At 70.0% G+C, this 50,261-nt stretch carries 39 protein-coding genes and 2 pseudogenes; 29 read left to right on the top strand and 12 right to left on the bottom strand.

Features of this window, described 5'->3' with window-relative positions; genetic code table 11:
• Positions 1-117 precede the first annotated feature (117 nt).
• Positions 118-954 (bottom strand): aldo/keto reductase, encoded by an 837-nt coding sequence (locus ACFVYN_RS33030; protein WP_390005386.1) that lies wholly within the window; start codon positions 952-954, stop codon positions 118-120.
• Between the two features lie 304 nt (positions 955-1,258).
• Between ACFVYN_RS33030 and ACFVYN_RS33035 the strand changes: the two genes are divergently transcribed.
• The 5 genes from ACFVYN_RS33035 to ACFVYN_RS33055 are packed head-to-tail and all read left to right on the top strand — an operon-like array spanning position 1,259 to position 10,890.
• Positions 1,259-2,437, top strand: a complete 1,179-nt coding sequence (locus ACFVYN_RS33035; protein WP_390005389.1) for a glycoside hydrolase family 105 protein — start codon at positions 1,259-1,261, stop codon at positions 2,435-2,437.
• Between the two features lie 4 nt (positions 2,438-2,441).
• Positions 2,442-3,233 (top strand): Tat pathway signal sequence domain protein, encoded by a 792-nt coding sequence (locus tag ACFVYN_RS33040; protein ID WP_390005392.1) that lies wholly within the window; start codon positions 2,442-2,444, stop codon positions 3,231-3,233.
• A 12-nt stretch (positions 3,234-3,245) separates the two neighbouring features.
• A complete protein-coding gene (locus ACFVYN_RS33045; RefSeq protein WP_390005394.1) occupies positions 3,246-6,584 on the top strand; it encodes a glycosyl hydrolase family 28 protein in 3,339 nt (1,112 codons plus the stop codon).
• Complete coding sequence (locus tag ACFVYN_RS33050) at positions 6,581-8,848, top strand: alpha-galactosidase (protein ID WP_390005397.1); 2,268 nt, start codon at positions 6,581-6,583, stop codon at positions 8,846-8,848. Before ACFVYN_RS33045 ends, ACFVYN_RS33050 begins: the two co-directional genes overlap by 4 nt.
• 11 nt (positions 8,849-8,859) lie before the next feature.
• The gene (locus tag ACFVYN_RS33055) at positions 8,860-10,890 is read left to right on the top strand and encodes a PQQ-dependent sugar dehydrogenase (RefSeq protein ID WP_390005400.1); all 2,031 of its coding nucleotides are present in this window, start codon (positions 8,860-8,862) and stop codon (positions 10,888-10,890) included.
• A gap of 18 nt (positions 10,891-10,908) precedes the next feature.
• Here ACFVYN_RS33055 and ACFVYN_RS33060 read toward each other — a convergent pair whose 3' ends face one another.
• Entirely contained in the window at positions 10,909-12,735 is a 1,827-nt protein-coding gene (locus ACFVYN_RS33060; protein WP_390005402.1) for an AMP-dependent synthetase/ligase, read from the bottom strand.
• Between the two features lie 320 nt (positions 12,736-13,055).
• Positions 13,056-13,919: a LysR substrate-binding domain-containing protein gene (locus ACFVYN_RS33065; RefSeq protein ID WP_390005404.1), complete on the bottom strand. Its 864-nt coding sequence runs from the start codon at positions 13,917-13,919 to the stop codon at positions 13,056-13,058.
• Positions 13,920-14,075: 156 nt separating this feature from the next.
• Here ACFVYN_RS33065 and ACFVYN_RS33070 point away from each other — a divergent pair, with 156 nt between their 5' ends.
• Complete coding sequence (locus ACFVYN_RS33070; protein WP_390005407.1) at positions 14,076-15,125, top strand: bile acid:sodium symporter family protein; 1,050 nt, start codon at positions 14,076-14,078, stop codon at positions 15,123-15,125.
• Here ACFVYN_RS33070 and ACFVYN_RS33075 read toward each other — a convergent pair.
• Positions 15,061-16,299 (bottom strand): DUF4185 domain-containing protein, encoded by a 1,239-nt coding sequence (locus ACFVYN_RS33075; RefSeq protein ID WP_390005409.1) that lies wholly within the window; start codon positions 16,297-16,299, stop codon positions 15,061-15,063. The genes ACFVYN_RS33070 and ACFVYN_RS33075 overlap by 65 nt on opposite strands.
• A gap of 101 nt (positions 16,300-16,400) precedes the next feature.
• Entirely contained in the window at positions 16,401-17,318 is a 918-nt protein-coding gene (locus ACFVYN_RS33080; protein WP_390005412.1) for a zinc-binding alcohol dehydrogenase family protein, read from the bottom strand.
• 89 nt (positions 17,319-17,407) lie between these two features.
• Here ACFVYN_RS33080 and ACFVYN_RS33085 point away from each other — a divergent pair, with 89 nt between their 5' ends.
• Both ACFVYN_RS33085 and ACFVYN_RS33090 read left to right on the top strand, forming a co-directional pair.
• Positions 17,408-17,845: a MarR family winged helix-turn-helix transcriptional regulator gene (locus tag ACFVYN_RS33085; protein ID WP_390005414.1), complete on the top strand. Its 438-nt coding sequence runs from the start codon at positions 17,408-17,410 to the stop codon at positions 17,843-17,845.
• A gap of 19 nt (positions 17,846-17,864) precedes the next feature.
• Entirely contained in the window at positions 17,865-18,392 is a 528-nt protein-coding gene (locus ACFVYN_RS33090) for an isochorismatase family protein (RefSeq protein WP_390005416.1), read from the top strand.
• Between the two features lie 28 nt (positions 18,393-18,420).
• Here ACFVYN_RS33090 and fdhD read toward each other — a convergent pair whose 3' ends face one another.
• The gene (gene fdhD, locus ACFVYN_RS33095) at positions 18,421-19,272 is read right to left on the bottom strand and encodes a formate dehydrogenase accessory sulfurtransferase FdhD (protein ID WP_390005419.1); all 852 of its coding nucleotides are present in this window, start codon (positions 19,270-19,272) and stop codon (positions 18,421-18,423) included.
• A 277-nt stretch (positions 19,273-19,549) separates the two neighbouring features.
• Between fdhD and ACFVYN_RS33100 the strand changes: the two genes are divergently transcribed.
• The 20 genes from ACFVYN_RS33100 (at position 19,550) to ACFVYN_RS33195 (ending at position 43,487) form a co-directional block, all read left to right on the top strand.
• Positions 19,550-20,884 carry an OFA family MFS transporter gene (locus ACFVYN_RS33100; RefSeq protein ID WP_390005422.1) on the top strand — a complete coding sequence of 445 codons (1,335 nt, stop codon included), beginning with the start codon at positions 19,550-19,552 and terminating at the stop codon, positions 20,882-20,884.
• Positions 20,850-20,987 (top strand): hypothetical protein, encoded by a 138-nt coding sequence (locus tag ACFVYN_RS33105; RefSeq protein ID WP_167364525.1) that lies wholly within the window; start codon positions 20,850-20,852, stop codon positions 20,985-20,987. Before ACFVYN_RS33100 ends, ACFVYN_RS33105 begins: the two co-directional genes overlap by 35 nt.
• A 147-nt stretch (positions 20,988-21,134) precedes the next feature.
• Entirely contained in the window at positions 21,135-22,073 is a 939-nt protein-coding gene (locus ACFVYN_RS33110) for a beta-ketoacyl-ACP synthase III (protein WP_390005425.1), read from the top strand.
• A gap of 121 nt (positions 22,074-22,194) precedes the next feature.
• The gene (locus ACFVYN_RS33115; protein WP_390005428.1) at positions 22,195-22,872 is read left to right on the top strand and encodes a GntR family transcriptional regulator; all 678 of its coding nucleotides are present in this window, start codon (positions 22,195-22,197) and stop codon (positions 22,870-22,872) included.
• A gap of 371 nt (positions 22,873-23,243) precedes the next feature.
• Positions 23,244-24,425: an ROK family transcriptional regulator gene (locus tag ACFVYN_RS33120; RefSeq protein WP_390005431.1), complete on the top strand. Its 1,182-nt coding sequence runs from the start codon at positions 23,244-23,246 to the stop codon at positions 24,423-24,425.
• 117 nt (positions 24,426-24,542) lie between these two features.
• Positions 24,543-26,060, top strand: a complete 1,518-nt coding sequence (locus ACFVYN_RS33125) for a sugar ABC transporter ATP-binding protein (RefSeq protein WP_390005432.1) — start codon at positions 24,543-24,545, stop codon at positions 26,058-26,060.
• Complete coding sequence (locus tag ACFVYN_RS33130; protein WP_390005434.1) at positions 26,057-27,076, top strand: ABC transporter permease; 1,020 nt, start codon at positions 26,057-26,059, stop codon at positions 27,074-27,076. The genes ACFVYN_RS33125 and ACFVYN_RS33130 overlap by 4 nt, the downstream gene beginning before the upstream one ends.
• Positions 27,077-27,105: 29 nt before the next feature.
• On the top strand, positions 27,106-28,146 hold the full coding sequence (locus ACFVYN_RS33135) for a substrate-binding domain-containing protein (RefSeq protein ID WP_390005470.1): 1,041 nt from the start codon (positions 27,106-27,108) through the stop codon (positions 28,144-28,146).
• A gap of 158 nt (positions 28,147-28,304) precedes the next feature.
• Complete coding sequence (locus tag ACFVYN_RS33140; protein WP_390005437.1) at positions 28,305-29,507, top strand: Gfo/Idh/MocA family protein; 1,203 nt, start codon at positions 28,305-28,307, stop codon at positions 29,505-29,507.
• Between the two features lie 14 nt (positions 29,508-29,521).
• On the top strand, positions 29,522-30,520 hold the full coding sequence (locus tag ACFVYN_RS33145; protein ID WP_390005440.1) for a sugar phosphate isomerase/epimerase family protein: 999 nt from the start codon (positions 29,522-29,524) through the stop codon (positions 30,518-30,520).
• 82 nt (positions 30,521-30,602) lie between these two features.
• On the top strand, positions 30,603-33,128 hold the full coding sequence (locus ACFVYN_RS33150) for a PQQ-dependent sugar dehydrogenase (protein ID WP_390005441.1): 2,526 nt from the start codon (positions 30,603-30,605) through the stop codon (positions 33,126-33,128).
• A gap of 14 nt (positions 33,129-33,142) precedes the next feature.
• Positions 33,143-34,516: a ThuA domain-containing protein gene (locus ACFVYN_RS33155; protein WP_390005444.1), complete on the top strand. Its 1,374-nt coding sequence runs from the start codon at positions 33,143-33,145 to the stop codon at positions 34,514-34,516.
• A 124-nt stretch (positions 34,517-34,640) separates the two neighbouring features.
• On the top strand, positions 34,641-35,822 hold the full coding sequence (locus ACFVYN_RS33160; RefSeq protein ID WP_390005446.1) for an inositol-3-phosphate synthase: 1,182 nt from the start codon (positions 34,641-34,643) through the stop codon (positions 35,820-35,822).
• 17 nt (positions 35,823-35,839) lie between these two features.
• Positions 35,840-37,258 (top strand): SCO3242 family prenyltransferase, encoded by a 1,419-nt coding sequence (locus ACFVYN_RS33165; protein WP_390005448.1) that lies wholly within the window; start codon positions 35,840-35,842, stop codon positions 37,256-37,258.
• A complete protein-coding gene (locus ACFVYN_RS33170; RefSeq protein WP_390005450.1) occupies positions 37,255-38,157 on the top strand; it encodes a sugar phosphate isomerase/epimerase family protein in 903 nt (300 codons plus the stop codon). The genes ACFVYN_RS33165 and ACFVYN_RS33170 overlap by 4 nt, the downstream gene beginning before the upstream one ends.
• Positions 38,154-38,918 carry an EboA domain-containing protein gene (locus tag ACFVYN_RS33175; protein ID WP_390005453.1) on the top strand — a complete coding sequence of 255 codons (765 nt, stop codon included), beginning with the start codon at positions 38,154-38,156 and terminating at the stop codon, positions 38,916-38,918. Before ACFVYN_RS33170 ends, ACFVYN_RS33175 begins: the two co-directional genes overlap by 4 nt.
• Complete coding sequence (locus tag ACFVYN_RS33180) at positions 38,918-39,766, top strand: TatD family hydrolase (RefSeq protein WP_390005455.1); 849 nt, start codon at positions 38,918-38,920, stop codon at positions 39,764-39,766. The genes ACFVYN_RS33175 and ACFVYN_RS33180 overlap by 1 nt, the downstream gene beginning before the upstream one ends.
• 3 nt (positions 39,767-39,769) lie before the next feature.
• Entirely contained in the window at positions 39,770-40,939 is a 1,170-nt protein-coding gene (eboE, locus tag ACFVYN_RS33185; protein ID WP_390005457.1) for a metabolite traffic protein EboE, read from the top strand.
• Positions 40,936-42,375: an alkaline phosphatase family protein gene (locus ACFVYN_RS33190; RefSeq protein ID WP_390005460.1), complete on the top strand. Its 1,440-nt coding sequence runs from the start codon at positions 40,936-40,938 to the stop codon at positions 42,373-42,375. Before eboE ends, ACFVYN_RS33190 begins: the two co-directional genes overlap by 4 nt.
• A 47-nt stretch (positions 42,376-42,422) precedes the next feature.
• Entirely contained in the window at positions 42,423-43,487 is a 1,065-nt protein-coding gene (locus ACFVYN_RS33195) for a sugar phosphate isomerase/epimerase family protein (RefSeq protein ID WP_390005462.1), read from the top strand.
• A 281-nt stretch (positions 43,488-43,768) separates the two neighbouring features.
• Here the strand turns inward: ACFVYN_RS33195 and ACFVYN_RS33200 are convergent.
• The 3 genes and pseudogenes from ACFVYN_RS33200 to ACFVYN_RS33210 all read right to left on the bottom strand — a co-directional run.
• Positions 43,769-43,857 (bottom strand): annotated as a pseudogene (locus ACFVYN_RS33200) (sulfurtransferase FdhD); the annotation flags it as partial.
• 27 nt (positions 43,858-43,884) lie between these two features.
• Positions 43,885-44,631, bottom strand: a pseudogene (locus ACFVYN_RS33205) (molybdopterin dinucleotide binding domain-containing protein); the annotation flags it as partial.
• Positions 44,632-44,678: 47 nt separating this feature from the next.
• Positions 44,679-45,650 carry a 2-dehydropantoate 2-reductase gene (locus ACFVYN_RS33210; RefSeq protein WP_390005464.1) on the bottom strand — a complete coding sequence of 324 codons (972 nt, stop codon included), beginning with the start codon at positions 45,648-45,650 and terminating at the stop codon, positions 44,679-44,681.
• Positions 45,651-45,905: 255 nt separating this feature from the next.
• On the opposite strand from ACFVYN_RS33210, the gene ACFVYN_RS33215 reads away from it, so the two are divergent.
• Positions 45,906-46,580 (top strand): GntR family transcriptional regulator, encoded by a 675-nt coding sequence (locus tag ACFVYN_RS33215; RefSeq protein ID WP_390005473.1) that lies wholly within the window; start codon positions 45,906-45,908, stop codon positions 46,578-46,580.
• A 465-nt stretch (positions 46,581-47,045) separates the two neighbouring features.
• Here the strand turns inward: ACFVYN_RS33215 and ACFVYN_RS33220 are convergent, their stop codons facing one another.
• The 3 genes from ACFVYN_RS33220 to ACFVYN_RS33230 all read right to left on the bottom strand — a co-directional run.
• Positions 47,046-48,461 (bottom strand): OFA family MFS transporter, encoded by a 1,416-nt coding sequence (locus ACFVYN_RS33220; protein ID WP_390005466.1) that lies wholly within the window; start codon positions 48,459-48,461, stop codon positions 47,046-47,048.
• Between the two features lies 1 nt (position 48,462).
• A complete protein-coding gene (locus tag ACFVYN_RS33225; protein WP_390005475.1) occupies positions 48,463-49,854 on the bottom strand; it encodes an OFA family MFS transporter in 1,392 nt (463 codons plus the stop codon).
• A 171-nt stretch (positions 49,855-50,025) separates the two neighbouring features.
• A partial coding sequence (locus tag ACFVYN_RS33230; RefSeq protein ID WP_390005468.1) for a CoA transferase occupies positions 50,026-50,261 on the bottom strand: 236 nt, incomplete at its 5' end.

Here is a 50,261-nt window from a genome sequence, read left to right on the forward strand (position 1 = left end):
CGAGCGCCGGCCCCCCCTGGCGCGCCGGCCCTGCTGACGCTGGCCGGCGGGCCGCTCGAGGCCCGCGGCGGGCCCCCGCCGACCGGGGGGCCCACCGCCGGCCGAACCGCTGTGTTGTCAGGCGGCGTTGAACGTCGACGGGTCCGGGCCCAGGCGCCGGTCCTCGTCGAGCGCGCTGATCGCCGCCAGGTCCTCGGTGTCCAGGCTGAAGTCGAAGACCTCGATGTTCTCCTTGATCCGGGACGGTGTCACGGACTTCGGGATCACGACATTGCCGAGCTGGAGGTGCCAGCGCAGCACGATCTGGGCCGGGGTGCGGTCGTGCTTGCGGGCGATGGCCACGACGGCCGGGACCTCCAGGAGGCCCTTGCCGGAGCCGAGCGGCGACCAGGCCTCGGTGGCGATGCCCTGCTCCGCGTGGTACTCGCGGGCCGCGCGCTGCTGCAGGTGCGGGTGCAGCTCGATCTGGTCGACGGCCGGGACGACGGACGTCTCGGCGATCAGCCGCTCCAGGTGGTCGGGTTCGAAGTTGGAGACACCGATGGCCCGGATCCGGCCGTCCGCGTGCAGCTTCTCGAACGCCTTGTAGGTGTCGACGTACAGGTCGCGGGCCGGCGTGGGCCAGTGGATCAGGTACAGGTCCACGTAGTCCAGGCCGAGCTTGTCCAGCGAGGTGTCGAAGGCGCGCAGGGTCGCGTCGTAACCCTGGTCGCTGTTCCAGAGCTTGGTGGTGACGAAGAGGTCCTCGCGGGCCACTCCGGAGGAGGCGATCGCCTTTCCGGTGCCCTCTTCATTGCCGTAGATCGCCGCTGTGTCGATGCTGCGGTACCCGGCCTCGAGCGCCGTGGCGACGGCGCGCTCGGCCTCGTCGTCCGGAACCTGCCAGACGCCGAAACCCAGCTGGGGCATCTCGACGCCGTTGTTGAGGGTGATCGGGGGGACCTTGCTGCTCACGAGCTCTCGATCCTTACGGTTGTCGTCAGATGGCACTCCTATCGTCAACGATCACGAGCCGTGATGCATTCCTGACCATAGAATCCGTCCGAACTGACCCGCCAGTCAGTGGGCGATGGCTGAAATTGGCCGGAAATGCATCCGACCTCTTCGGTACAGACCATTGACCGTCGACGGTCCTGCCGCGACTCTGGATCGCGCCAAAGGGCGGAATCCTGAACTCAGTTCATGGATGTGAATCTCCCCATGGCTTTCATCCGATGTTTCCGTGTCTGTGTCTCCTGGCTCACGGAGAGGGAGGAACATGAGACGCCGTCGTCTTCGCACGGCTGCAACGACCCTTGCGCTGGCCGCCGCGACCCTGGTCACCCTGCCGGCCGCCGCACCCCCGCCCGCCGGCTCCCCGATCGGCCCGTCCGCGGACCGGGACTGGTCCGTGGCCATGGTCGATTCGACCATGGCCCGCTACACCCCGAGCAGTATCGGTGGCTGGTCCTACCCGGTCGGCCTCTACCTCTACGGCCAGTACCTCGCGTACGAGCGTACCCATGACACCCGCTACCTGGCCTACATCAAGGACTACGTCGACCGCTTCGTGAAGAGCGACGGCTCGATCGGCCAGTCCTTCAACAGCCTGGACAGCATGCAGGCCGGCCGGCTCCTGGTGATCCTGCACCACGAGACGGGCCAGGACCGCTACCGCAAGGCGGCGAAGAAGATCGTCGACCGTCTGGCCGCCTATCCCCGTACGAGCGACGGCGGCTTCTGGCACGCCGACACCGCGAGCCGCGCCCACCAGCTCTGGGCGGACGGCGCCTACATGGTGAACCCGTTCCTCGTCGAGTACGGAGAGGAGTTCGGCGACAGCTCGTCCACCGACGACGAGGCCGCGAAACAGCTCGCCGTCTACGGAAGCCACCTCCAGGTCGCGAACGGACTGCTCGAGCACGCCTACGACGAGTCGAAGAGCGCCGGCTGGGCCGACCCGCGCACCGGGCTCGCCCCCGAGCACTGGTGCCGTGCGGTCGGCTGGTACTCCATGGCGATCGTCGGCGTGCTGGACGGCATTTCGCAGAACCACCCGCGCCGGGCCCAACTGCTCGGCGTCTTCCGCAAGCTGGCGGCCGGCCTGGAGAAGTACCAGGACCCGGCGACCGGCCGCTGGTTCCAGGTGATCGACAAGAGCGCCCGCGGCGACAACTGGACCGAGACGTCCTGCTCCAGCATGTTCACCTACGCCCTCTCGCGCGGCGCCCAGCAGGGATACCTGGACCAGCATTTCAAGGCCGTCGCACACCGCGGCTACCAGGGCGTGCTCGCCAAGCTCTCGATCGGCTCCGACGGGCGCACGAACCTCGCCGACATCTCCGTCGGTACCAACGTCGGCGACTACGCGTACTACATCGCCCGCGACCGGGCCACCAATGACTTCCACGGCCTGGGCGCCTTCTTGATCATGAACGAACAACTGCGAGGTGATTAGTGTCATGAACACATCCAGAAGGTCGTTGCTGGGCGCCGCGCTCGGCGGTGCCACGGCGGCCGCGGTCGGACTGCCGGCGGCGACCACCGCCCACGCCGCCTCCTGGCAGCAGAAGTGGGCCCCCTCCGCGAGCGGCGACGGCCTCGGCGCCTTCGAGACGGTCGAGGACGACCGCGCCGACTCGCACCCCGCCGGACAGCCGCACATCTACACCACCGGCGACAACTGGCGCTTCGACATGCACACCGTCGACCGCGACACCTCGACCGACCGCCAGCGCCAGGAGGTCACCGGGCTGCGCAACGGCAGCGGAAGCAACTACCTGAAGTGGACGAAGGGCCAGATCTGGCGGGTCACCTACTCGATGTACATCCCGAGCTCCCTGAAGGCGACCACCACCTTCACCCACATCATGCAGATGAAGCAGCCCGGCAACGGCACCTCGCCGATCGTCGTGCAGTCCCTGCGCCGGGTGAACGGCAAGCAGACCATCGAGCTGAAACTCGCCGTCGACGACATCCTCGTCGGCCGCACCGACCTGGACCCGCTGCACGACAAGTGGACCGACGTCGACTTCCAGATCAAGGTCGGCGACGGCTCGGCGGGTTCGGTCCGCTGGATCCTCACGTCCGGTGGCTCGACCGTCATCGACGCGTCGAAGACCGGCGTCGACACCTTCCTGGCCGACCGGGTCCGCCCGAAGTGGGGCATCTACCGCTCCCTCGGCGACACCTCCGGCTCCCTGCATAACACCTACCTGCTGCTCAGCAACCTCCGCGGCTACCAACTGGTCTGAGGAGCCGTCATCTTGAAACCCCCCACTGCCCCACGCTCCCGAGCGGCGGCGATCGTCCTCTTCGTCGTCGCCGTCGTCCTCGGACTCAGCCACCCGGCGGCCCCGGCCACCCCGCAGGAGTCACCCCGAGCCGCCACCGTCCTCGACGTACGCGACTACGGCGCCGAGGGAGACGGCTCCGCCAACGACAGCCCGGCCATCGACAAGGCGATCAGCGCGGCGAGTTCGGGTTCGGGCGGCGGAGTCGTCCGCTTCCCGCCCGGTGACTACAAATCCAAGAACACCCTCCACATGAAGAGCCATGTGACGCTCCGGCTCGACAAGGGCGCCACCCTCCAGGGCTCCAGCGCCGACACCTACGACAAGGCCGAGTCCAACCCGTACGACGACTACCAGGACTACGGGCACAGCCACTTCCGCGACGCGATGATCTACGGCGACAGGCTGACCGACATCGGCTTCGTCGGCCAGGGAGTCATCGACGGCCTGGGCAACCTGATCACCGGCAACCCGAAGTCCGGCGAGGCCGACAAGACCATCTCGCTGACCCGGTGCGACGGACTCACGATCGGCGGCGGCCTCACCCTCCGCCGCGGCGGCCACTTCGCGGCGCTCGTCAACGGCTGCAAGAACGTGACGTCGGACCACCTGACCATCGACACCGCGAGTGACCGCGACGGCTGGAACATCATCTCCACGACGAACGTCACGGTGACGAACGCGAACATCAGGGCCAACGACGACGCCCTGGTCTTCAAGAGCGACTACGCCCTAGGCGCCAAGCTCCCCAACGGCCATGTCCGCGTCAACGACAGCTTCCTGTCCGCCCGTTGCTGCAACGCCCTCATGTTCGGCTCGGAGACCTGCGGCGACTTCTCGGACTACCGGTTCGAGAACATCCGTATCGACGGCGCCGACAAGTCCGGCCTCGGCATGGTCTCGATGGACGGCTCGAAGATCTCCGACGTCCACTACCGCGACATCACAATGACGAACGTCCACTCGCCGATCATGCAGAAGATCGGCACCCGGAAGCGGTGCGGCAACAGCCCCGGGGTCGGATCGATCAGCGACGTCACCTACGACCACGTCACGGCGACCGGCAACAGCCCCTCCTTCAGCCCGACCCTGTGGGGCGAGTCCGGCCACCGCATCAACGGCGTGACGTTCGCCGACGTCGACATCACGGTCCCCGGCGGCAACGGCACCATGTCCACGGGCGTGCCGAGCAACGACTCGACCGACTACAACCCCAAGACCATCGGCACCCGGCCCGCCTACGGCTGGTACCTGCACAACGCCGACAACGTCCAGTTCACCGACAGCTCGGTGAAGTTCGCCTCGAACGACGGCCGGCCCGCGTTCATCGCCAACGCGGCCGACGGCGTCCAGTTCACCGACAGCTCGGTGAAGTTCGCCTCGAACGACGGCCGGCCCGCGTTCATCGCCAACGCGGCCGACGGCGTCCGGCTCACCCGGTTCACCGCACAGAAGGGCAACAACTCCCCGTTCGACGTGGGCTTTCAGGACGTCACCGGCGCCTGCCTCGCAGACAGCCACAGCACGTCCGGTGGTGCCCTGCGCGTCTCGGGAAGCCAGGACTGCGGTACGGCGGTCAGGCCCCCCGACCGTACGGCGGTCAAGCCCCTCGACCTGGACAACCCCCGCCAGGACTTCCTTCGCGCCTCCGTCGGCGGCCTCTTCCTGCACTGGGGCCTGCGCACCGCGCCCGCCCACACCAGCTGCACCGCCTGGGAGGACGACGTCACGAACGGCGGCTGGAACGCCGACTACTGGGTGAAGGAGGCCCAGAAGCTGCACACGCAGTACCTCGTCCTCGCCTCCTTCCACAGCCGCCTCGGTTACGCCCGCGCCTGGCCGTCGAAGATCCCCGGCTCCTGCTCCACCAAGCGGGACTTCCTGGGTGAACTGATCACCGCCGCGAAGGCCAAGGGCCTGAAGGTCATCCTCTACATGACCGACGACCCTCAGTGGCACGCCGAGGGCGGCCACGAGTGGCTCGACTCGGCCGCCTACTCCGCCTACAAGGGCAAGAACGTCGACCTGACCACCAACGACGGCTTCGGACAGTTCAGTTACGACAACTTCTTCGAGGTCATGAACCGCTACCCCGACCTCGGCGGCTTCTGGATCGACAACGACAACGCCTACTGGGAGAGCCACGACCTCTACCAGCAGATCTACGAGAAGCGCCCGAACTACACGCTCAGCAACAACAACGAAGACACGCCGATCATGGACATGATCAGCAATGAGCAGAAGACGGGGATGACGCCCGGGTACGACTACCCGCAGGCGGTCTACACGCCCCAACCCCGCCTCACCGAAGCCGACTTCAAGCTGCCCTCCACCGGCGCCTGGTGGTACGACGGCTCCGACCCGTCGGTCGACAAGATGCTCACCATCGGCCGCCTCGTCACTAACACCGGCTCGTCAGTGAAGGCGCTGATGGCCGAGACCGCCCAGGTCAACGGCACGTTCCCGGCGAACCAGGCCGCCTTCAACACCTTCGCGAACTCCTACCTCGGCCCCATCTGGGAGTCACTGCACGGAACCGAGGGCGGGGGCTACATGTACGGCGGCCTCAAACCCGGTTTCTGGAACGACGGCGCGCACGGCGTGACCACGATCAGCAAGACCGACCCCGACCGCCAGTACATCCACGTCCTGACCCCGCCCAGCACCGGCACCCTGCGCATCCGCGACAACGGCTACCGCATCGCGTCGGTCACCAACCTCCGTACTGGCGCGGCGGTTTCGTGGTCGCAGTCGGGTGGTGTACTCACCCTGACCGGTCTCGGTGCCTGGGACCCGTACGACACGGTGTTCAAGGTCACCACGGCCGGCCGCCAGGGCATCCTCACCGGCGTCAAGGTGAGCGCGAGCGCCTCGGCGAGCGGCCACGCGGGCTCGGCCGCCGGAGACGGTGACTACCGCACCTACTGGGACAGCAACAAGACCCTGCCCGTCAGCCTCACCTTCGACCTCGGCAGCGCGAAGAAGGTCCAGTACCTCGGGCTCAACCAGCGCGAGGACTCCGTCGCCTACGCCCGCTCGGACACCGAGCAGTCGGCGCGGATCAAGGACTACAAGGTCTACCTGAGCGCCGACGGCTCGACCTGGGGCAACCCGGTGAAGACCGGTCAGCTGCCGAGCCGCCGCGGCATCCAGGGCATCGACCTGACCGCCGCCAACGCCCGGTACGTCCGCCTCGAGATCGACTCCACCTGGGCCGCCTCCACCGACACGACCCGCTACCAGCGCCTGCGGATCGACGAGGCGTGGATCGGCACCTCGTACGCGACTCCCGCGAAGAGGGGACAGTCATGACAGGCATCACCCGTGTCACCCGTGTCAGATCACTGATCGTGGCCCTGGTCGGGCTGCTGATCGCCTCGGCCGTCCCGCTGCTGGCGGGCGCCCACCCGGCCGCCGCCTCCGACAACGGCCAGTCCGTCCGGCCCGCGATGGGTTGGAGCAGCTGGAGTTTCGTCCGCCGCTCGCCGACCGAGGCGAAGATCAAGGCCCAGGCCGACGCGCTCGTCTCCAGCGGGCTGAAGAACCACGGATTCGTCTACATCAACCTCGACGACTTCTGGCAGAAGTGCGACGACAACGGCTTCGTCGTCGACTCCTACGGCCGCTGGGCCGTCGACACCGCCAAGTTCCCGTCCGGCATCAAGGCGTTGGCCGACTACATCCACTCCAAGGGCCTGAAGTTCGGCTTCTACGTGACGCCCGGCATCGCCAAGAACGCCGTCACCAAGAACACGCCGATCGAGGGGACCTCGTACCACGCGAAGGACATCGCGGACACCTCGAAGACGGAGAAGAACTACAACTGCAAGAACATGTACTACATCGACTACGGGAAGCCCGGCGCGCAGGAGTTCGTGAACTCCTGGGCGCGGCAGTTCGCCTCCTGGGGAGTCGACTACCTCAAGATCGACGGAGTGGGCAGCCTGGACGTCCCCGACGTCCAGGCCTGGGACAAGGCGCTGCGCGCCACCGGACGGCCCGTCAACTTCGCGCTGTCCAACAACCTTCCGATCGCGGACGCCGCCACCTGGAAGAAGCTGGCGAACAGCTGGCGCACCCAGGGCGACGTGGAGTGCTACTGCGGTCCCGGCGCCAACGGCAGCGGCTATCCGCTCACCGACTGGTCGCACGTCTCCTCCCGCTTCAACACCGCGGCCTCCTGGCAGCCGCACGCCGGTCCTGGCGGCTGGAACGACCTCGACTCCCTGGAGGTCGGCAACGGCGACCGGGCAGGCCTGACCGCCGACCAGCGCCGGTCCCACTTCACCCTCTGGGCGATGGCCGCCTCGCCGCTCCTGCTCGGCACCGACCTGACCGATCTCGACCCGGTCGACAAGGCGATGCTGACCAACGACCGGCTGATCGGGGTCGACCAGGACGGGGTCGCCGCCAAGCGGATCGTGAACAGCGGGGTCAAGCAGGTCTGGAGCAAGAAGGAGAGCGACGGCCACTACGTGGTGGCCCTGTTCAACACCGGTACCTCCGGCAACGCGACGGTCGCCGTGAACTGGTCCCAGATCGGCTTCACCGGCTCCGGAGACGTCACCGACCTGTGGTCCGGCTCCCACAAGGGTGCGATCGCCGACTCCTACAGCGCGACCCTGCGTCCCGGCGAGACCCGGCTGATCCGCGTGAAGCCGGTCAACTCCCTCAAGAGCGCGGCCGCTTCACCGGGCATGGCCGTCGCCCCCTACGAGTACCTCGGCTGGGGCAACCCGCAGAACCCCACCTCGGTGATGTCGGCGACGGGCGTCAAGTGGTTCACCCTCGCGTTCATCCTCTCCGACGGCGGCTGCACCCCGAAGTGGGACGGCTCGCGCCCGCTGACCGGCGGCACCGACCAGTCGAGAATCGACGCGATCAGATCCGCCGGCGGCGACGTCATGGTCTCCGTCGGCGGCTGGAGCGGGAACAAGCTCGGCGAGAAGTGCTCCAGCGCCTCGGCGCTCGCCGGCGCCTACCAGAAGGTGATCAACGCCTACAAGCTGAAGGCCCTCGACATCGACATCGAGAACACCGAGTGGTCGAACGCGACGGTGCGGCAGCGCGTGGTCGACGCGCTGAAGACGGTGAAGGCCGACAACCCCGGCCTGAAGACCGTCATCACCTTCGGCACCACCACCAGCGGTCCCGACTCCACCGGCGTCGACATGATCAAGCGGGCCGCGAACTCCGGTCTGGCGAACGACGTGTGGTGCATCATGCCGTTCGACTTCGGCGGCGGCACCACGAACATGGGAGCCCTGACCACGCAGGCCATGGAGGGCCTCAAGGCCCGGGTCAAGTCGGCGTACGGCTACAGCGACGCCACCGCCTACGCCCACATCGGGCTGTCGTCGATGAACGGCACGACGGACGACTCCGGTGAGCGCGTGAGGGTCGCCGACTTCAAGACCATGCTCGCCTACGCCCAGCAGCACCACATCGGGCGCCTCACCTACTGGTCCGTCAACCGCGACCGCCCCTGCGGCTCGGGCACCGACGGCGACTCCTGCAGCGGTGTGACGCAGCAGCCGTACGACTACCTCAAGGTCTTCACCCAGTACACGGGCTGAAGGGAACATCCGTGAAAATCAAGAGAGTTCTGCCCTACGGCCTCGCCGCGGCCCTCGCCCTGCCCCTCACCGGCCTGAGCCAGGCCACCGCGCTCGCGGCCACCGACTACCAGGCGGAGGACGCGACCGTCGTACAGGGCACGGTGGCCACCAACCACACCGGCTACACGGGCACCGGCTTCGTCGACTACACCAACGTCAAGGGCTCCTATGTGGAGTTCACCGTCAGTGCCGCCTCCTCGGGCTCCTCGGCCGTCACCTTCCGCTACGCCAACGGGACCGCGACCGACCGCCCCATCGACATCTCCGTGAACGGCACGGTCGTGGCGTCGGCCGTCTCCTTCCCGGCCACCGCCGACTGGAACACCTGGGCCACCAAAACCGTCGACGTCCCGCTCACCGCGGGCTCCGGCAAGATCCGCGCGACCGCCACCACCGCCGCCGGAGGCCCCAACCTCGACCGCATCGGCCTCGGCGCGGCCACCGACTCCCAGGCCCCGAGCCGTCCCGGGCAGCCCAGTTGCTCCGACATCGGCGAGGACGGGCTCACCTTGGCCTGGGGCGCCTCCACCGACAACGTGGGCGTGACGGCGTACGACCTCTACGAGCACGGCAACAAGATCGGTGAGGCGCCCGGCGGTTCGACCGGCAAGGCACTCACCGGCCTCACCCCCGGCACCACCTACAACCTCACCGTCATCGCCCGTGACGCGGCCGGCAACACCTCCCCGGCGAGCCCCGTCGTCGACTGCACCACGAAGCCCAGCTCCGACACCACCGCGCCGACGAGACCCGGCACCCTGTCCGCGGCGGACGTCACGGCGAACAGCGCCGCACTGAGCTGGGGCGCCTCCACCGACAACCGGGCGGTCGTCGGCTACGACGTGCGCAGTGACACCACCGTCTACACGTCCGTCACCGCCGGTACCTCGACCACGCTGACCGGGCTCGCCTGCAACAGCCCGTACAGCCTGAACGTCGTCGCCCGTGACGCGGCCGGCAACGTCAGCCCGTCGAGCAACACGGTCACCTTCACCACCAAGGCCTGTGCCACCGACGGCGGCGTCCCCTCCTCCGTCGCCGGCCTCTCCTCCGGCTGGACCATCCCCTGGGGCGTCTTCTGGCTGCCCGACGGCAAGAGCGCGCTGGTCACCGAGCGCGACGACTTCCGGGTCTGGAAGGTCACCAAGGACGGCACGAAGACACAGGTCGGCACCGTCCCGAACGCCGTCACTACCAACGGCGAGGGCGGACTGCTCGGCGTCGCCGTCGACCCGAAGTGGGAGACCAACCACCACGTCTACTTCATGCACACCGCGTCCGAGGGCAACCGCGTGGTCCGCATGACGTACGACGGGACCACACTGAGCGACTACACGGTCCTTCTGCAGGGCATCAAGAAGAACCGCTACCACAACGGCGGGCGCCTCGCCTTCGGCCCCGACGGCTACCTCTACGTCTCCACCGGGGAGGCCCAGACACCCGACCTGGCGCAGGACAAGAGCTCCCTCAACGGCAAGATCCTGCGCATGACGACGGACGGGAAACCGGCCCCCGGCAACCCCTTCGGGAACTACGTGTACTCCCTCGGCCACCGCAACCCGCAGGGCCTCGCCTTCGACCGCAACGGCCGTCTGTGGGAAGCGGAGTTCGGCAACAGCTCCAAGGACGAACTGAACCTGATCAAGCCCGGCGCCAACTACGGCTGGCCGGTCTGCGAGGGCACCTGCTCCACCGCGGGGATGACCAACCCGAAGGCCACCTGGAACGTCTCGGAGGCCTCCCCGAGCGGCATCGCGATCGTGCGCAACGTCGTCTACATGGCCTCCCTGCGCGGTGAGCGGCTGTGGCGGATCCCGATCAACGGCGACAACGAGAGCGTCGGCACGCCGACGGCGTACTACGTGGGAACCTACGGCCGGCTGCGCACGGTCACCAAGGTCCCGGGCGCCGACCAGCTGTGGCTGTCGACCACCAACTGCGACAACAACGGAGGAGCGGCGGACGGATCGGACAAGATCTTCCGCGTGACGATCAGCTGACAGGCCGTGACACGGGTGTCAGGCCCGGTACAGGGCGTCGACCTCGCCCGCGTACGCCGTCTCGATCGCCTTGCGCTTCAGCTTCAGTGACGGCGTCAGCAGTCCGTGCTCCTCGGTGAAGGGCTGGGCGAGGATACGGAACGTGCGGATCGACTCGGCCTGCGAGACCAGGGTGTTGGCGGCGACCACCGCGCGCCGCACCTCGGTCTCCAGGTCGGCGTCGCGCACCAGCTCGGCGGGGGACATCCGGGGCTTGTCGCGCATCCCCAGCCAGTGCTCGACGGCCTCCTGGTCGAGGGTGACCAGGGCGGCGATGTAGGGGCGGTCGTTGCCCACGACGATGCACTGCGAGACCAAGGGGTGGTCGCGCACCCGCTCCTCCAGCACGCCGGGGGAGACGCTCTTGCCGCCGGAGGTGACGAGGATCTCCTTCTTGCGGCCGGTGATGGTGAGATAGCCGTCCTGGTCGAGGGAGCCGAGGTCCCCGGTGGCCAGCCAGCCGTCGTGCAGGGACTCGTCGGTGGCCTTCTCGTTGTTGAGGTAGCCGTGGAAGACGTTGGGGCCGTACAGCCAGATCTCGCCGTCGTCCGCGATGTGCACGGTCATGCCGGGGATGGGCTGGCCGACCGTGCCGTAGCGGGTGCGCTCGGGCGGGTTGGCGGTCGCCGCCGCGGTCGTCTCGGTGAGGCCGTACCCCTCGTAGATGTGCACGCCCGCGCCGGCGAAGAAGAGTCCCAGCTTGCGGTCCATGGCCGAACCGCCGGTCATGGCCTGCTTGATGCGGCCGCCCATGGCCGCCCGCATCTTGGAGTAGACGAGCTTGTCGAAGAGCTGGTGCTGCATCCGCAGGCCCGCCGACGGGCCGGGCCCGATGTCCCAGGCCTTGGCCTCCATGGCTTCCGCGTACTTCACCGCCACGTCGACGGCCTTCTCGAACGGGCCGGCCTTGCCCTCCTTCTCGGCCTTGCGGCGGGAGGCGTTGAAGACCTTCTCGAAGATGTACGGCACCCCGAGGAAGAACGTCGGCTTGAACGCGGCGAGGTCGGGCAGCAGGGCCGCCGCGTTCATCTGCGGCTGGTGGCCGAAGCGGACCCGGCCACGGATCGCGGCGACCTGCACCATCCGCCCGAAGACGTGCGCGAGCGGCAGGAACAGCAGGGTCGCCGCCTCGTCGCCCTTCTTGGAGTGGAACACCGGCTCCCAGCGCTCGATGACGGTGTCCGCCTCGTACATGAAGTTGCCGTGGGTGATCACACAGCCCTTGGGGCGGCCGGTGGTGCCCGAGGTGTAGATGATCGTCGCGACCGAGTCCGGGGTCACGGCCTGCCGGTGGCGGTGCACCACCTCGTCCTCGATGGCGGCGCCCGCGTCGTACAGCTCCCGCACCGCGCCGGAGTCCAGCTGCCACAGCCGGTGCAGCCGCGGCAGCCGGTCGATGACGGTGGCGATCGTCATCGCGTGGTCCTCGTGCTCCACGATCGCGGCCGTGCACTCGGAGTCGTACAGCGCCCAGAAGCACTGCTCGGCGGAGGAGGTCGGGTAGACCGGCACCACCTGCGCGCCGATCGTCCACAGGGCGAAGTCGAACAGCGTCCACTCGTAGCGGGTACGGGACATGATCGCGACCCGGTCACCGAAGCGGATGCCCTGGGCGAGCAGTCCCTTGGCGAGGGCCAGGACCTCGTCGCGGAACTCCGCGGACGTCACGTCCCGCCACTGTCCCTTCTCGTCCTTGCGGCCGAGGGCGATGTGCGCGGGGTCGTTCTGGGCATGCTCGAAGACGACGTCGGCCAGTCCGCCCACCGGGGGTGCCAACGCCAACGGAGGGTTGGTGAACTCGCGCAAACCCCGCTCCCCGCTCTCCCTGGCGCCCTGTGAAGCTCCGCACAGCGCCGTGAAAGCTACCCCACCCCGACATCCGGCGGGAGAGGGGCCGAAGCCGAGCGATGCTCATGTATGGCCTGGTCAGTACCGGAAAATACCCTCACATGGGGAAGGGTCGGACAGAAAACTGACGGCCGAGCACGTTTCCGGACCCGCAATCTCCACTGAATCTGTACGTCCTGGTTACGGCTCGCGGCCTTGGTGAAGCGGTTGCCCGCGAGGTGCCGTCCTCTCTTGCCTCAGCGCCGTCCGCCCGGATTTCGTCACCTGGGTCGGGGGCCTCACTGCCGGTGCAGCCGGTCCCCGCCCGCCAGGACCGCGGCGGCGAGCGCTTCGGCCGCCCCCTGCGCGGCCGTCCGGCGACGGCCGTGGACCAGTACGAAGTCCACCCGCCCCAGCTCCGGCAGCCCGGACCGGTCGGGCACCCGCACCAGCCCCGGCGGCACCAGCCCCCGGGAGTGCGCCATCACCCCCAGCCCGGCCCGCGCGGCGGCGATCAGCCCGTTGAGACTCCCGCTGGTGCACACGATCCGCCACTCCCGCCCCTGCCGCTCCAGCGCCTCCAGGGCCAGCGTCCGGGTGATCCCCGGCGGCGGATAGACGATCAGCGGCACCGGACGGTCCGCGTCCAGACGGAGCCGCTCGGCGCCGATCCAGACCAGCCGGTCGTGCCACACCAGCTCGCCCCGGGGGTCCTCGGGCCGCCGCTTGGCCAGCACCAGGTCCAGCTTCCCGGCGGCCAGCTGCTCGTGCAGGGTGCCCGACAGCTCCACCGTCAGCTCCAGGTCCACCTCGGGATGGTCGTACCGGAAGCCCTCCAGGATCTCCGGCAGCCGGGTGAGGACGAAGTCCTCCGACGCCCCGAACCGCAGCCGCCCCCGCAGCCGCGTGCCCGTGAAGAACGCCGTCGCCTGGTCGTGCACCTCCAGGATCCGCCGCGCGAACCCCAGCATCGCCTCGCCGTCCTCCGTCAGCTCCACGGAATGGGTGTCCCGGGTGAACAGCTGCCGGCCCGCGGCCTCCTCCAGGCGCCGTACGTGCTGGCTCACGGTCGACTGGCGCAGCCCCAGCCGCCGGGCGGCCTGGGTGAAGCTCAGGGTCTGCGCCACCGCCAGGAACGTACGCAACTGCGACGGGTCGTACATGCCGGGGAGCTTATCGCGGAACGTGATGACAGTCAGAGCGGTATACGGGATTCCCGATCAAGCGGTGGAGGAGGACGATGGAGGGGGTCCTTCCGCCCCGGGGGAGGTACCCGTCATACGGCCCTGCCGTCGTCGAACACGAGTAAGTGGAGCACCGTGAAGCGCCTGAAGTGGCCGGCCTGGATGCCGGTCGACCCGTACATCCTGTTGCTGCTCGGCACCGTGGGCCTCGCGGCCCTCGTACCGGCACGCGGGACCACCGCGGACGTGGCCTCCGGAGCCTCCACGGCGGCGATCGCCTTCCTCTTCTTCCTGTACGGCGCCCGCCTGTCCACCCGTGAGGCCCTGGACGGCCTCAAGCACTGGCGGCTGCACGTCACGGTCCTCGCCTGCACGTTCGTGATCTTCCCGCTGCTGGGCCTCGCCGCCCGCGGACTGGTCCCGGTCTTCCTGACCGACCCGCTCTACCAGGGCCTGCTCTTCCTCACCCTGGTCCCCTCCACCATCCAGTCCTCGATCGCCTTCACCTCGATCGCCCGCGGCAACGTGCCCGCCGCGATCTGCGCCGGCTCCTTCTCCTCCCTGGTCGGCATCGTCATCACCCCGCTCCTCGCGGCCGCCCTGCTCGGCAGCAGCGGGGGGTTCTCGGCCGACTCGCTCCTGGAGATCGTGCTCCAACTGCTCGTGCCGTTCCTGGCGGGCCAGTTGCTGCGCCGCTGGATCGGCGGCTTCATCACCCGCCACAAGAAGGTCCTCGGCCTCGTCGACCGCGGCTCGATCCTGCTGGTCGTCTACACCGCGTTCAGCGAGGGGATGGTCCAGGGCATCTGGCACCAGGTGAGCCCGCTCAGGCTCGGCGGCCTCATGGTCGTGGAAGCCGTCCTGCTCGCCCTGATGCTCGCCCTGACCTGGTACGGCGCCAAGGGGCTCCGCTTCGGGCGCGAGGACCGCATCGCCATCCAGTTCGCCGGCTCCAAGAAGTCCCTCGCCTCCGGACTCCCCATGGCCAGCGTCCTGTTCGGCGCCCACGCCTCGCTGGCCGTGCTGCCGCTGATGCTCTTCCACCAGATGCAGCTGATGGTCTGCGCGGTGATCGCCAAACGCCGCTCGCACGACCCCGTCGCGGAGGAGGCCGGGGAGGTCAGCGGCCGGAAGTCAGCCGCAGGGTCACGAACCGCGGTCGGTACAGCGACACGTTCCGGTTGAGCTGGGCCGGAGCGACCGCCGAAGCGACCGCCGTCTCCAGCCAGTTGACGTCGTAGCTCAGCACCAGCCGTCCCCCGCCGCTCAGTTCGAGGTGTGCCTGCGGGTTGTAGGCGGCGACCTGGCCCGAGGGCAGGGGAGGGGTGAAGTCCTTCTCCGGGCCGTGCCACGGCCCGGTGGGGGAACAGGCCCAGTACGAGGTCACGGCCGCGAGCCCCTTCGTCCCCGCGGCCATGGTGAACAGCACGTACGTCCCGTCCTGCCGTACGACCGAGAAGGCGCTGCCCACCCCGGTGCGCCGCCCGTCCCCGAGCACCGGGCGCGGGCGGGCACCGGTCGTCCAGGCCTTGCCGTCCCAGTACTCCCAGGCGCCCGGCTCGGCGAGCCCGCCCTTCGGCACCCGGGCCACGTACGCCGATGACGCGGCCCGGGACGCGGCCCGGCCGTCGTCGCCGCCGAAGACGTACGTCCACTCGCCGTCCTCGACCAGCGTGGTCCCGAACAGCACCCGCCGGGACGGGTCCTTCACCCGCTGCTCGTCGAGAACCTTCGTGATCGACTCGACGCGCAGGTCGGGCAGCGAGAGCGTGGCGACCTCGGTGGCGGTCGGGACGCCGTAGATCCAGGGGTACTGGCCCGCCGTGCGCACCCACAGCAGCACCCGCACGACCTGTTCGTCCGAGCCGGGGGAGCGGGGCTCGACGCGGGCCGCGACCGGCCAGCGCCACTGGTTCGGGGCGGGGTCGGGGAACAGCGGCGCCGGGAGGGTGGCCTCCAGGCGGCCGCCGCGCATGAGCACCGCAGAGTTGCGCACCAGCGGGGCGGTGGCGTCGCGCCACGCGTAGGACTCCCCGAACGGGTTGGGCGGGCCGTACACCTGGCCGAGGTAGGTGTCGGAGAACAGCCACAGCAGCCGTCCGTCGGGCAGCCGTACCGAGTGGGTGCCGTCGCCGCCGGTCCAGTCGTCGCCGCGGGCGCCGTCGTCGCCGTAGCGGGCGAACTCGGCGGTGAGCCGTTCGTCCGCCGACCAGGAGCCGACGGTGAGCGGTGTGCAGTCGCCGGTGTCCCGCCCGTCGCCGTCCGGGAGGGCCGTGATCAGCACGGCTCCGAGCACCAGCGTCAGCAGTAGCCCGACGCCGGTGCCGGTTCGCCGTCGTGATCGTGTGTCCTCGGGCACGGTTCGCGACGTTAGCGGCTGCCGCCCGCCGAGGAAAGGTGACCTTCGGTCCGCGGACGGTGGTTCCCGCCTCGCGCGTCACAAGTACCGCGCGTGTCCTGTCACGGACGGAGTACGACCTTTCCGAGGTTGCGCCGGGACTCGATCACCTCATGCGCCATCGCCGCGTCCTCCAAGGCGAACTCCCCGTGCACGACGGGCCGAAGCGTGCCGTCCGCGAACATCCGCCACAGTTCCCGTCGCCACCGCTCGTACAACTCCGGGCGCTCACGGGCGATCCGCGCCATCTGGAAGCCCGTCACGGACTTGGCGCCCACGAGAAGGTCGTACGCCCCGATCGTCCCGCCGCCCGAGCTGTACGCGACCAGCCGCCCGCCCGGGGCCAGCGCGGCGAGCGCCGGGGTGAGCAGCTCGCCGCCGACCGCGTCGAGGGCGTAGTCGACGGGTTCACCCCAACTGCCGTCCGTGTAGAGGGCGGTGGCGTCGGCGCCGAGCGCGCGCACGAAGGCCGCCTTGGCCGGGTCGGAGACCGCGCCCACGACCCTGGCCGCGCCCCGGGCCCGTGCGAGCTGCACGGCGAGGTGGCCGACCCCGCTCGCCGCCGCCGTGATCAGCGCCGTCTCTCCCGGCTCGGGGTGCGCCGCCTCCAGCGCGCCGAGCGCGACCAGCCCGCTGCGGACCAGGGCGACCGCGTCGACCGCCGAGGCCCCGTCGGGGACCGGGGAGGCCATGGCCTCGTGCAGCAGCGCGAAGTCGGCGTAACCGTTGCCGAAGCACAGCCCCGTGACACGGTCGCCGGGCCGGAAGCGGGTGACGCCGGCGCCGACGGCCGCCACAGGGCCGGCGAGTTCGCCCCCGAGCGGCACCGGCTGCGCGGCCTCACCTACCTTGCGGACGACCGGGAGGGTGACGCCGACCGCCTCGCAGCGCACCAGGAGCTCGCCCGGGCCCGGCTCGGGGACGGGCGCCTCCTCCAGGAACAGCGGGCCACCCGTGGACTCGTACCGGACGCGACGCATCGCACCGACCTCCCCTGAATTCATTGGTGCCCCCAACGATAGGGGCGTGGTCGTTGGGAGGTCCAATGAATAGTGGTTAGGCTGGGCGCATGGCCGAAGCACCCCTGCCCGCGATCCGCTACCTCCCCAGCTGGCTCCTCGGCCGTGCCGCCGCCCGCGGACGGGCCCTGGTGGCCGAGGCGCTGGCCGACGAGGGCCTGAAGATGTGGCACCACGTGGTGCTCTCCGCCGTCCGCGACCTCGCCCCCGTCGCCCAGGCCGACCTCGGCCGCGGGGTGCGGCTCGATCCCAAGGACCTGGTCGGCATCCTGAACGACCTCCAGTCCGCCGGTCTCGTCCTGCGTGAACCGGACCCCCGGGACCGCCGCAAGAACGCGGTGTCCCTCACGGGCGAGGGAGCACGGCTGCTGACACGCTGCGAGAAGGCGGCCCGGAAGGCCAACGAGGAGCTGCTGTCCCCGCTCTCGACGGCCGAACGCGCCCAGTTCATGAGCCTGTTGATCCGGATCTCCGGTACCGAGGGCTGATGACGGATAACGTTCCGTCATGACCGCACCCCTCGCGCTCGACCCCGCACGCACCGCCCTCGTGCTCGTCGACCTGATGGACCGTATCGTCGCCCTGCCCCTCGAACCCCGCAAGGGCACCGAAGTCCTCGCCGTCGCAGAGGAGTTGGCGGCCGCGTTCCGAACGGTCGGCGCTCCCGTCGTGCTCGTGCGCGTCCAGCGGCCCGGTGCCGCCGAGCAGCCACCCGGCAGCGGCCTGGTCACCGGCCTCGTACGCGACGGTGACATCGAGATCGTGAAGCGGACCATCGGCGCCTTCCAGGGCACCGACCTGGACGCGCGACTGCGTGAACACGGCGTCTCCACGCTGGTGTTCGGCGGGATCGCCACCAATCTCGGTGTCGAGTCCACGGCCCGTGCCGGCGGCGACCTCGGCTACGACCTCGTCTTCGTCGAGGACGCCATGGCCGCTTTCACTACCGCCGAACACGAGGCCTCGGTACGGCTCGACTTCCCGCGCCTGGGCACGGTGGTCACGTCGGACCGGGTGCGCTTCACGGCGGACTGAGCCCCCGCCCCCGCCCCGGCATCCGCGGTCAGCTCCGGGTGGCCGTGGCGGCCTCCAGGGTGAGCCGTTGTTCTCCCGCGTACACGTTCATGGAGTGGCCGCGCAGGAAGCCGACCAGGGTCAGACCGGTCTCGGTGGCGAGGTCGACGGCCAGGGAGGACGGTGCGGACACCGCCGCCAGCACGGGGATGCCAGCCATGACGGCCTTCTGCGCCAGCTCGAAGGAGGCGCGGCCGGAGACCAGCAGGATCACCCGGGACAGGGGCAGGTTCGCGTTCTGCAGGGCGCGGCCCACAAGTTTGTCGACGGCGTTGTGGCGGCCGACGTCCTCCCGAACGTCGAGGAGTTCGCCGTCCTCGGTGAACAGGGCGGCGGCGTGCAGCCCGCCGGTGCGGTCGAAGACCTGCTGGGCCGCGCGGAGCCGGTCGGGGAGGTCCACGAGCAGGTCGGGGTCGATGCGGAGCGGGGGAGTGTCGTTGATCGGCCAGCGGGTGGTGGTGCGCACCGCGTCCAGGCTGGCCTTGCCGCACAGGCCGCAGGAGGAGGTCGTGTAGACGTTGCGTTCGAGGGTGATGTCGGGGATGGCCACGCCGGGGGCCGTCTTCACGTCGACGACGTTGTAGGTGTTGGAGCCGTCCGCGGTGGCTCCCGCGCAGTAGACGATGTTCTGCAGGTCGCTCTGCCGGGCGAGGACGCCTTCGCTGACCAGGAAGCCGGCGGCGAGGGCGAAGTCGTCGCCGGGAGTGCGCATGGTGATCGCGAGGGGTTTGCCGTTGAGGCGGATCTCCAGCGGTTCCTCGGTGACCAGGGTGTCCGGCCGGGACGAGACCGCCCCGTCGCGGATGCGGATCACCTTGCGTCGTTCCGTGACTCGTCCCATATGTGTCTCAGTCCCGGTTCTGTACGTGCTGGTAGCCGAAACGGCCCGGCCCTTGCTGTATCTGCTGCCCATTGTCCTGCACCGGCGATCCCGTACGCCTGCGATATATTGTCTACAGTATGGAGTAGGTTCAGAGTCTGCAACAGTACGAGGGCGGGCCCAACGTCCCCTGGAAACCGGTCGGTTCGACCGTTCGTCGCGTCCGGGATACCGCTCATCGCATACGGTCGTCGTGCCGCCTTTTCAACCACCTCGTTTGTTCCTAGCGTCCGGGATCATGAGTCCCCCTGTCGCGCCCCCGGGGTGGAGCCGCTGGCTCGTCCCCCCGGCCGCTCTCTCGGTCCATCTCTCCATCGGGCAGGCGTACGCCTGGTCCGTGTTCAAGCCGCCGCTCGAGTCCGCGCTCGGTCTCAGCGGCACCCAGAGCGCACTGCCCTTCCAGCTCGGCATCGTGATGCTCGGCCTGTCCGCCGCGTTCGGCGGCACGCTCGTGGAGCGCAACGGGCCGCGCTGGGCGATGACGGTGGCACTGATCTGCTTCTCGTCCGGCTTCCTGCTCTCCGCGCTGGGCGCGGCCACCGAGCAGTACTGGCTGATCGTCCTCGGCTACGGCTTCGTCGGCGGCATAGGCCTCGGCATCGGCTACATCTCGCCGGTCTCCACCCTGATCAAGTGGTTCCCGGACCGGCCCGGCATGGCCACCGGCATCGCCATCATGGGCTTCGGCGGCGGCGCGCTCATCGCCTCGCCCTGGTCGGCACAGATGCTGCAGTCCTTCGGCTCCGACAGCTCCGGGATCGCGCTCGCCTTCCTCGTGCACGGGCTGTCGTACGCCGTCTTCATGCTCCTCGGCGTCCTGCTGGTGCGCGTGCCGCGCAGCGAGAAGCCGGTCGAGAGCGCGCCCAGCGCCTTCGAAGGGCCGCAGGTCTCGGCGCGCAACGCCGTGCGCACGCCCCAGTTCTGGTGTCTGTGGGTCGTGCTCTGCATGAACGTGACCGCGGGCATCGGCATCCTGGAGAAGGCCGCCCCGATGATCACCGACTTCTTCAAGGGCACCTCGACCCCGGTCTCGGTGTCGGCCGCGGCAGGCTTCGTCGCGCTGCTGTCGGCGGCCAACATGGCGGGCCGTATCGGCTGGTCGTCGACGTCCGACCTGATCGGACGGAAGAACATCTACCGCGTGTACCTGGGCGTGGGCGCGGTGATGTACGGGCTCATCGCCCTGTTCGGCGATTCCTCCAAGCCGCTGTTCATCCTGTGCGCGCTGGTGATCCTCTCCTTCTACGGCGGCGGCTTCGCGACGGTCCCCGCCTATCTGAAGGACCTCTTCGGGGCCTACCAGGTCGGCGCGATCCACGGCCGGCTGCTGACCGCCTGGTCCACGGCCGGTGTCCTCGGACCGCTGATCGTGAACTGGATCGCCGACCGGCAGGAGAACGCGGGCAAGAGCGGCTCCGCCCTCTACGGCATGTCCTTCGTGATCATGATCGGGCTGCTCGTCGTCGGATTCGTCGCCAACGAGCTGGTCCGCCCCGTCAGCGCCCGTCACCACATTCCCGCACCGAGGGAGGCCGCCGATGTCACAGCCCGACAGCAGTCAGAGTCCGCCTGACCGGCGTCCGCTGATCGCCCTGGCCTGGGTGTGGGTGGGCGCGCCGCTCGCCTACGGGCTCTACGAGCTCGTCCAGAAGGCGACGCAGCTGTTCACCAAGTAACCGTTCGGCAGGTGTCCGGGCGTCCGAGGGGTGAGGGAAGCCGACAACTCGGGCGCCCGTTTCCTGTGGCCTTACGTGCCCGCGTACCCGTGAGTCACTGATCAGACTGGGGGATCCGGCTACCCAAGGCAACGAGGGGGACCCCCCATGAACGGCTCGCGGATCGCCGCAGTCGGCCACTACCAGCCCGCCAAGGTACTCACCAACGAGGAACTGGCGGGCCTGGTCGACACCAGCGACGAGTGGATCAGGTCCCGGGTGGGGATCCGGACCCGCCACATCGCCGGCCCCGACGAGCCGGTCGACGAGCTCGCCTCGCACGCCGCCGCCAAGGCGCTGGCCGCGGCCGGACTCGCCCCCGCCGACATCGACCTGGTCCTGGTCGCCACCTCGACCGCCGTCGACCGGTCCCCGAACATGGCCGCCCGGGTCGCCGCCCGGCTCGGCATCCCCTCGCCCGCCGCGATGGACGTCAACGTGGTCTGCGCCGGGTTCACCCACGCGCTGGCCACCGCCGACCACACCGTCCGGGCCGGTGCGGCGACCCGGGCGCTGGTGATCGGCGCCGACAAGATGTCCGCGGTGACCGACTGGAGCGACCGCACCACCTGCGTGCTCGTCGGCGACGGGGCGGGCGCGGCGGTCGTCGAGGGGGCGGACGTGCCCGGCATCTCGCCGGTGCTGTGGGGATCGGTGCCCGAGATGGGGCACGCCGTGCGGATCGAGGGCGAGCCGGCGCGGTTCGCGCAGGAGGGGCAGAGCGTCTACCGCTGGGCGACCACGAAGCTCCCGGCACTGGCCCGGCAGGCCTGCGAACGTGCCGGGCTCACCCCCGCCGACCTCGCCGCGGTCGTGCTGCACCAGGCGAACCTGCGGATCATCGAGCCGCTCGCGCAGAAGATCGGCGCGGTCAACGCCGTCGTGGCCCGCGATGTCACGGAGTCCGGGAACACCTCGGCGGCCAGCATTCCGCTCGCGTTCTCCAAGCTGGTCGAGCGGGGCGAGATCTCGACCGGCGACCCGGTGCTTCTGTTCGGGTTCGGCGGGAACCTGTCCTACGCCGGTCAGGTCGTCCGCTGTCCATGACGTGCGCGATGTGACGTGGCCGACTCGCGGTTTACCTGGCTCCTGTGCGCCGTAGACTGTAGACAAAAGGCAAGCAGTCAGGGGTGTACGGGGGTGTCCGCCGCCGAGGAGGGGGACCGCGATGTTGTCGACGGGACTGCCGCAGGGAGCCGTGCCGAAGCTGGAACGTCCCGGCCCGCTGCGTGACCGTGTGTACGAGGCGTTGCTGGAGCTGATCACGACGCGTGCTCTGCAGCCGGGTCAGCATTTGGTGGAGAGTGAGCTGGCGGGTCATTTGGGGGTGTCGCGGCAGCCGGTGCGGGAGGCGTTGCAGCGGTTGAACACCGAGGGGTGGGTGGATCTGCGGCCGGCTCAGGGGGCGTTCGTGCATGAGCCGACGGATGAGGAGGCGGATCAACTCCTGACGGTACGCACCCTGTTGGAGGCTGAGGCGGCTCGGCTGGCTGCCGCGAATGCGGGCAGTGCGGGTGTTGCGGCGCTGGAGGCGTTGTGCGCTGAGGGGGAGAAGGCGGTCGAGGCGGATGATGTGGACGCCGCGGTCGCTTTGAATGCCCGGCTTCATGCGATGGTCATGGAGTTGGCGGGCAATGCGGTTCTGGCGGAGTTGGCGGGGCAGGTGGATCGTCGGGTGCGGTGGTATTATACGCCGGTGGCCCGTCAGCGTGGCCGGCAGTCGTGGATCGAGCACCGTGAACTGATCGCGGCGATCGCTGCCCGGGATGAGCGGCGTGCCACCGATCTGATGCGGGAACACACCGAGCACACGCGGACGTCGTATCACGCACGCCAGCGGTCGTAGTCACCTCACCGGAACGCCGCCGCGTGGTCCCGGGCCCACCGGGCGAAGGTGCGCGGTGCCCGCCCCGTGACCCGCTCCACCTACGGTTTCGGCATGCCGGCGGCCTCCATCTCTCGGGCGCCCGCACGAGTTCGGCCCCCACATTCCCCGTCACCCCCGTCACCGGAAACTTGCGCTCCCCTCCCTCGCGCCCATCCTGCGGGGGCGCGCGCCGGGACGCCAGAGTGCCGACACGCCTTTGTCCTGAGAGTGGAGAAAGTCGGCATCAATCTGTGCACAGCTTCTTCCCAGGTTCGGTAGCCGCTGCTACGTTCCCCTCGAAAGCCCGGCAACTGGTGGCCGAATGAGGCGGGGAGGGGCTCGTGAGACGCATGACGGCACGACCCGCGAACGCGCATCAGGCCCGGCTGCTCAAACTGTTGCGCGACGGAGGGCCCAACTCCCGTGCGCAACTGGGCGATCAGGTCGACCTGTCACGGTCCAAGCTGGCCGTGGAGGTGGACCGGCTGCTGGAGACGGGCCTGATCGTGGCCGACGGACTCGCCGCCTCCCGCGGCGGGCGCCGCTCCCACAACATCCGGCTCGCCCCCAATCTGCGTTTCCTCGGCGTGGACATCGGCGCGACCTCGGTCGACGTCGCCGTCACCAACGCCGAACTCGAGATCCTCGGACATGTCAACCAGCCCATGGACGTCCGCGAGGGCCCGGTCGCGGTCTTCGAGCAAGTCCTGTCCATGGCCGCGAAGTTGAGGGCGTCGGGGCTCGCGGAGGGCTTCGACGGCGCCGGCATCGGCGTCCCGGGTCCGGTCCGCTTCCCCGAGGGCGTCCCCGTGGCTCCGCCGATCATGCCGGGCTGGGACGGCTTCCCCGTACGGGAGGCGCTCAGCCAGGAACTCGGCTGCCCGGTCATGGTCGACAACGACGTGAACCTGATGGCGATGGGGGAGATGCACGCGGGCGTGGCACGCTCCGTGGGCGACTTCCTCTGCGTCAAGATCGGCACCGGCATCGGCTGCGGCATCGTCGCCGGCGGCGAGGTCCACCGCGGGGTGACCGGCAGCGCGGGCGACATCGGGCACATCCAGGCCGTGCCCGACGGCCGCCCCTGCGCCTGCGGCAACCGGGGCTGTCTGGAGGCCCACTTCAGCGGGGCGGCCCTCGCCCGGGACGCCGTGGAGGCGGTCGAGCAGGGACGCTCCGAGGAACTCGCCGCACGGCACACGGCGAACGGCGGTCTGACCGCGGTCGACGTCGCCGCCGCCGCTGCCGCAGGCGACCCCACCGCCCTCGACCTGATCCGTGAGGGCGGCAACCGGACCGGTCAGGTCATCGCCGGACTGGTCTCCTTCTTCAACCCGGGCCTGGTGGTGATCGGCGGCGGGGTGACCGGCCTCGGCCACACCCTGCTCGCCGCGATCCGCACCCAGGTCTACCGCCAGTCGCTGCCCCTGGCGACCGGCAACCTGCCCATCGTGCTGGGGGAGTTGGGCCCCACCGCCGGAGTCATCGGCGCGGCCCGGCTCATCAGCGACCACCTGTTCTCACCCGCGTAAGCCATCCCGGTACGGCCCTTTCGGCTGCGGCTCTTCCCGCCGCGCCCGGCCCCTCCAGCACAGCGCCCTGCTTCGCCCTGCCCTGAAACCGGCCCGCACGCCCGCCAAGGGGACCTCATGGCACCAGAACCACCGCTGCTCAGCATGTCCGGCATCACCAAGACGTTCCCCGGAGTCCGGGCCCTCGACGGCGTCGACCTCGACGTCCAGGCCGGTGAAGTGCACTGTCTGCTCGGCCAGAACGGGGCCGGGAAGTCCACCCTCATCAAGGTGCTGGCCGGCGCCCACCAGCCCGACACCGGCCGCCTGCGCTGGCGCGGCGAGGAGGTCACCCTCTGCTCGCCGATCGCCGCCATGCGCCTCGGCATCGCCACCATCTACCAGGAACTCGACCTGGTGGAGCACCTGTCCGTCGCCGAGAACGTCCACCTCGGCCACGAACCCACGGCGGCGGGGTTCGTCGTACGGGGCAAGGCGGCCCGAGGATCGACGGCCGAGTTGCTGCGACGACTCGGGCACCCGGAGATCGATCCGGCGCGCCTGGTCGGGGAGTTGCCGGCGGCGCAGCAGCAGATCGTGTCCATGGCGCGGGCCCTCTCCCACGACGTACGGCTCATCGTGATGGACGAGCCGTCCGCCGCCCTCGACCCGGACGAGGTGGACAACCTCTTCCGGATCGTCGGCGACCTCACCGCCGAGGGCGTCGCCGTCGTCTACATCTCGCACCGCCTGGAGGAGATCCGGCGGATCGGCGACCGGGTCACGGTCCTCAAGGACGGCCGGGCCGTCGCCGTCGGACTGCCCGCGAAATCGACACCGACGCGGGAAGTCGTGGCGTTGATGACGGGCCGCAACGTCGAGTACGTCTTCCCCGAGCGGCCCGCGTCGGGACCTGGTGGGGAGCCGGTTCTGGAGGTCAAGGGCCTGGCCCGGGCAGGCGAGTTCGAGCCCCTCGACCTCGTGGTCCACCCCGGGGAGATCGTCGGCCTCGCCGGACTCGTCGGCTCGGGACGCTCCGAGATCCTGGAGACGATCTACGGCGCCCGCAAGCCCACCGCCGGTCAGGTCACCGTGAACGGCAAGGCGTTGAAGCCCGGCAGTGTCCGCGCCGCCGTCCGTGCCGGGATCGGCCTCGCCCCCGAGGAGCGCAAGGCGCAGGCCCTGCTGATGCTGGAGTCGGTCACCCGCAACGTCTCCGTCTCCTCCATGTCCCGCTTCTCCAGGGCCGGTTGGATCGACCGGGGCGCCGAACTCGGCGCGGCCCGGGCGGCGACCCGTGAACTGTCGCTGCGGCCCGACAACCCCTCCGTGCCGATCCGCACCCTGTCCGGCGGCAACCAGCAAAAGGCCGTCCTGGCCCGCTGGCTGCTGCGCGGCTGCCGCGTCCTGCTGCTCGACGAACCCACCCGGGGCGTCGACGTCGGCGCCCGCGCCGAGCTGTACGCGGTCGTGAGGCGCCTCGCCGACGAAGGACTGGCCGTGCTGCTGGTCTCCAGCGAGGTCCCCGAGGTGCTCGGCCTCGCCGACCGCGTCCTGGTGCTCCGCGAGGGCCGTGTCGTCCACCGCGCGCCCGCCCGTGAGCTCGACGAACACCGTGTACTCGACCTCGTCATGGAAGGAAGCCCGGCGTCATGACGCAACATGTGTCCCCGCCCCGGGGAAGCGCCGACAAAGTGCCTTCGGTGAGCGAACCGCCCGCCTGGCGAGGGGTGTTCGCCCACGCCGACATCCGCACCCTCTCCCTCCTCGGCGTGCTCGCCGTACTGGTCCTCATCGGCGGCATCACCAAGCCCGACGAGTTCCTCGACACCCGCAACCTCCAACTCGTCCTCACCCAGGCCTCGGTGATCGGTGTCGTCACCGTCGGCATGACCTTCGTCATCGTCTCCGGCGGCATCGACCTGTCCGTCGGCGCGATCGTCGCACTCTCCTCGGTGTGGGCCACCACCGTCGCCACCCAGGAGTACGGCTTCGCGGGCATCCTCTTCACCGCCGTGATCGTCGGCGTCGGCTGCGGACTGGTCAACGGGCTGCTCATCGCGTACGGCGCGATGGTCCCCTTCATCGCCACCCTCGCCATGCTCGCCTCGGCCCGCGGACTCGCCCTGCAGATCACCGACGGCAGCACGCAGGTCGTGACCGTGTCCTCCGTCCTCGACCTGGGGGAGCGCGACGCCTACGTCCTCGGGATACCGCCACTGGTCCTGGTCTTCGCGGTCGTGACGATCATCGGCTGGCTGGTGCTGAACCGCACCACCTTCGGCCGCCGCACCGTCGCCGTGGGCGGCAACGCGGAGGCCGCCCGGCTCGCCGGCATCGACGTCCGCCGCCAGCGCCTCTACCTCTACCTGCTGTCCGGACTGTGCTGCGGCATCGCCGCCTTCCTGCTGATCATCCTGTCCGGCTCCGGCCAGAACACCAACGGCAACCTCTACGAGCTCGATGCCATCGCCGCCGCGATCATCGGCGGAACCCTGCTCAGCGGGGGCCGGGGCACCGTCACCGGCTCGGTGCTCGGCGTCCTGATCTTCACCACGATCACCAACATCTTCGCCCTGAACAACCTGCAGAGCGACGTCCAGCAGATCGCCAAGGGCGCGATCATCGTCGCCGCCGTGCTGGTCCAGCGCCGTACCGCAAGCACGACCTGAGGAAAGGGTTCACCGCCATGCCACAGCACATGAACCGCTTCACCAGTCGCAGAGGGCTGCTTTTCGGGAGCGCCGCCGTCGGGGCCGGTGCCCTCCTCGCAGGTTGCACGAGCAACGACTCCGGCGACGACGAGCCCGCCGCGAACGAGCAGCCGGCCGCCTCCGACTCGCCCGGCAAGCCGGTCACCATCGGCTTCGCCGGACCGCAGGCCGACCACGGCTGGCTCAACGCCATCAACGACAACGCCAAGAACCGGGCCAAGAAGTACTCGGACGTCACCCTGGAGATCACCGAGGGCTCCAACGACACCGCCCAGCAGATCGGCCAGATAGAGACCCTGATCAACAAGAAGGTCGACGTCCTGGTCGTGCTGCCCGCGGACGGCAAGGCCCTCACCCAGGTCGGGCTCAAGGCGATGCGCGCCGGGATCCCGGTCGTCAACCTCGACCGGATCTTCAACACCCCGCAGGCGTACCGCTGTTGGATAGGCGGCGACAACTACGGCATGGGGCTCAACGCCGGCCGCTACATCGGCGAGAAGCTCAAGGGGAAGTCGAACGCCAAGGTCATCGAACTGGCCGGACTCGACAACCTGGAACTCACCAAGCAGCGCACCAAGGGCTTCGACGACGCCCTGAAGAACTACCCCAACATCAGGAAAGTGGCCCGCCAGGCAGCCGAGTTCACGGTCGAGTCCGGGCAGGCCAAGATGGCCCAGCTCCTCCAGGCCCAGTCGAGCTTCGACGCGGTGTGGAACCACGACGACGACCAGGGCGTGGGCGCGCTGCGCGCCATCGACCAGGCCGGCCGCGACGACTTCCTGATGGTCGGCGGCGCGGGCGCCCTGTCCGCCTTCCAGGCCATCAAGCAGGACAACGGCGTCCTCAAGGCGACCGTCCTCTACCCGCCGACCATGGCCGCCTCCGCGATCGACCTCGCCCGCGCCCTCGGCCAGTCCAAGGGCATCGGCGGCCTCTCCGAGTTCGAGATCCCGGCCTCCCTCACCCTCTACTCGGCCGTCGTCGACAAGACCAACGTCGACCAGTACATGTCCACCGGCTTCAAGTGAGGCGTACCGATCCGGGGCCCGGCTTACCGACCGGACCGGCCGCGCGCGGCAGCGCGCCCCGGCCGGACCGATCCGAGGGGCAGGTCCCAGGAGCCCGGTTCGTCGACGGACCGGGCTGCACCCCCCACCGCGCCACGACGACGAGGAGGACATCGCGCATGGCACAGCCCCAGCAGTCAGAAGAGGCCGAGGCGCCGCCGCTCCGGGTCGGCATGGTCGGCTACGCCTTCATGGGCGCCGCCCACTCCCAGGGCTGGCGGACCGTCGGACGCGTCTTCGACCTGCCCCGCCGCCCGGTGCTCGCCGCGATCTGCGGACGGGACGCGGCCGCCGTGCGCCGGGCCGCCGACCGCCACGGCTGGGCGTCCGCCGAAACCGACTGGCGGGCGCTGATCGAGCGGGACGACGTCGACCTCGTCGACATCTGCACCCCCGGCGACAGCCACGCCGAGATCGCCCTCGCCGCCCTCGCCGCGGGCAAGCACGTGCTGTGCGAGAAGCCCCTCGCCAACACCGTCGAGGAGGCACAGGTGATGACCAGTGCCGCCGAAGCAGCCTTCGTGCGCGGCCAGTTGGCGATGGTCGGCTTCAACTACCGCAGGGTGCCCGCCACCGCGCTGGCCCGCCGGATGGTGGTCGAGGGACGGCTCGGCACCCTGCGGCACCTCCGCGTGTCCTACCTCCAGGACTGGCTCGTGGACCCCCAGTTCCCGCTGACCTGGCGGCTGCGCAGGGAACAGGCCGGCTCGGGCTCGCTCGGCGACCTCGGCGCGCACATCGTCGACCTCGCCCAGTACCTGGCGGGAGAACCACTGTCCGGAGTCTCCGCCCTGACCGAGACCTTCGTACGGGAACGACCGCTGGCCGGTGGCGCCGTCAAGGGCCTCGCCGCCGCCTCCGGGACCGGCACCGGCCAGGTCACCGTGGACGACGCGGCCCTGTTCACCGGCCGCTTCACCTCCGGCGCCCTCGCCTCCTTCGAGGCCACCCGCTACGCCACCGGCCGCAAGAACTCCCTGCGCATCGAACTCAACGGCGAGCGCGGCTCGTTGGCCTTCGACCTGGAACGCCTCAACGAACTCTCCTACCACGACGCCACGGAACCCGCGGCGCACGCCGGTTTCCGCCGCATCCTCGTCACCGAGCCCGACCACCCCTACCTGGACGCCTGGTGGCCGCCCGGCCACGGCCTCGGCTACGAACACACCTTCGTCCACCAGGCCCGCGACCTAGTCCACGCGATCGCCGAGGGCCGCCGCCCCGAACCCTCCTTCGCCGACGGACTCCAGGTCCAGCGCGTGCTCGCGGCCGTGGAGGAGAGCGCCGAGAAGAACTCCGTCTACACCCCGATAGCCGTCTGAGGAGGCCCCGGAAAATGCCGCGCCAGTTCACGCTCTTCACCGGCCAGTGGGCCGACCTGCCACTCGAAGAGGTCTGCCGCCTCGCCCGCGACTTCGGCTACGACGGACTCGAACTCGCCTGCTGGGGAGACCACTTCGAGGTCGACAAGGCGCTCACGGACCCGTCGTACCTGGACTCCCGGCACGCGCTGCTCGACAAGTACGGCCTCAAGTGCTGGGCCATCTCCAACCACCTGGTCGGCCAGGCCGTCTGCGACGCCATCATCGACGAACGCCACCAGGCCATCCTGCCGGGCGAGGTGTGGGCCGACGGCGACCCGGAAGGCGTCCGGCAGCGGGCCGCGAACCGGATGAAGGACACCGCGCGGGCCGCACGCGCCTTCGGTGTCGACACCGTCATCGGCTTCACCGGCTCCGCCATCTGGCACCTGGTCGCCATGTTCCCGCCCGCCCCCGAGTCGATGATCGACCGCGGCTACGAGGACTTCGCCGAGCGCTGGAACCCGATCCTCGACGTCTTCGACGCGGAGGGCGTGCGGTTCGCGCACGAGGTCCACCCGAGCGAGATCGCCTACGACTACTGGACAACACAGCGCGCGGTGGAGGCGGTTGACGGCCGTGCGGCCTTCGGCCTCAACTTCGACCCCTCCCACTTCGTGTGGCAGGACCTCGACCCGGTCGGTTTCCTGTGGGACTTCCGCGACCGGATCTACCACGTCGACTGCAAGGAAGCCCGCAAGCGCCTCGACGGCCGCAACGGCCGCCTCGGCTCCCACCTGCCCTGGGGCGACCCGCGCCGCGGCTGGGACTTCGTCTCCGCGGGCCATGGTGACGTCCCCTGGGAGGACGTCTTCCGCATGCTGCGCTCCATCGACTACCAGGGCCCCATCTCGGTCGAGTGGGAGGACGCCGGCATGGACCGGCTCCAGGGCGCCCCCGAGGCACTGAACCGCCTCAAGGCCTACGACTTCGAGCCCCCGTCGGCCTCGTTCGACGCGGCGTTCGGCAACTGAGCTCCTTCTCGCCCCCGGGATGACGGCGCATCCCGGCGCACCCGCACCCACCCGTACGACCGGCCCCTTTCTGGAGGCATCCGTGCACGGGAAAGACCGCACCATCCCGACCGACAGAATCGAGACCCACAGAGGACGCGCCCCCTGGCGCAGAGCGGCGGCCCTGCTCACCGGCTTCCTGCTGGCCGGCGCCTCGCTCACCCTGGCCGCTCCCCAGGCCGGCGCAGCCGTCGCCGCCGAGAGAGCTGCCGGCGGGAAAGCCGCCACCGCGGCCGCCGCCGAGGACTTCCAGCAGGTCACCCTCGCCAAGGGCGAACCGGAGGTCGGCGAGCCCATGTCGCTCGCCGTCCTCCCGGACCGCTCGGTCCTGCACACCTCACGCGACGGCGAACTCCGCATCACCGACGCGGCCGGCACCACCCGCCTCGCCGGCAAGCTCGACGTCTACTCCCACGACGAGGAGGGCCTCCAAGGCGTCGGTGTGGACCCGCAGTTCACCGCCAACCGCTTCATCTACCTGTACTACGCACCCCCGTTGAACACCCCGGCGGGCGACGCCCCCGAGACCGGCACCGCGGCCGACTTCGCGCCCTTCGACGGCGTCAACCGGCTCTCCCGGTTCGTGCTCAACACCGACGGCACCCTCGATGCCGCCAGCGAGACGAAGATCCTGGACGTCCCCGCCACCCGCGGTATCTGCTGCCACGTCGGCGGCGACATCGACTTCGACGCGGCCGGCAACCTCTACCTGTCGACGGGCGACGACTCCAACCCCTTCCAGTCCGACGGGTTCACGCCCATCGACGAACGCGCGAACCGCAACCCCGTCTTCGACGCCCAGCGCACCGCCGGCAACACCAACGACCTGCGCGGCAAGATCCTGCGCATCAAGGTCAACGCCGACGGCTCCTACGCCATCCCCGACGGCAACCTCTTCGCCCCCGGCACGGAGAAGACCCGGCCCGAGATCTACGCCATGGGCTTCCGCAACCCGTTCCGCTTCAGCGTCGACAAGCAGACCGGGATCGTCTACGTCGGCGACTACGGCCCCGACGCGGGCGCCGCCGACCCGGCCCGAGGCCCCGCCGGCCAGGTCGAGTTCGCGCGGGTGACCGGCCCCGGCAACTTCGGATGGCCGTACTGCACGGGTGCCAACGACGCCTACGTGGACTACGACTTCGCCACCGGCACCTCGGGCGCCTCCTTCGACTGCGCCGCGCCCAAGAACAACTCCCCGCACAACACCGGCCTCACCGACCTTCCCCCGGCGCAGGCCGCCTGGATCCCCTACGACAACGGATCGGTACCCGAGTTCGGCACCGGCTCCGAGTCCCCGATGGGCGGCCCGGTCTACCACTACGACCCCGCGCTCGACTCACCCGTGAAGTTCCCCGAGGCCTACGACGGCGACTTCTTCGCCGGGGAGTTCGGCCGCCGCTGGATCAAGCGGATCACCAGCGACTCCGACGGCACCGTCCAGTCGATCAACGACATCCCCTGGACCGGCACCCAGGTGATGGACATGGCCTTCGGCCCCGACGGCGCGCTCTACGTCCTCGACTACGGCGTCTCCTGGTTCGGCGGCGACGAGAACTCCGCCCTGTACCGCATCGAGAACGCCACCGACGGCCACTCCCCGGTCGCCCAGGCATCGGCCGACCGGACGTCCGGACAGGCACCGCTGAGGGTCCGGTTCTCCTCCGAAGGCACCAGCGACCAGGACGGCGACGCCCTCACCTACAGCTGGGACTTCGGCGACGGCTCCACGTCCACGGCGGCGAACCCGACCCACAAGTACAAGAAGAACGGCACCTACACCGCGACCCTGACCGCGAAGGACGCGAGCGGCCGCACCGGCAGCGCGAGCGTGCAGATCGTGGTCGGCAACACCGCCCCCAAGGTGACCCTCGAACTCCCGCAGGACGGCCGACTGTTCAGCTTCGGTGACGCGATCCCGTTCAAGGTGCGCGTGAGCGACCCCGAGGACGGCCGGCCCATCGACTGCGCCAAGGTCAAGGTCACCTTCGTCCTCGGCCACGACAGCCACGGCCACCCCGTCACCTCCGCCAACGGCTGCACCGGCACCCTCCAGACCAGCGCCGACGGCGGCCACGACGAGGACGCCAACATCTTCGGCGTGATGGACGCCGAGTACACCGACAACGGGGGCGGCGGCCAGGCCCCGCTGACCACCCACGACCAGAGCGTCCTGCAGCCCCGGCACCGCCAGGCCGAACACTTCGGCACCGGCTCCGGCGTCTCGGTCATCGCCAAGGACACGGCACACGGCGGCAACACGGTCGGCGACATCGACAACGGCGACTGGATCTCCTTCACCCCGTACGTGCTGAGCAACGCCAAGTCCGTCTCGGCAAGGGTGTCCTCCGGCGGTACCGGCGGCACGCTGGAGATCCGCGCGGGGTCCGCGACCGGCACCCTGCTAGGCAAGGCGACCGTCCCGGTGACCGGCGGCTGGGAGACCTTCCAGGACGTCACCGCCAACCTGTCCCGCGCACCCAGGGGCACCACCACGCTCTACCTGGTCTTCAAGGGCAGCGGCACCGGCGCCCTGTTCGACGTGGACGACTTCACCTTCACGACCGGCTGAGAGGAGGGGCTCGTATGAACACGACTGGACGATGGACGACGGCGGTTGTGGGAGCCGCCCTGCTCCTCGGCTGCGTGTCCGGGCCCGCCGCGTCGCACTCCGCGGACGGCGAGCGGGTGCTGGTCTTCTCCAAGACGGCCGGCTTCCGGCACGACTCGATCCCCGACGGCATCGCGGCGGTGAAGCAGCTCGGTGAGACCGGCGGCTTCACGGTCGACGCCACCGAGGACGCGAACGCTTTCACCCCGCGCAACCTGCGCCGCTACGACGCGGTCGTGTTCCTCTCCACCACCGGAGACGTCCTCGACCCTGCCCAACAGCGCGCCTTCGAGGGCTACATCCGGCACGGCGGCGGGTACGTCGGTATCCACGCGGCCGCCGACACCGAGTACGACTGGGCGTTCTACGGCGGTCTCGCCGGCGCGTACTTCCAGTCGCACCCGGCGATCCAGCCGGCCACGGTGGTGGTCGAGGACCGGGCCCACCCGTCCACGTCGGAGCTGTCTCCGACGTGGAACCGCACCGACGAGTGGTACAACTACCGCTCCAACCCGCGCGACCGGGTCCATGTCCTGGCCTCCCTCGACGAGTCGTCGTACTCCGGCGGCACGATGAACGGCGACCATCCGATCGCCTGGTGCCAGGACTACCAGGGCGGCCGGGCCTTCTACACCGCCCTCGGCCACACGAAGGAGTCGTACGCCGATCCTGCCTTCCGCGGCCATGTGCTGGGCGGAATCCGGTATGCGATCGGCGACGCCCAGGCCGACTGCCGACCGGAGAACGGCTACCGGCCGCTCTTCGACGGCACGGCCGGGTCATTGGCCGGTTGGCAGCAGGCGGGTCCCGGCTCCTTCACCCTGTCCGACGACGGCACACTCACCTCGTCGGGCGGCATGGGGATGCTCTGGTACGCCGGTTCCGGGCAGGGCTTCGGGTCGTACTCCCTGAAGCTCGACTGGAAGATGGCCGGCGCCTCGGGGGACGACAACTCCGGTGTGTTCGTGGGCTTCCCGCCCTCGGACGATCCCTGGTCCGCCGTGGACAACGGCTACGAGATCCAGATCGACGCCACCGACGTACCCGAGAAGACCACAGGGTCCGTCTACGGCTTCCGCTCCGCCGACCTGACCAAGCGCGACCGTGCGCTCAACCCGCCGGGGGAGTGGAACACGTACGAGATCCGCGTGCAGGGCGAACGCCTGCGAGTCTGGCTCAACGGCGTGAAGATCAACGATTTCACCAACACCGATCCGGCCCGCAGCCTGCGTGACGGGCATGTCGGCATCCAGAACCACGGAGCCGACGACCAGGTGTCGTTCCGCGACATCCGGATCAGGGAACTGCCCGCGACAGCCTCCTCGACCGTGGCTTCGCAGGGCGACTGAGCGACGGCGGGCGGGGGACGCCGGACTCCCGCCCGCCGTCTTCACCCCTTCTTCTTCACCCCCTCTTCTTCATCTCTTCGGCGCAGGGTCTGCGCACCCATGTGCTCGGCAAGGAGGCTGTGCCATGTCCGCGTCCGATTCCGTACCGCGCGTCGGCGTCTGGCTGATCGGCGCCCGCGGTTCCGTCGCCACGACGGTCGTCGCGGGCTGTGCCGCCATGACCGCGGGCCTGCACCCGCCGACGGGCCTGATCACCGAGACCCCGCCCTTCACCGAGAGCGGCCTGCCCGCCCTGTCCGCCCTGGTCTTCGGCGGCCACGACACCCTGGACTGCCCGCTGCGCAAACGGGCGGAGGCCCTGGCGGCGGGCGGTGTCCTGCCGCACGGCCTGCCGACCGCGGTGAGCGCCGAACTCGCCGCCGCCGAACGGGAGATCAGACCAGGCGGCCCCCTCCCCGGCGACACCAGGACCGAGGAAGATCTGATCACCGCCTTCACCGCGGACATACGGTCCTTCGTACGACGGTGCCGGCTGACGCGCGCGGTCGTGGTGAACGTGGCCTCCACCGAGCCCGCCCCGGCCGGCGACGCCCTGCCCCCGAGCTCCCTCTACGCCGCGGCGGCCCTGCGGGCGGGCTGCGCGTATGTGAACTTCACGCCCTCCACGGGCCTGCACCACCCTTCCCTTCGGCGACAGTCCGAGTCCTCGGGCCTGCCGTTCGCGGGCCGCGACGGCAAGACCGGCCAGACCCTGCTCAGGTCCGTCCTGGGCCCCATGTTCACCCAACGCGCCCTGACGGTCCGGGCCTGGTCGGGCACCAATCTCCTCGGCGGCGGCGACGGAGCCTCCCTCGCCGACCCGGCGGCCGCCGCGGCGAAGAACGCCGGCAAGGAGCGCGTCCTGGCCGACACCCTCGCCACCACCCCCGAGGGCGAGGTCCACATCGACGAAGTCCCCGCCCTCGGCGACTGGAAGACCGCCTGGGACCACATCGCCTTCGACGGCTTCCTCGGCACCCGCATGATCCTGCAGACCACCTGGCAGGGCTGCGACTCCTCCCTGGCCGCACCGCTGGTACTCGACCTGGCCCGCCTGGCCGCCCGCGCTCAGGAGCGGGGCCTGTCCGGTCCGTTGGGCGAGCTGGGCTTCTACTTCAAGGACCCGGTGGGGCAGGGGCCTTCGGGACTGGGTGAGCAGTACGAGGAGTTGCTGGCCTTCGCGGAACGGCTCCGGGCCCAGCCTGCAGGCGGGTCGAGTCACGTCGGGGACCGAGGTTCTGACGGTCGTTCGGGGGAGTGGCGGTGAGGGCGGGCAGGCCAGCGGTGAATGGCCTGGCCGAGGGGGTGGGGGAGCCGACGACGTCCCCGACGGCGCCCCCGCCCCTGCGGGTCTCCTCCCAGCACACCGGACCACGGAGCCGCGCGTACCCCAACCGCTCCCACCGCGCCCGCGCCTGGGCTGAACTCCTGCGCCTCCCCGCTCTGTTCACCGTCCCCGGCGACGCCCTCGCCGGAGCGGCGGCAGTCTCCGCACGTCCCACTTCCCGCACCGTCCTCGCCATCGCGTCCTCCGTCTGCCTCTACGAGGCCGGCATGGCCCTCAACGACTGGGCCGACCGCGACGTGGACGCAGTGGAACGCCCCCATCGCCCCCTCCCCTCCGGCCGCATCCACCCCACGGCAGCCCTCGGCGCGGCCTGCGCACTCACCGGCGCGGGCCTCACCCTGGCGGCCTGCGCGGGCCGCCCCGCCCTCACGGTCGCGGTGCCCCTCGCCGCCACGGTCTGGGCGTACGACCTGGCCCTGAAGAACACCCCGGCAGGACCGTTCGCCATGGCGGCAGCACGAGGACTGGACCTGCTGCTCGGCGCGGCGGCGACAACCGGGGCCGGCACCGGGGACCGGAAGAGCGCGGTGGACAACGTGGTGCGCAGGCGCGGTGCGGGGCGTGCGGGCCAGGACATTGCCGCACAGGCCATGGGCGAGGGGGACCGGCGAGCCGTGGCGGATGCGTTGGCCCGGAAGGCCCGGTTGGCGAACGCAGGTGTCTTCGCTCCGAGGGCAGGCCTGGACGGTGCGGGCCGGAAGGCCGGTGCGTGCCGCGCGTGGGCCACGGCCGTCGCCGACGAGCCTCGGTCGGCCTGGGGTGCGGCAGCCGCTTCCGGCGCCGTACGCCGCATCCGCCGGGCCCTTCCTTCCGCCGCACTGCTCGGCGCCCACACTCTCGCCGTCACCACCGTCTCCCGCCGCGAAGCCCAGGGCGGCTCACCCCTGGCCCCCTTCGCAGCGCTCGCCGCGACCGCCGCACTGACGTGGACGCTGACCCGGCAGCGTTCGCTCCCCGCGGACCGGACCGACGGAAGCCGACGAGGTACCGGATCGCGCAGCCTGCCGGGTCCGGCGCCTCGCGCGAACCTGGCCGCCGCTGCGGTCCCCCACCTGACACACCGACCGCGGCAGCCCGGCGCCGGCTCCGAACCCCTCGACACGCGCACTGCCCTGCGCCTCGCCCTGGCCGCCGCCTACGCGACCACCACCGCCCGCTCCTACCTCCACGCCACCCTCAACCCCTCACCCCCGCTCACCCAACGAGCCGTCACCGCCGGCATCCGAGCCACGATCCCCCTCCAGGCCGCCCTCACCGCCCGCTCGGGCACGAAAGGCGCGACCGTCACAGCTCTGCTCACCACCGCCCTCGCCCCCTTGGCAGGACGCTTCGCGAGGAAGGTGAGCGTCACATGACCGCCCACCCCACCTCACCCCGGACCACCCCTGGCGTCAGCCCACTCCGTTTCGGCTACGGCACCAACGGTCTCGCGGACCTCCGTCTGGACGACGCCCTGGCCCTGCTCGCCGATCTCGGGTACGACGGTGTCGGACTGACTCTCGACCACATGCACCTGGACCCCCTCGCACCGGACCTCGCCGCACGCACCCGCCGCGTCGGGCGCCGACTGGACGCGCTCGGTCTGACGGTCACGGTCGAGACGGGCGCCCGCTATGTGCTGGACCCGCGCCGCAAGCACGGCCCCTCGCTGCTCGACCCCGACCCGGACGACCGCGCCCGCCGCGTCGATCTGCTCGTCCGGGCCGTCCAGGTCGCCGCCGACCTCGGCGCACACGCCGTGCACTGCTTCAGCGGCATCACCCCGACGGGCACGGACCCCGACACGGCGTGGAAACGCCTGGCCGAGACCCTCACCCCCGTCCTGGACACCGCCACCACCGCCGGCATCCCCCTCGCCGTCGAGCCCGAACCCGGCCACCTCCTCGCCACCCTCGCCGACTTCCACCACCTCCGTACCACCCTCGGCGACCCCGCAGTCCTCGGTCTGACCCTCGACATCGGCCACTGCCAGTGCCTCGAACCCCTGCCGCCCGCCGACTGCGTACGCGCCGCGGGCCCCTGGCTGCACCACGTCCAGATCGAGGACATGCGCCGAGGCGTCCACGAGCACCTCCCCTTCGGCGACGGCGACATCGACTTCCCGCCGGTCCTCGCCGCCCTGGCCGACACCGGCTACCGGGGCCTGACGGTCGTCGAACTGCCCCGCCACTCCCACGCGGGCCCCCACTTCGCCGAACTATCCCTCCCGTTCCTCCGACAGGCAGAGGCGCTCTCACAAGGAAGCACTCCATGACCCACGCCCACACCCACGCGCATGCCCACCAGGCAACCCCCGCCGCGGCGCACCAGGGCACCAACCTCGCCCGAACCCCGCTGCACGACCTGCACAGCCACCTCGCCGACCATCTCGGCGAAACCGCCCGCGCGTGGCTCGACCAGGCCCTCGACGAGGCCGCCGCCCATCCCGGCGCCCACGGCCCCATCTCCGTGTGGGAGCTGCGCCTCGCCGAGGCCGGACGGCGCTGCGGCCCCGAACACGCCGACGCGGCCCGCGTTCTCATCCTGCACGCGGCCCACGCCGACACCGCCGCCCTGACCCGGGTCTACACCCAGGGCACCGCCGCCGAACGCCGTGCCGTCCTGCACGCCCTGCCCCACCTCGTGCCCGGCCCCGAGGCCCTCCCGCTCGTCGAGGACGCCCTGCGCACCAACGACACCCGGCTCCTGGCCGCCGCCGTCGGCCCCTACGCCGCCCGCCACCTCGACGCCCACCAGTGGCGCCACGCCGTCCTGAAATGCCTGTTCACCGGCGTGCCGGTGGCCGAGGTGGCCGACCTGGACCGGCGGGCCCACGCGGACGCCGAACTCGCCCGCATGCTGGGCGACTACGCCGTCGAACGCACCGCCGCCGGCCGTCCCGTGCCCGAGGACCTGCACCGTGTCCTGACCCTGACCGACCCCACCGCCACCCCACCCGCGCCGGCCGCCGACCACGGCCCGAACGGCCCGAACGGCCCGAACGGCGGGGACGGCACCCACGGCAAGGAGTCCTGATGCGCATCTTCGACCCCCACATCCACATGACGTCCCGGACCACCGACGACTACCAGGCCATGCACGACGCCGGCGTCCGGGCCGTCGTCGAGCCGTCCTTCTGGCTGGGCCAGCCGCGGACCTCTCCCGCCTCCTTCCTCGACTACTTCGACTCCCTGCTGGGCTGGGAGCCCTTCCGCGCCGCCCAGTACGGAATCGCCCACCACTGCACCCTCGCCCTGAACCCCAAGGAGGCCAACGACCCGCGCTGCCTCCCCGTCCTCGACGAACTGCCCCGCTATCTCGTCAAGGACCAGGTCGTGGCCGTCGGCGAGATCGGCTACGACTCCATGACCCCGGCCGAGGACACCGCCCTCGCCGCCCAGCTCCAGCTCGCCGCCGACCACCAGCTGCCCGCGCTCGTCCACACCCCGCACCGCGACAAGCTCGCCGGTCTGCGCCGCACCCTCGACGTCGTCCGCGAGTCCGCCCTGCCGACGGACCGGGTCCTGGTCGACCACCTCAACGAGACCACCGTCAAGGAGGCCAAGGACAGCGGCTGCTGGCTCGGCTTCTCCGTCTATCCCGACACCAAGATGGACGAGGAGCGGATGATCGCGATCCTGCGCTCCTACGGCCCCGAACAGGTCCTGGTGAACTCCGCCGCCGACTGGGGCCGCAGCGATCCCCTCAAGACCCGCAAGGTCGGGGACCTGATGCTCGCCGAGGGCTTCACAGAGGACGACGTCGACCGCGTCCTGTGGCGCAACCCCGTCGCCTTCTACGGACTCAGCGGCCGGCTCGATCTCGACCTCGCGGCCACCGAAGCCACCCACGAGGGCAACTCCATCCTCCGCGGCGGGGCGTGAGCCATGCGCTTCCGCCACCCCGACGGCACCACCGTCCACCTCGCCTACTGCACCAACGTCCACCCCGCCGAAACCCTCGACGGCGTCCTCGCCCAGCTCCGCGACCACTGCGAACCCGTCCGCCGCCGCCTCGGCCGCGACCGCCTCGGCATCGGACTGTGGCTCGCCCGCGACGCCGCCCACGCCCTGGTCAGCGACCCCTCCGCACTGCGCGAACTGCGTTGCGAACTCGACCGCCGCGGCCTCGAAGTCGTCACCCTCAACGGCTTCCCCTACGAGGGATTCGGCGCCGAAGAGGTCAAGTACCGCGTCTACAAGCCGGACTGGACCGACCCCGAACGCCTCGACCACACCACCGCCCTGGCCCGCGTCCTCACCGGCCTCCTGCCCGAGGACGTCACCGAGGGCAGCATCTCCACCCTGCCGCTGGCCTGGCGCACCGGCTACGACGACGGAAGCGCCGACAAGGCCCGCACCGCCCTGCTCACCCTCGCCGAACGCCTCGACGCCCTCCAGGAGCTGACCGGCCGCTCCGTCCGCGTCGGCCTCGAACCCGAACCCGGCTGCGTCGTCGAGACCACCGGTGACGCCATCACCCCACTGGCCTCGATCTCCCACGACCGCATCGGCATCTGCGTCGACACCTGCCACCTCGCCGCCTCCTTCGAAGACCCGCAGACCGCCCTGGACGCGCTCACCGCGGCCCGCGTCCCCGTCGTCAAAACCCAGCTCTCCGCCGCCCTGCACGCCGAACACCCCCACCTGCCCGAGGTCCGCGAGGCACTCGCCGCCTTCGACGAACCCCGCTTCCTGCACCAGACCCGCACCAGCACGTCCGCCGGCCTGCGCGGTACCGACGACCTCGGCGAGGCCCTCGCCGGCGACGCCCTGCCCGACGGATCACCCTGGCGCGCCCACTTCCACGTCCCCCTGCACGCGGCCCCCGCCACACCCCTCACCTCCACTCTCCCCGTCCTCAAGTCCGCCCTGACCCGGCTCGTCGGCGGCCCGCACCCCCTCACCCGCCACCTGGAGGTCGAGACCTACACCTGGCAGGCCCTCCCACCCGAACTGCGCCCCCGCAGCCGCACCCAGCTCGCCGACGGCATCGCCGCCGAACTCACCCTCACGCGCGACCTGCTGACCGACCTCGGCCTGAAGGAGCTGCCGTGAACCACCAACCTCCGCAGGCGGGGCCGACTCCTCTCCTCGTCCTCGACGTCGTCGGCCTCACCCCCCGCCTCCTCCACCACATGCCCCACCTCAAGTCCCTCGCCCGCTCCGGCTCCCACGCCCCGCTCGAGACCGTCCTGCCCGCCGTCACCTGCGCCGCCCAGTCCACCTTCCTCACCGGCACCCACCCCTCCGAGCACGGCATCGTCGGCAACGGCTGGTACTTCCGCGAGCTCGGCGACGTACTCCTGTGGCGTCAGCACAACGGTCTGGTCGCCGGCGACAAGCTCTGGGACGCCGCCCGCCGCGCCCACCCCGGCTACACCGTCGCCAACATCTGCTGGTGGTACGCCATGGGCGCCGACACCGACATCACCGTCACCCCCCGTCCCGTCTACTACGCCGACGGCCGCAAGGAACCCGACTGCTACACCCGCCCCCCGGCCCTGCACGACGAACTCACCGACAGACTCGGCACCTTCCCCCTCTTCCACTTCTGGGGACCCGGCGCGGACCTGGTCTCCAGCCAGTGGATCATCGACGCGACCCGCCACATCATGGGCACCCGCCACCCCGACCTGACGCTCTGCTACCTCCCTCACCTCGACTACGACCTGCAACGCTTCGGCCCCGACGACCCACGCTCCCTCAAAGCCGCCGCCGATCTGGACCGGGCCCTGGCCCCGCTCCTGGACGACGCCCGCGCGCAAGGCCGTACCGTCGTCGCGCTGTCCGAGTACGGCATCACCCGCGCGGACCGGCCCGTCGACATCAACCGCGCCCTGCGCCGCGCCGGACTCCTGGAGGTGCACACACAGGACGGCATGGAGTACCTCGACCCGATGGCCTCCCGGGCCTTCGCGGTCGCCGACCACCAGATCGCCCACGTCTATGTGCGCCGCCCCGAGGACCTGGACGCCACCCGGGCCGCCCTCGACGGCCTGCCCGGCATCGAGCAACTCCTCGACGACGAGGGCAAGAAGGCCCACCACCTCGACCACCCGCGCTCCGGCGAACTCGTCGCCGTGGCGGAGCCGGACGCCTGGTTCACGTACTACTACTGGCTCGACGACGACCACGCGCCCGACTTCGCGCAGCTGGTCGAGATCCACCGCAAACCCGGCTACGACCCGGTCGAACTCTTCATGGACCCGCTCGACCCCTACGTCAAGGTCAAGGCGGCCACCGCGCTGGCCCGCAAGAAACTCGGCCTGCGCTATCGCATGGCGGTCGTGCCCCTCGACCCGTCACCTATTCGCGGCAGCCACGGCCGCCTTCCCGAGAGCGACGACGACGGTCCGCTCCTCATCTGCTCCACCCCCCGCGCCGTCGGCGACCGCATCGCGGCCACCGACGTGAAGTCACTCCTGCTCCGACTGGCCGGTCTTTCCGGACTGCTCACCAGTGAAGCACCCACCACTGACAACGCCCTCTGACCCCGGCCCTTTGACCCCGGCCCTTTGACCCCGAGGAGAACCCAGACATGAGCCGCATGTTCCAGCCCGACCCCGAACTCACCCACCGCCTCACCAGACGAGGCATGCTCGGCGTGGCGGCGGGCGCCACCGCCGCCGCCCTGCTCGGCACCGCGGCGTCCCCCGCGGGCGCGGCCACCGGATCCACCACCGCGACCGGCGCCGCGACCGGCACCACCGGGCACGGCCGAGGCCGCCCCGTCCTGCCCCCCGGCCGCCTCGGCATCCAGCTCTACAGCCTCCGCGACAAGGTCTCCACGCTCGGCTTCGCCCCCGTCTTCGCCGAACTGGAGAAGTACGGCTACGACGAGGTCGAGTTCGCCGGCTACACCCAGGGCTCGGCCGGACCGATCACCCTCGCCCAGCTCAAGCGCCTGGCCCGCGACCACGGCCTGACCCCGATCGGCAGCCACGTCGGCTACTACTCCGACGACCCGAACGCCTACACCTTCGCCCAGAACCTCACCAAGGTCCTCGACGACGCCCAGGCCCTCGGCCTCAAGCACATCGGCACCGCCTCGGGACCGTTCCGCTACGGCTCGACCGTCGACGCGTGGAAGCGCGCCGCCGAGGAGTTCAACACCTACGGCGCCGCGGCGAGGGCACGCGGCATGAAGTTCTACCAGCACAACCACTCCGAGGAGTTCTCCTTCGCCACCGACAACCCGAAGGTCCGCCTCTACGACGTGCTGCTCAGGGAGACCGACCCCGACCTGGTGTTCCTGGAGATGGACATCTTCTGGGCGTACTCCGGCCAGTTCCGCTTCTCCAAGCGGCCCGACGGCACACCCGCCCCCTTCGAACCCCTGAACTACGTCCTCAGGCAGCCCCACCGCTACCCGCTCTTCCACGTCAAGGACGGAGTGAGCGACCCGGCCAACACCTACGGCTACCGCATGACCGACGTCGGCGACGGCGACATCGACTACCAGAAGTTCATCTCGGCCGTGACCCGGCTGCGCGGCGAGCGCCTCGCCCACCACTGGCAGGCCGAGCACGACCAGCCCGCCGAGTCCCTCACGTTCGCCCGCCGCTCCAGCGCCTACCTGCACTCGCTGCGGGAGAAGTGCTGACGGCACACGAGTGAGGCGGGACCCCGAGGGCGCAGGGGGCGCTCCCCGCCGGTCGGGGTCCCGCCGTTCGTGCAGCGGGCAGAACCGGCAGCCCTGAGCGGCGGTGACGGCCGCCAGGGTGACACGATCCTCGCCCGCGTACACGTTCATGGAGTGGCCGCGCAGGAAGCCGGCCAGGGTCAGAACGGTCTGGAGGGCGCGGCCGCCGAGTCGTCAAGCCGCGCGAAGCCGGTGGGGGAGGCTCGCGAGCAGGTCGGGATCGACACGGACCGGGGGAGTGCCGGTTCCCAGGTGACCAGGGTGTCCGGACGGGGCGTGACCGCCCCGTCCGGATGCGGATCACCGCCCGCCGTTCCGTGCCTCGTCCCATGTCCGGTCTCACCTCCGCTGTCCGGTCTCACCTCCGCACCGCCACGACGGGCGTCTTCTCGATCCGGATCGCGGCGGCCTCGAACTCCACGGCCCCAGCGACCGGGCAACCGGCCCTTGCCGCAGCCTGCCTGACGTCCGTCCCGGCCGGTTGGCCGCCGGTCATGAACGCCAGACCGGGCCGCAGCGCCGGATCCACCCACACCGGCGCCTCCGTCGAGCCCAGCCGGGTCGCGACCCGCACCTGTTCCCCGACCACCACGCCGTAGCTCTCGGCGTCCTCCGGACTCAGCTCGACACACTCGGCCCGCCGCAGCGACGACGCCGAACCACCTTTCAGCAGGCGGATATTGGACGAATCCAGACGGCGCCCCTTGGTGAGCCGGACCGGATACGCCTCGTCCGTCAGCTCGACGGGAGGGTCATGCCGGACGAGGTGGAAGGGGATGCGCGGCTCCCGATCGTCGTGACCGCGCCCGGTGAGCAGCGACAGGTTGAGCAGCGACAGGTTGAGCAGCGCGCGGGCCTCCTCGCCCTCGATGCCATCGCCTGGCAGTAACGGTCCACCGCACGCGTAGGTGTGCGCCAACTCCCGTAGAGCAGCGGCCGGTACGCCCGTCACCTTCACCGCGAGCGACACCGTCCACGGCTCGACGAGCTGCCTGTATTCCTCGAAACCGGAGGTCGAACGCTCGATGAAGTCCCGGTCGGCCAGCCCCGCCCGGATGATCTCCCGGCCGATCGCATGGGCCATCGGGACCTCGGTGCCGGCGTTCGGCCGGGTCCGAGGTCCCGACTCGGTGGCGTAGGTGCCCGGTTCCGTCATGCGGCGGACCGGAGCGCGAGGAGGTCGGAGAGGGCGTGGACGGTACGCAGCGTGGGCACGTCCACACCGGTGATCTCCGCCAGCTCGATGACGGCGGTGAGCAGGACGTCGAGTTCCAGGGGTTTGCCACGCTCCAGGTCCTGGAGCGTGGAGGTGCGGTGGTCGCCGACGCGTTCGGCACCGGCGAGACGGCGTTCGATGGAGACGCCGACGGTGCAGCCGAGGGCCTCGGCTACCGCGAGGGTCTCGGCCATCATCGTCTCGATGACCTTGCGTGTGCCACCGTGCAGGCACATCTGGCGCATGGTGGCACGGGCCAGTGCGCTGATGGGGTTGAAGGAGATGTTGCCCAGCAGCTTGAGCCAGATGTCGTCCCGCAGGTCCGGTTCGACCGGGCACTTGAGCCCACCGGCCTGCATGGCCTCGCTGATGGCCTGGCAGCGGGGTGAGAGGCTGCGGTCGGGCTCCCCGATGGAGAACCGGGTGCCTTCCAGGTGCCGTACGACACCTGGTGCTTCGAGCTCGGTCGCCGCGTAGACGACACAGCCGATGGCCCGGGAGGGCGCGAGCACCGCACTGACCGCGCCGCCCGGGTCCACGCTGTCGATGCGGTGGCCGTCGTGTGGGCCGCCGTGCCGGTGGAAGTACCACCAGGGAATGCCGTTCTGGGCCGCGATGACCGCGGTGGTGTCGGTGAGAAGGGGCTCGATGAGCGGCCCGCACGCCGCGTACGAGTTGGCCTTCAGACCGAGGAAGACGTAGTCGACCGGGCCGATCTCGGCCGGGTCGTCGGTGGCGTGGGCACGGGCGGTGAAGTCACCGCGCGGGCTGAGGACTTGGACACCGTGCTCCCGCAGGGCCGCCAGATGCGGACCGCGGGCGATGAGATGGACGTCGGCACCGGCGCGGTGGAGTGCCGCGCCGACGTAGGCGCCGATGGCTCCGGCGCCGAGGACTGCGACTTTCATGGGTGGAAGCTCCGTTCGGTGAGGGTGACCGAGGAACTGCCGACTTTGTCGACTGGATATTGTCTACAGGATGGAGCGAGGGCTCAGCAAGAGTCGCGACGTCATCAAGGTGCGTGAGCTGCCGCATGAGCTGCTGCTACGCGACCGTATGAGCTGCACTCGCGGTGGTTGTGCGCCGTAGACTGTAGGCGAAAACCAATTCATACTCTGCTCTCAGCTCTGCAGCGACGACGCTGCACAGGAGGGACCGCGATGTTGCCGACCACAGGACTGCCGTACGGAACGGTGCCCAGGCTCGAGCGACCCGGCCCGCTGCGTGACCGCGTGTACGAGGCGTTGCTCGAGCTGATCACGACGCGTGCTCTGCAGCCGGGTCAGCATTTGGTGGAGAGTGAGCTGGCGGGTCATTTGGGGGTGTCGCGGCAGCCGGTGCGGGAGGCGTTGCAGCGGTTGAACACCGAGGGGTGGGTGGATCTGCGGCCGGCTCAGGGGGCGTTCGTGCATGAGCCGACGGATGAGGAGGCGGATCAGCTCCTGACGGTACGCACCCTGTTGGAGGCTGAGGCGGCTCGGCTGGCTGCCGCGAATGCGGGCAGTGCGGGTGTCGCGGCGCTGGAGGCGTTGTGCGCTGAGGGGGAGAAGGCGGTCGAGGCGGATGATGTGGACGCCGCGGTCGCTTTGAATGCCCGGCTGCATGCGCTGGTCATGGAGTTGGCGGGCAATGCGGTTCTGGCGGAGTTGGCGGGGCAGGTGGATCGTCGGGTGCGGTGGTATTACACGCCGGTGGCCCGTCAGCGTGGCCGGCAGTCGTGGATCGAGCACCGTGAACTGATCGCGGCAATCGCTGCCCGGGATGAGCGGCGTGCCACCGATCTGATGCGGGAACACATCGAACACACGCGGAAGATGTACCACGACCGCGAGAAGTAGCCGATGACGCGGACCGGCTTACGGCCGAGCCGACCACCCCGCGGGGCGGTCAGGGGCCAGTAGTCCACAGCACGAACCTTCACGGGTCGGCAGCCGACGACGTGGACTGGTTCCCGGGCCAGTAGCCCGCGACGCGGGCCGACTCACGGGCCAGTAGCCCACCGCACGGGTTTCACCGCGCGGGCCGAATCAGGGGCCCGTAGCCCACCGCACGGGCTCCGCCGCGTGGGCCGACTCACGGGCCAGTAGCCCACCGCACGGGCTCCACCGTACGAGCCGACTCACGGGCCCGTAGCCCATGACGCAGGTCGGTCCAACAGGCCAATGCCTCACAGCGCACGCCCGTTCAACGGACCAAGTACCCCACAGTGCACGCCCGTTCAACGGATCGGTACCCAGGACACGGGACCGGTTCACGGATCAAGCAACCCAACGCCTCGCCCCGCCCCGCCCGACCCGCTGTGCTCAGGCCGCGGCCTGTGACTGTGGCGCCGATGCTCCGGTTCGGGGCCGTCCCGGCTGTCGTAGCAGCAGAGCGATCGCCGCCGCGACCATCGAGGTGACGCCGGCCAGGGCGTATGCCCCGTCATAGCCCCACGCCGCGACGACCATCGAGCCCAGGCCGCCACCGAACAGGCCGCTGATCAGCTTGCCGCTGTACACCAGCCCGTAGTTGGAGGCGTTGTAGTTCTCCCCGAAGTAGTCCGGGGTGAGCGCCGCGAACAGCGGGTAGAACGCGCCGCCGCCGAACCCGGACAGGAACGCGAAGACCAGGAACAACGGCTCGCTCTTGATGTCACCCGCCCAGATCACTCCGAACTGCGCGAGCCCCAGGACGACGATCACGAACACGAGGGTGGACTTGCGGCCCCACTTGTCGGACAACCAGCCCACCACCCCGCGCCCGACGCCGTTGATGACCGCCATGACACCCATCGAGGAGGCCGCCACCAGAGGACCGAAGCCGATCTCCTTCGCGTAGTCGACCTGGAAGGAGATCCCGAAGATCGACACGCCCGCGGTCATGACGAGGGCGATCCACATGAGAGGAAGCATGCCCGTCCTGACGGCCTCCTTCGGCGTGTACTGCCGTACCGCCGGAGGGTTCTTGGCGAGGGCGCCGCCCCCCTTCTCGCTGCCGCCGTGGGTGAGCGGGTCGATGTCCGCGGGCCACCAGTTCTTCGGCGGGTCCTTGAAGAAGAACGCGCACCCGACGACCACGATCAGGATGTAGCAGCCGATGAGGTCCAGCACGCGGTGGTAATTGGCCGTGTCGAAGCCGTAGTTGAAGATGAAGATGAAAGGAAGTGAGCCGTACGCGAAGCCGCCGTTGACGAAGCCGGTCTTGGCGCCCCGGCGTTCGGGGAACCACTTGCCGACCATGTTGATGCAGGTCGCGTAGACCAGCCCGGCGCCGATTCCCCCGACGACGCCGAATCCGAGGATCGCCAGCAGGACGTTGTCCAGGTGCGACAGGGCGAGGAATCCGACCAGGCACATGCCCGAGCCGATGTACATGGCCTTGCGGGCGGTCAGGATGCCCTTCTCCCGCAGCCAGCCCGCCGGGAAGGCGATGCCGGCCTGGAAGAAGACCCAGACACTGAGGATCCAGAAGGTGTTGCTCTGCGTCCAGCCGTGGGCGTGGGACAGGGTGTCCTCGGCCGAGCCGTACGCGTACTCGAAGACGCTGATGGCCATCATGGTGAGCCAGGGCAGATACACCATGAGCTTGCGTGAGTGGCCGAGGATGTCCCGGTCGGTCTCGCCGATGCGGTAGACACGGCCGTTGGCGTCGGTCACTTCTCGGTAGGGACGATGTGCGGCGGTGGAGAGTGCGGTCTTGTCGGTGTCGCTGCGTGCTGCGTACGGATCTGCCGTCATGTCAGGCCATTTCCTCGCCGAGCGGTTGCGGGTTGGGGACGGTCCGACGGCTGGCCTGGGGCCTGCCGGGCGCCTTCAGGAACAGCGCGAGGACCGCGGACGCCAGGCCTATGGAGCCGGCGATGACGAACGCGCCCTGGTAGTCCCAGGCGCCGACCACGATCGAGCCGACACCGGAGCCGACGAGCCCCGAGATGAGCTTCGAGCTGTAGACCATGCCGTAGTTGGAGGCGTTGTTGTTCTCACCGAAGTAGTCCGCGGTCATCGCGGCGAACAGCGGGAAGATCGCGCCGCCGCCGAAGCCGGAGACCATGGAGCAGAAGAGGAAGAACGGCATGCTGCCCATCTGGCCGGAGACCAGCACACCGAACTGCGCGGTGCCCAGCACCAGACACACGATGATCAGCGTGTTGCGGCGCCCGAACTTGTCGGAGATCCAGCCGATGACCCCGCGCCCGGTGCCGTTGACGATCGCCTTCAGTGACATCGCCGTGGCCACGATCCCGCCCGCGAAGCCCATGTCCTTGCCGAACGGCACCTGGAAGGCGATGCCGAAGATGTTGATCCCGGCCGTGCACAGCAGGCAGAACCACATCATCCACAGGACGGGCGTCCGCGCCGCCTCCTTCGGGGTGTACTGCTTGACGGCCGGCGGGTTCTTCTCCAGCGCCCGCCGGATCTTCGGGTCGTCGGTCATCCTCAGCGGGTCGACGTGCGGCGGCCACCAGTTCTTCGGCGGGTCCTTGAAGAACCAGCCCGCGAACGCCACCACCGAGCAGCACACGAGGCCCACCGTCACCAGGACGCCCCGGTAGTTGCTCAGGTCCATGTACGAGGTGAACAGGAACACGAAGGGCACCGAGCCGTAGGCGAAACCGCCGTTGACCATGCCGGTCTTGCCGCCCTTGCGCTCCGGGAACCACTTGCCGACCATGTTCACGCAGGTCGCGTAGACAAGACCGGCGCCGATACCGCTGCACACACCGAAGCCCAGGTAGGCGACGATCACGTTCGGTGCGAACGCGAGCGACAGATAGCCGAGGACGGTGCCCAGCGCGCCGAGCATCATCGCGTAGCGGGCCGGAAGCTTCCCGCTCTCCCTGAGCTGCCCGGCCGGGAAGGCCACGGCCGCCTGGAAGAACACCCAGACGCCCATCAGCCAGAAGATGTGCCCACTGCTCCACAGATGCGCTTCATGCAGGGTGTCCTCGGCCGACGTGAACGCGTACTCCGAGGAACTGATGCCCAGCATGCCCATCCACGGGAAGAGCACCATGGTCCATCGTGGTCGTCCCATGATGTGCCGGTCGGTCTCGCCGATCCGGTACACGCGGCCGTTGCGGTCCGTCACCTCCCTGAAGGTGGCGGACGACGAGTAGTCGACGGTTGTCATAGTCTTCAAGCACTCCTTGCGTCGAAAGATCTGGCCAGCGCCCCCTGTCCAAATGCCTTTCGTGCGCGCACGGATCCCCGGGGTCCACCGACGCGCATCGCCGGACCCCGTGCTTGTTCAGGTCATGGACCACCGCCCGACGGCCCGGGAACGTGGCTCCGGTTCACCACGTCAGATCACCCCGCCCGACCTGAGAAGCCGCAACTCCTCGTCACCGAGACCGAGTTCGCCGATGTATATCTCCTCGTTGTGTTGGCCGAGGAGGGGTGGGGTGGTGATGGTGGTGGGGGAGTCGGAGAGTTTGAGGGGGTTGCCGACCGTGGTGAACGTGCCCCGCTCGGGGTGGTCCACTTCGACGATCATGTCGTTCGCGGCGAGCGAGGCGTCCTCGATGATCTCTTTGGGGG

Origin of the sequence: Streptomyces sp. NPDC058307 (assembly GCF_042880295.1) — a bacterium.
In the GTDB taxonomy this organism is placed as follows: domain Bacteria; phylum Actinomycetota; class Actinomycetes; order Streptomycetales; family Streptomycetaceae; genus Streptomyces.

Excerpts from the sequence above, each read along its gene's own strand:
- ACFVYN_RS33175 (WP_390005453.1), top strand. The coding sequence starts at position 38,154 with ATGACCCACGCCCACACCCACGCGCATGCCCACCAGGCAACCCCCGCC.
- ACFVYN_RS33035 (WP_390005389.1), top strand. The coding sequence starts at position 1,259 with ATGAGACGCCGTCGTCTTCGCACGGCTGCAACGACCCTTGCGCTGGCC.
- ACFVYN_RS33145 (WP_390005440.1), top strand. The coding sequence starts at position 29,522 with ATGCCGCGCCAGTTCACGCTCTTCACCGGCCAGTGGGCCGACCTGCCA.
- ACFVYN_RS33170 (WP_390005450.1), top strand. The coding sequence starts at position 37,255 with ATGACCGCCCACCCCACCTCACCCCGGACCACCCCTGGCGTCAGCCCA.
- ACFVYN_RS33195 (WP_390005462.1), top strand. The coding sequence starts at position 42,423 with ATGAGCCGCATGTTCCAGCCCGACCCCGAACTCACCCACCGCCTCACC.
- ACFVYN_RS33115 (WP_390005428.1), top strand. The coding sequence starts at position 22,195 with ATGTTGTCGACGGGACTGCCGCAGGGAGCCGTGCCGAAGCTGGAACGT.
- ACFVYN_RS33135 (WP_390005470.1), top strand. The coding sequence starts at position 27,106 with ATGAACCGCTTCACCAGTCGCAGAGGGCTGCTTTTCGGGAGCGCCGCC.
- ACFVYN_RS33065 (WP_390005404.1), bottom strand. The coding sequence starts at position 13,919 with ATGTACGACCCGTCGCAGTTGCGTACGTTCCTGGCGGTGGCGCAGACC.
- eboE (WP_390005457.1), top strand. The coding sequence starts at position 39,770 with ATGCGCTTCCGCCACCCCGACGGCACCACCGTCCACCTCGCCTACTGC.
- ACFVYN_RS33210 (WP_390005464.1), bottom strand. The coding sequence starts at position 45,650 with ATGAAAGTCGCAGTCCTCGGCGCCGGAGCCATCGGCGCCTACGTCGGC.
- ACFVYN_RS33100 (WP_390005422.1), top strand. The coding sequence starts at position 19,550 with ATGAGTCCCCCTGTCGCGCCCCCGGGGTGGAGCCGCTGGCTCGTCCCC.
- ACFVYN_RS33040 (WP_390005392.1), top strand. The coding sequence starts at position 2,442 with ATGAACACATCCAGAAGGTCGTTGCTGGGCGCCGCGCTCGGCGGTGCC.
- ACFVYN_RS33110 (WP_390005425.1), top strand. The coding sequence starts at position 21,135 with ATGAACGGCTCGCGGATCGCCGCAGTCGGCCACTACCAGCCCGCCAAG.
- ACFVYN_RS33140 (WP_390005437.1), top strand. The coding sequence starts at position 28,305 with ATGGCACAGCCCCAGCAGTCAGAAGAGGCCGAGGCGCCGCCGCTCCGG.
- ACFVYN_RS33130 (WP_390005434.1), top strand. The coding sequence starts at position 26,057 with ATGACGCAACATGTGTCCCCGCCCCGGGGAAGCGCCGACAAAGTGCCT.
- ACFVYN_RS33180 (WP_390005455.1), top strand. The coding sequence starts at position 38,918 with ATGCGCATCTTCGACCCCCACATCCACATGACGTCCCGGACCACCGAC.
- fdhD (WP_390005419.1), bottom strand. The coding sequence starts at position 19,272 with ATGGGACGAGTCACGGAACGACGCAAGGTGATCCGCATCCGCGACGGG.
- ACFVYN_RS33050 (WP_390005397.1), top strand. The coding sequence starts at position 6,581 with ATGACAGGCATCACCCGTGTCACCCGTGTCAGATCACTGATCGTGGCC.
- ACFVYN_RS33105 (WP_167364525.1), top strand. The coding sequence starts at position 20,850 with ATGTCACAGCCCGACAGCAGTCAGAGTCCGCCTGACCGGCGTCCGCTG.
- ACFVYN_RS33225 (WP_390005475.1), bottom strand. The coding sequence starts at position 49,854 with ATGACAACCGTCGACTACTCGTCGTCCGCCACCTTCAGGGAGGTGACG.
- ACFVYN_RS33125 (WP_390005432.1), top strand. The coding sequence starts at position 24,543 with ATGGCACCAGAACCACCGCTGCTCAGCATGTCCGGCATCACCAAGACG.
- ACFVYN_RS33160 (WP_390005446.1), top strand. The coding sequence starts at position 34,641 with ATGTCCGCGTCCGATTCCGTACCGCGCGTCGGCGTCTGGCTGATCGGC.
- ACFVYN_RS33155 (WP_390005444.1), top strand. The coding sequence starts at position 33,143 with ATGAACACGACTGGACGATGGACGACGGCGGTTGTGGGAGCCGCCCTG.
- ACFVYN_RS33120 (WP_390005431.1), top strand. The coding sequence starts at position 23,244 with ATGACGGCACGACCCGCGAACGCGCATCAGGCCCGGCTGCTCAAACTG.
- ACFVYN_RS33090 (WP_390005416.1), top strand. The coding sequence starts at position 17,865 with ATGACCGCACCCCTCGCGCTCGACCCCGCACGCACCGCCCTCGTGCTC.
- ACFVYN_RS33220 (WP_390005466.1), bottom strand. The coding sequence starts at position 48,461 with ATGACGGCAGATCCGTACGCAGCACGCAGCGACACCGACAAGACCGCA.
- ACFVYN_RS33085 (WP_390005414.1), top strand. The coding sequence starts at position 17,408 with ATGGCCGAAGCACCCCTGCCCGCGATCCGCTACCTCCCCAGCTGGCTC.
- ACFVYN_RS33080 (WP_390005412.1), bottom strand. The coding sequence starts at position 17,318 with ATGCGTCGCGTCCGGTACGAGTCCACGGGTGGCCCGCTGTTCCTGGAG.